This window comes from Proteiniborus sp. DW1 (assembly GCF_900095305.1).
Classification (GTDB): domain Bacteria; phylum Bacillota; class Clostridia; order Tissierellales; family Proteiniboraceae; genus Proteiniborus.
On sequence record NZ_FMDO01000042.1, the window covers coordinates 1 to 57,671 of the forward strand.

A 57,671-nucleotide genomic window follows, 5' to 3' on the forward strand; every position below is an offset into this window, starting at 1 on the left:
GTAGTAGACAGACTACAAGAAGAGCTACTAAAGGACAAGTATTTACATGCTGACGAAACCCCAGTCCAAGTATTAAATAAAGAGGGCAGGAAAAACACCACAAAATCATACATGTACAGTAGGCAGAAAGAACTGGACCTTCTGTTTCTGTGGTAGTCCTGAAGGTGCTAATGCAAGTGTAACTGTCTACTCACTGGTAGAAACAGCAAAGGCAAATGGACTAAACCACTATAAGTATTTAGAGCATATATTCATATATTGTCAATATTACCAGGTACTAATTTAAAAACCAACTCAAAGGTCCTAGATCTAATGATGCCTTGGAATGAGCAAATACAAAATATATGTAAATACTATTTATAGGGATATCATAGCGATATCCCTATAATTATACAATACATATTTTATTAAATGCTTACCTTATTCCCTGGCTTAGTGTTAGCTTTCATATTCTAATATAATTTCAATTACCCTGTCTCTAACTTTATTTATTTCATCATAATTCATATTTGGAATATACTGTGCTTCCATTAAATCGTGGTTCTTCTTTGCACCGGCTAACTTTTCTATGGCAATGGAAATTAAACTTTCATAAACTTTTTTGTTATCTATTATGCTATCCTTGTAGTTATTGTATATTTCTTTATTAACGTATTCGTCTAAGTCTATAACTTTGAAGCTTTTGCTCTTAGCTGCCTCCATTATAGATAGAGCTACTCCTAAATCTTTGATTATAATAGTCTCTATCTTCTCTGGTATGAGTGGTGTATGGAAAACTTCTACATCAAAGCCTCTCTGAATAGCTTCTAGGTATATTTTTTTCATCAAAGTTGTTTTCCCTGTACCTAGTTCTCCCTTTATATAATAGGTCTTTTCAATGTCTCTAAGTAGTGTATCTGTGTGCTCTGCCCATCCTGTTGGAGTGTATGCACTGCCAAATAAGTGTCTTTCTTTACCTATCTTATATGCCACTGATGCTCCAATAAATATTTCGTTTATTAAATCATAGGCTAAAACATTAAGTTTTCCGAAGTCTAAAGCTTCTTCCATTTTCCATATTGTATCCTCTTGAATAAGCCTTGCAGCTCCAAAGTATTTGTATGCACTTTTATAATATTTGCTATTTCTATCTATTACCTTAATTATTTCTTCCCTATTTCCTTCTAGACCTTTTGAGTTCCAGTGTTCTCCTAGATTAATTATCATGTCTATGGCACCAGGATATTTGGGATCAGTTACATGTGGTGCTGTACCATCTAATATTGCGATTTTTAGTTTAGGTATCATTATACTATCAATGGATTCTCTATCTGAAGCACAATGATGATATTCTACATCATAGCCTCTTTCTTGCATATAAAGTCCAATCTTACGCATCATTGAGGACTTACCTGTGCCAGGTCCTCCCTTTAATATAATTATCTTATTAGCCTCTTTTCTATCAATTATATAGTCAAAATATGAAAAGAAGCCTTTTGACGTATTGCCTCCAGGAAACATTCTTCTTTCTTTACCTTTCATTTAAACTCTCCTTCCAGTCTTATAACTCCGATTACCCTTACTTTAATATTGTATTAGAATTATATATACTTAGTTACAGTATATATAATTCTTTTCACTTCAACCAATTGCTACTCTGATAAAGAGATTTAATTAATATTAAACTTTTCATGTCACTCAACTGTAAATTCCTCTGTTGTAAGCTTATTATTCCATATACGCCCATCAGAGCGATAGTATTTCCTTATTACACTATCATCTATTTTAGTATAATCTATTACAAAAACCTGTCCTGTTTCTATAATCATTGGATAGTTGTCAAAAGACAGTACATCCCCTGTTTAAGGAACAGAATTAGTATAATCCATAGCCTCTAACCCAGTGTGTGCTGCTCCATAAATCCCCATAATATTTTCACCACTTAATTTGCCAAACTCACGTATAAAATTCTCCACCATCTTATTTTCACGATACACATCATCAGAATGTGTATAATAATACTTCCCCTGCTCTATTGCCTCCGTCGTTAGTAGGTATTGCTCAGAGTCCTGCAAACCATTTTTAGTTAAATAATTCAAAAATCTTGCTCCAGTAGCATTGTATTGGTGTCCAACATCTGTACCATGGAAAATAGTTTCAGGACACTGACTTTTTATTTTCTCATAAAACTCTTTAATTTTAGGAGTATAACAAGCAGTACCAATCCAGTCATTATATATGGTATCGAGTATGCTGTTGTCTTCTGATTGCATCCATATGTTCAAAAACTCTGCGGTATAGTACGGAAGTTCAACAAATAAATGTCTCATATCTTTATTGTGATAGTACTCATACCACAATTCAAATTCTTTATCTAGAATTTTCTCTACACCATGCACTTCCCCATATAAATAAATCTGGCCTAAAGATTGTATTGGAGATGCAGGTATATCAATTTTAGTAGTGCTATTTGAGCAAGCTGATAACGCCAGTAACATAGTTATCATCACAGCTATCAGAAAAATACTTTTACATTTCATTATCTCACCTCATTAAATATTTAAAATGTTTATTCCTGTAACACAAAATATATTTGTATGACTTCAGAGTTGTTCTCTGTGAGCTATAAGTTATGATTAAACAGACGATAAAAAACAGTAATGTACTTCACAATATTGTTATAAATGGTTAAAATATAAAAATCATTTAAATATTAGAAATATATTTGTTTGTTTATTAAATTTACAAACTTAATATAATAGTTCTTAAATACTTTAAATACTCTATACTTTGATTATTTACCTCTATCTATTGACAAATCAAATGAATTTGATAAATTATAATTAGCACTCTATTAAGGAGAGTGCTAATTATTGATTTTTTTACGAAGGGAGAGACTTTTATGGTAAAAAAAGAATTTAAAGCTGAGTCTAAACGATTACTAGACCTAATGATAAACTCTATTTATACTCATAAGGAAATATTCTTAAGGGAACTGATTTCTAATGCAAGTGATGCCATTGATAAAATGTACTACAAAGCACTAACAGATAATAACATAGTATTTAATAAAGATGATTATTACATTAAAGTTTCTGTAGATAAGGATAGCAGGATAATAAAAGTATTTGACACAGGAATTGGTATGACAAAAGAAGAACTAGAAGAAAACTTAGGAACAATAGCAAAAAGTGGTTCCTTTACATTTAAGAATGAAAATGAATTAAAAGACGGATACGATATCATCGGCCAATTTGGTGTAGGCTTCTACTCCGCATTTATGGTAGCAGATACAGTTACGGTTTTTAGCAAAGCATTTGGTTCTGAGCAAGGCTATAAGTGGGAGTCATCTGGCGCTGATGGATATACTATTGAGCCATGTAATAAGGAAAGTGTTGGTACAGAAATAATACTAAAAATAAAAGAAAATACTGATGATGAAAACTATGATGAATTCTTAGAAGAGTATAGAATTAAATCTATAATAAAGAAATATTCAGATTTCATAAGGTACCCAATTAAAATGGATATTAGCATAAGAAAGCTTAAGGAAGGCACTGAAAATGAATATGAAGAAGTAGTTGAGGAAAAAGTTGTCAATAGCATGGTTCCTATATGGCGTAAGAATAAAACTGAACTTACTAATGAAGACTATGAAAACTTCTATTCTGAGAAACACTATGGCTTTGACAAGCCTATAAAACACATACATATTAGCGCTGATGGAGCTGTAAGATATAACTCTATTCTATTTATTCCAGAAAAAACTCCTTTTGACTTTTATACTACAGAGTACGAAAAGGGTCTTGAACTATACTCAAGTGGAGTATTAATTATGGAAAAATGCCCTGACCTACTGCCAGATTATTTTAGCTTTGTAAAAGGTATGGTTGATTCTGAAGATTTATCATTGAATATTTCCAGAGAACTTCTGCAACATGATAGACAGCTAAAAATAATCGCTAAAAGAATCAAGGAGAAAATTAAAAGTGAATTGCAATTACTTCTAAAAAATGAAAGAGAAAAATATGAAAAGTTCTATGAGAGCTTTGGTAGACAATTAAAATATGGAGTCTACAGTGATTTTGGTCAAAATAGAGAAACTCTTCAAGATTTATTAATGTTCTATTCTTCTACAGAAAAGAAAATGGTTACTTTAGATGAATATGTAAGTAGGATGAAGGAAAATCAAAAGTACATTTACTATGCATCAGGAGACTCTGTTGAAAGAATTGATAAAATGCCTCAAATTGATCTTTTATCAGAGCAAGGATATGAAATACTATACTTTACTGATGATATAGATGAATTTGCAATTCGTATGCTAATGAATTATAAGGAAAAAGAATTTAAATCCGTATCTAGTGGAGATTTAGGTATTGAAGATAATGATAAGGATAAAGAGGAAAAGCAAAACTCTGATTCTGAAGAAAATAAGGACATATTTGAGTTTATGAAGAACACACTATCAACTAAAGTAAAAGATGTTAGAGCATCAAAAAGACTTAAAAACCATCCAGTATGTCTTGCAACTGAAGGGGAGCTAACTATAGAAATGGAAAAAGTTCTAAATGCGCTTCCTAATGCTCAAGAAATAAAAGCTGAGAAAATACTAGAGATTAATACAAATCATGAAGTATTTAGTGCTTTAAAGAAAGCCTATGAAAACGATAAAGAAAAACTAAAATTATATACTGATGTTTTATATAATCAAGCATTGCTTATTGAGGGATTACCTATAAATGACCCTGTAGAATTTACAAATAATATTTGCAAGCTAATGGCTTAGATAGGGAATGTGAAAAAATCTGTGCTTTTGTGAAAAAACATGCTCTTTTCTGGTGCATCTTAAACTTTCACTCCAGAAAAGAGCATTTTCTTTACAGCTATAGCAAAGTTATTATTATAAATAAAGCTATTATCTGAAACATAACGATTAGAGTACTCTAGATTTAAGCAGATGCTGATTTACTAGAAGCTCTTTTTCCTCCTTAGTCAATTGCTTTATTGCGTATTCCCTTTTAGCCGCCTCTACTCTATCCTGCATTTCTTCAAAGTAGACAAGCTCTACTGGTCCATTTGCCCTAGTGTATTTAGAGCCTGTTCCTTTATTGTGTTCCTTTACTCTACGTTCTAAATCCGTTGTCCAGCCTGTGTATAGTGAATTATTTTTACATCTTACCATATACACAAAGACTTTTTCCCTATGACTAGTTTTTTGTGTTTTACTCTCTTTTGTAGCTAATTTATTCATTCTACTTTTACCTCTTTATCTAATTCAAAAGAATATATATATATTTCTTTAACCTTTCTTTCCGTAATCTTTTCAAGAGCCTCTTTATATAAAGCCATCTGTCCTCTGTATTTATCCACCATATTTTCCAAGTTACCCTCTAGAATGTAATCAGTTTTATAGTCAATTAAAACTAATTCCCCTTCTTCTTCAAAATAACAGTCAATAATACCCTGTATAAGTATATTTTCAGTACAATCCTGTATATCTAAAACCTCTGCTGCCTTTTTATTTAAAACAAAAGGTACCTCTCTATTGACATTATTTGAAGACAATAATCTTAGACCTATAGGACTCTTGCAGAAGTTAAGTATCTTATCTATATCTACTACCTTAGCTTCTTCATCTGATAATAGCTCTTCTATGACCATTTCATCTACTTTTTTTTCTATAGATTCTCTATCTAGAGCATTACTTAGGTTAAGATGCTGCATTACAAAGTGAATTATAGTACCTATCTCTGCCTTTGTAAAAGGTTTTTTACCTTCTAAAAACTTTGGCATCTTTACAATTGATGGTATCTTATAATTTAATGCCTCTAAGGATTTAAAGGTAGTCTTCTTAATATCTGAAACAGACATTTTTGAAGGTATATTGATTGAATTATTATACTCATAACTCCAACTAAATCTTCTATTAATCTCATCACTATAATTGCTAGGGCTGTAATCATTAAAATACTCTAGCTTATGTCTAAACTCCTTTTTATTTACTGGTTCAGACTGGTCGGCTATATATAAGTCTTTTCTTGATAATATGTTGATTTTAAAGCTTATCTCTTTGCTTTCATCCTCTTCAGGTAAGCTTCCATACATATCCTCTATTCCAGCAAGTTCCCTTAAAATATTCCCATGAGAATGTTTTGCAAGACTGTTGCATATCCAGTCAAAATAGTTTTTACTATTAGATAAATAGTATAGATTAGTTTCCTTGCACCATTTCTTTGCTTCCTTTGGGACATCCTTTATGCTTCCTACAAGAATTAGTCTATCCTTTGCTCTAGTCAATGCAACATAAAGTATTCTCATCTCTTCCGAAAGGCTTTCTAATTTTACTTTTTTCTTTATGGCAATTTGAGGTAGTGTATTTGTATATCTTCTTTTTATTGCATCAACATACTTAGGTCCAAGCCCTAAATCCTTATGAATCAATATATCATCCCTAGCATCCATAAGATTAAATTGCTTTCCAAGTCCTGCAAGAATTACTGCAGGGAATTCAAGCCCTTTGCTCTTGTGTATACTCATAATTCTTACAACATTTTCATTTTCACCTAGTGTCTTCGCAGTTCCCATATCCCCACTACTACTTTTCAGCTTTTCAATAAATCTAATAAAATTGAATAATCCATTGGCTGTGCTTTTATCAAATTCACAGGCTCTATCCACAAGTATTCTTAGGTTAGCTTGTCTTTGGATGCCACCAGGCATTGCACCAAAATAATGATAGTATCCAGTATCAATCATAAGCTTCCATATGAATTCATCAAGCTTAGAGTACCTAGATTCCTCTGCCCATTTATTTAAATTGCCTATAAAACTAGAAAGCTTATTGCTTAGATTATCATCATTAGATTGTATATAACTTTTTATTGCATTGTAATAGCTAGTCCCTTTATTTGATACTCTTATATTAATTAATTCCTCTGTAGTAAAGCCTCCAATAGGTGATCTCATAACACTTAATAATGGAATGTCCTGTCTTTTGTTATCTATTATACTTAGAAAATTTAAAAATATCTTTATTTCAAGTGCATCTAAGTATCCTGCATTGTCATCTGCGTACACAGGTATATTTTCATTTTTCAATACATCATTAAAAACAGATGCCCAATTTTTCATTGTTCTAAGGAGTATAACTATGTCTTTGTATTCAATTTTTCTAAAGCTTTCACTCTTTACATCATAGGTCGTCTTTTCAACTAACTCCTTTATTTTATTTGCTATTATTCTTGCCTCTACTTCTATACTAGCCATTTCCTCTAGTTCTTCATCTAAGTCCTCTAATCCATCTGTCATCTTTTCAATTATATTTATTTCAATAGGCTTATCTCCATCAATATGCTTTTTATATTTTGCTCCCTCATATAAAAATGCTGCTTCGTTATATTCCACTTCTCCTAGCTTTTCTGACATTATATTTTCGAATATAAAGTTTACTCCATCTAGTATTTCTTTTCTACTCCTAAAGTTTTTAGATAAATCTATTCTTTTATTTAGACCCGATGCATCGCTAACGTATGAATTATATTTTTCCAAGAAAAGTGATGGATCTGCAAGTCTAAATCTATATATACTCTGCTTAACATCTCCTACGAAAAACAAATTATTATCCCTTTTCATTCTATTTATTATAGTCTCTTGAACTATATTACTATCCTGATATTCGTCTACAAATATATACTCAAATTTGTTTCTGTACTCTTCGCTAACTTCTTCATTTTCTAGAATTCTTAATGTATAATGCTCTAGGTCATTGAAATCTATTATGCCCTTTTCTATTTTCTTACTTGTGTACATCTGTGAAAACTCTACTACTAAATGATATAAATACTTCATAAGAGGATATAGTTCATTTATCTCAGCTCTATATTGTTCAATACTCTTATTAAATACATCTTTCTTAAATGTACTGTCAATAATAGCTTTATAGCTATCTCTTAATTTAGCGGCTTCTTTTTTTAGTTCCTCGTCTACATCCTTTGAAACTCTCTTTAGTTTATCATGACTGATACTTGCTAAAAGCTGATTAAATCTCGCAATACCTTCTTTCTCTAAGGCTTCCTCTAACCTTTCAATATTGATTAAATCACTTCTTAAGGCATCTAGATAGCTTTCTGGTCCATTTGGCTTGTTACAAACCTTAATTGCTTCATTTATTAAATCCTTAGCTCCACTTAAATCAATTTTTATGCTATCTACAATGGTTTTTATCCAAATACTTTGCTCCAACTCTTCTTGGTTCATACTAAACATTTCAATCATTTCTTCAAGCCATTTCTCTGGATAAGGCTTACTTTGAATAAATGAATAAATTCTAAGAATCAAATTCTCAAGATTAATATCGTTTCTATTTCCTCCGAAACTCTCTACTAATCTAATAAAGTCCTCATGTCCCTTTTCATATTCAGATTCTAAAAGTTCCTCCAAAATATCTTGAAGCATGATTTGTAGTTCAGTAGTATCCCCTATCTTAAAGACTGGATCTATATCTATAAGGTGAAAATGCCTTCTAACTACATTTATACAAAATGAATGGACTGTTGTAATATGTGATTTGGTTAGTAGGCTTATTTGTCTCCTTAGCTTTTCCTCATTTTCTCCACCTTTTTCTATTTCTTCCATCAGTGCAAGAAGTATTCTTTCTCTCATTTCTCCTGCTGCTGCATTAGTAAAGGTTACTATTAATAGTTTATCTATGTCTACCATATCCTCAGTTACTAATTTTATTATTCTTTCAACTAATACTGCTGTTTTTCCAGAACCAGCTGCAGCTGATACTAATAAGTTACAACCTCTACAAGTTATTGCTTCCTTTTGTGCTTCTGTCCATTTTGGCATTATTCTTCACCTCCTGTCTTCTCCTTGATTTTTTGCAAAACATCCTCATCTTTTAATTTCTTTATATTTTTGAATTTGTTGTCCTCAAAGCTAGTTTCAAATTGGCATATAGTTGAGAATTCACAATATGTACAGGATACATATTTGTCTGTTTTACAAGGCTCTATTTTTATCTTTCCTTTCAGTATCTCCTCTGCAATTTCAGATATTAATCCCTTAACATGCTTAATAAGCATGTTTAATTCCTCTTTATCTAAAACTGAAGAGTTCTTTGAAAAGCTCCCATCCTTATTGATACTTACTGGTATTACAGTTGAATGATTAGTTTCCTCAATATCTCTATCAATGGCTCTGACTATATTTATGTCTTTTAGGATTATTCCATCTAATTTTAATTTCTTAGCTATTTCTTTCTCAATTATTTCTAAATCTTCTTCATCAGATTGTACCATTGGGTCATCTATTCTAAAGTAGAAAACTCCTGCAGGATAAATATCACTTTTTACTAGCTTATCCCCATTAGAGATAATTGCATCTGCATAGACTAGTAGCTGTATTTGCAGTCCATAGTAGACGTCAGAAAGACTAAAGGCTTTAGTGCCTGACTTATAGTCTATTATCTTTACGAAGCTTTCTTTTTCTCCTTCTAGAACATCTACTCTATCAATTCTTCCTTCTAGCCTTACTTCGTCACCATTTGGAAGGCTTATAATTATTGGAGGTATTTTGCTATTTGGTCCATCACCAAATATTACCTCGTGCTGTTTAGGAACAAAGTCTCCCTTTCTTATGTGTTCAGTTATTGTCCATAAGGCCCTCTTGCTTATTCTCTTTAGTCTATTTACCATATACTTGTATCTATTAGTGCTTAACAATAGTCCATGTTGGAAGTCGTCTATCATCTTATCAAGTACCTTTTCTACAATCTCATCTGATTTATTGCGGTCAATATCACTCCAGCTTAGATTTTCCAATGTAAGCTCTTTAGAAAATTCCTCAATTGAATCATGGAACAACATGCCTATATCAGGGCTTTTTATCTCATGAATTTTTCTTTCTTCTGGTGCTAATCCATATTTCACAAAATGCGAATAAGGGCAATTCACAAACTTTTCTAGTCTAGAAATACTAGTTCTAAATGGTACTTGATAAATCTGTCTTGTATAATGCTCATCAATTCTTTCTTGTTGATTTTTATGATATAGGCCTTCTATAACTATTTTTAGTTTTTCTCTCCATTCATCCTTATTGAAATACCAATTATATATGTCCCACCATATACTATTTATATTATCTCCATCTAAAGCATTTCTAAGGTTTTCAACTAGATACTTAAAGGTAGACATGGGTGTAGATACTAAGTTTAACTCACTTTCTTCATCCTTTACTATGTCACTATATATAGTAAGATTGCTATAAACTTTTTTTATCCTGTCTATATACATTGAAGGCCTTATGGTTTTTCCCTCGCTATCACCTAATGCATAGCTAATGAATAAATAATCGCTAGGTTTGGTAAATGAAGCATATACAGAAAACTCTTCTTCGCAGGCCTTTGTTTCACTATCTGTAGAAATCTCTATGCCTAAACTCTTCATATCTGCCTTCTCTTCGTCAAGCAGTAGTCCACCTTCCTCTATAGTAGAAGGAAGTATTCCATCATTTACACCTACAACGAATAATGCCTTTATATCATGGCTTCTAGATCTATCTAAGTTTCCAACTAGAACCTGATCCATTGTAGGTGGTATTACCCCCACCTGATATTCTAGAAGTCCTGACTCTAGTATCTTTACATATTCACTAATTGTGACCTTCTTGTCCCCTAGTATCTCTACTAACTGGTCTAATACTTCCATGAGTATATTCCAAATTTGAGTGTTTTCATTAACCAAATCTAAGTATCCTTTATCTTTCTGGTCCTCAATTAGATTATTTAGCTTTTCTTCAATATTCATGACTGTTAGAAACTCAAATAGATATTTAGTGATTTCATCTACTCTCGTTTTGCTTTTTACTTTCTTTTTAAATTCTAAAATATGCTCTGTAAATTTTTTTCTGATACTATTAATTCTTTCTAACTCTGATGACTGCTCCCCATATGCAAAATCATCTAGCCACTTGTCACCCATAATGCCATATCTAAGAACATAGTTTTCTAGTTCTTCGTATTCATTTTTATCTAAATCACTAAAACCTGTCTTAATAAATTTAAAAATGTCATCATATCTAAAATTCCTAGAAACTATTTCAAGACCTGATATGATAAATTTCACTATTGGATTATTCATTATACTTCTTTTTTCATCAATAAAGTATGGAATACCATATTCACTAAAAACCCTTTTTATAGTTGGACTATAAACATCAATTATATTACATACTACAGAAATATCCCTCCATCTGTAATTCTTGTCTCTTACAAGTGACACTATTTGAGATGCAACATTTTCAATTTCTGTATACTGGTTTAAACTATAGAAAACCTTAATTCTTTCTGTCTTCTTCTCATATTTTCTATAGGGGTATGCGAATAGTTGTTGTTCCAGATGCCAAATTTCCTGATTCTTATAAATTGGATTTATATTTAGTACAGTCTTTCTTTCTTCTACACTATTTTGTTGAGCTATTTTTCTCAGTCTTCCATATGTGTTAAGTGTAGTCCTAAATATATTTGCATCATTTGAACTGTTTAAATCCAAAGTAAGAGAAACATTTAGTTTTCTACTCTTTAGCATAAGCTTTTCTATTATCTTATACTCTAAGGCCGAAAAGCTATTAAATCCATCAACCCAAATCTCTGCATCATCAAAATAAATAGAATTATCAAGCTTTTCTATGACTAACTTCATCTTATCTTCATCATCAGCATATTTGCCTTCCATATACTCATTGAACTTACTGTATATAAGTGATATATCCTTTAGCTTTCTCTTTAGCATACAATCCTGTGTAATGCTCTCTAGCTTTTCTTCAATAACTTCGGTTTGAATATCGTCCTTCTTGAGTTCAGTTATGAGCTGACAAAAGCTTGATAAAAAACCATCCTTTTTCGAAGCTTTATTAAAAACAGTCAAATCTTTTGCATTTTCTTCAAATAGCTTTCTAAGTACCATTATCTTTCCTAATTCATTTATAGCAGTTTTTTTGATACCTCCTACTTCATTCAAAACCTTATAACCAAGCCTTTGAAAGCTTAGTACCTCTACTCTCATAATACCTTGGAGGTTTTTCTTGAATATTAAATCTGCTTCTGCCTGTAAAGTAAATTGTTCAGGAACTAAAAGTATAAGCTTATGATTGCTTTTCTCTTTTAATCTGTACTCAATCTCATCCAAGATTCTACTTGTCTTCCCTGAACCAGCTCGTCCTAAAATATATCTAATTTTCATTTGATCACCTCACTCAGACCTATAATCTATAATTCTATTTTCAGTATCTATTTCCTCTTAGAAAAAGCTTCTAACTAAGTATTAAGAGACCATTTTTTAACCTATTCTACTTTTGAGCATATTGTATTTAAATAGATATTTTGAAGCTTTTAATTATTTGCATTTCAAGTTACTTAGCAGTAGCCTATATGCAAAATAAGATGACCTAGGTCATCTTATTTTAATATATCTATATCCATTGTATCAACCCAAATTGTATCACTGGGCTCTAGGTTTATGTATACTTTTAAATAATCACCATTTTTAGTATTAATCTCAACATTATGTAATGTCCATGTATTAGCCTTTAGATTTGCCTTATTAACAACTTGCGAAAGCAGTTTATCCTCCGACTCTAATTTTAAAACCAGAGTACATTCAGTAGATTTATCGGAATTGAGCCATAAGGACAGATTAACTGTTCTATTTTTTGCATAAGCAAAGTTACTATCCTCAAAGTCAATGAAGCCTATTAGGTAAGAAGATCTTTCTTTACTATCATTATTAACCTTTAATGCATATTCTCCCCTATGGTATTTTGTAAAATCTAAAACTCCCACTGCTTTTTCATTTTCATTTAATGACTTAATTTGGTCCTCAGTAAAAAATTTATCTAAATCCTCTCCACGCTTAAAGGCATCCTCTATATTAGGGTCTTCATTTTGTTTCTCTTCATCTGGTAAATCTATACTTTCCATTTTTTCATCATCATTATCAACAGCATTATCTGTAATACCTAAATTTGGTTTGTCTGATACAGTATCAATAGTGTCTTTAGTATTTTTTAAAAGAGATATAGATCCCCATACGATTATGGGAACCAATAGTAGCGCTATAATAATTCCCTTAGTTTTAATATTATAGGTTATTCTATTTCTTGACATGCTTTTTCTCATCTGTGTAACTCGTTCAATATCTTCTTTTTCAGGATTAATTAACTTGTATGTACTTGTAGACTTGTAATCTGAAACTAAATCATTAAACCCTAAATACTCGTAACTTAAACACTTATTTATGATCCTTTGTATATCAGGAGGAGTACCTTTAGCTATACTTCCATCACCTATTTGATTCTTAGTAAATATAATATGCATTGTATTTGCAATTGTCTCTAGTACATCTTTTATATTGGCATAAATAGTTTTTGGATTTAACAATAAAATACCTGAAAACTTTATATCCCCGTTATCATCTACAACTAGATTGCTATGATTAAACAAGCTAACAATGAAGCTAGCTGAAAGAGTTTTTAGCTTTGATAAAGTCTCTATTATATTTGTGGTATTATTGATTTGCTTTGTCAATGTCATACCATTTTCTTGTATATATTCTAGTAATGGCTTATGGTGATAGTACTCTGATATGACAAGTATACCTTCATCTACTTCACTGACATCTTTTATAGATGAAAAAAAACTTAGTAATTCACTGTTATCAATATCATTAAAAAAGTCTTTGTTTCTTATCAAATTCAAAAGATAATATGCATTTTCTTCCTTATGCTTACATACATAAATTTCTTGAAAATCATTTTGATAATAGCTGTTAACAATCTCAAGATTCCTTAAATGTAAATCTAGCATAAAATCTTCCTTTCAGCTTATTTAAATATATTTTATCATTTTGTGCAAATTATGTCACATACTTTCGACAAATTATAGAATAAAAATAAAATTAATTATATTTTTATATAAAAAGCTGAATATCAGATTCTGATGCATCCTTAAGATATTGATATACTTCTATAATCTCCAACTCAGGTATAAAGTCTTCCTTTTTAAATCCCATGACTTCTACAGATAATTTACATCCATAAAACTTAACTCCTTTCCTTCTAGCACCATCTAAAAAATCTTTTAGCATTGGTTTTTCTTTATCTTTCATCATTTTTTTTAGCATTCCTTTACCTACTCCACACATGTTCATCCTTGATAATGCTAACTTCTCAGCACTATTAGGAGTAAACATGCTGAACATCTTTTCAAAAAAAGACTTATGTTTAGCTTGAAACTTATTCTCTTCTCTTACCATTAGTAATCCCCAAAAAGCACAAAATATTGTGACCTCCATATCTAGCTCACTTGCACCATTAGCAAGTATTAGTGCAGCCAATGCCTTATCATAATCACCACTAAAAACTAATAAATTTAATTTTTTAGACAAAAAAACACACTCCCTTCGGTACTAATATATTTCCCATAAAGAGTGTATTTAATGCGAAAAGCAGATTACGAGATTTTTGATTTTATGCAAGTCACTTTTGAAACAGCTATGTGAAATCCTATATTATAATAAATCTAGCATTTGGAAGCATTTTTTTAAGTACTAAATGAATATTATTGTCAACATCTGCGCTGTTAGGTGATAAACCCATAACAATATGAGTGATATCATTCTTTAATGCAAAATCAGAAATTGCCTTAATAACATTCTTCGCTCTAATAACTGTCAATTCTGCTCCTGCTTTTTTAGATACTTCAAAAAGATATTCTAATGCTTCTCCGTCATTTGAGTTGTACAAAAAATTATCATTTTCACTTACTACGTTTATTATAAATAAATTGTCTCCTTCTCTCTTTTCATCATGGCCACTCTTTATAAGCCTCTCACAGGTTTTTTGCTGAGTAACACAAACCATGATATTTTTATTATCTTCCATAAATCAGGCTCCTTTCAAGAGAAAGTATATAAAGCAATTAACAGAGCAAAATATCCAACTTATATTATTATATCAATGAATAATAAAAAAATAAAGAAAAGAAGTGACATGTTTACTTTTGTTAATAAAGTATTAACAAAAAACTTTTAGTCTCTTAAACTTTCTAATCAATAGAACTATCTAATTCTTTTTTCAATTTATATATCTCATATTCTAATTCCTTTATTTTGTTCTCTGCATACTTTTTCTTATGATTGGCTTGAATTTGCTTTTGGTTACATCCTCCATTATTTGATGACTGTGTTTCCGCAAAAGCAGCTAAAAAAGCAAAAAAATCTCCGATCAAAGTTATGAATGCACCTAATAGTGCTAATTGCACAGTATCAAAATTACTTCCAGAATTATTAGATTTGCCCACACTTATCACCTCTCTAACTATTGTATTAATTTGGTAAAGCTTTTGTGTATCTAGTGCTATTGAAACACCTTTAGTGAGTAAACAGTTAAAGATTAGACCAACATAGGGCAAAAAGAAAAAGCCGCTTAAGCGGCTTTTTTACTATGGCGGGAATATGTGGGAATCGAACCCACCCAAGAGGCTCCTAACCCCTCGCGCTGGTTTTGAAGACCAGAGGGCACACCAGCACCCATCTACTCCCATGTATGTTATAATTATTGACACCATTAGATTATAACATACATTTTTTTTTTACACAAGAACAATTTTTTCTATCGAATTTGTTACCTCGTATATGTTTTCTATAAGTTTTTCTTAAGCTCATTTAATTCTTCTGTTGTAAGATTACGCCAGTGTCCAATTTTCAAATTCCCTAGCTTAATGTTCATTATTCTTATACGGTTCAGTTTTACTACTTGATAACCAAATGCTTGACACATACGCCTTATTTGTCGATTAAGCCCTTGAGTTAGAATGATACGAAATGTTCTATCATTAATAGGTGTCACTTTACAGGGTTTAGTAACTGTACCCAAAATTTTAACTCCTTTAGACATACCCTGTATAAAATAAGGGGTAATAGGCTTATTTACTGTAACAATGTATTCCTTTTCATTATTATTCTCAGCGCGCAATATTTTATTGACTATATCACCATCATTGGTTAGTAGTATTAGACCTTGAGAATCTTTATCTAGTCTTCCAATATGAAAAATACGCTCGGGATGATTAACAAAGTCAATAATATTGCCTTTAATATGTCTCTCTGTTGTACAAGTAATTCCAACTGGTTTATTTAAGGCAATATACACTTGTTTTCTTCTTTTACCTAATGGTTTTCCATCAATGTATACTTTATCACCAACATTAACTATACTCCCTAGATTAGCAACTTTACCATTAATAGTTACTCTACCTTCTTCAATGATTTTGTCTGCTTCTCTTCTAGAACAAGTTCCTGTTTCACTTATGTATTTATTAATTCTCATATTAAATCCCTTCTCTTATGCTCTAATTATTAGATATTACTTATTCAAATTGTCATGTTCATAATTAGTGATTGTAGTAATTAAAAACTGATTTTCTTCATAATCATATTTTAATTTCATTTCCATCCAATTGCTCTTAATTATACGGCCATCTGTATAATATAGGTTCAGTCCATATATTATTATTGTTTCATTATCATACTTAATTATTTCTAAGTTATCAATTTCATAATGTATTAATCCCAATTCTTTTGACTCATAGTATGTAGCAAAAATATTATATCTTGTCTCATTTACGTTGTTAGCTGACTCCATCCCAAACATCTTCCTAAAATCCCTAGCCAAAAGAGCACCATAATATTCTTTAACTATATGTTCTGGACTAGAATACTGAAATTCTAGCAATATGTTACTAAAGTCTATAGGCTCATTTAACTTATGTTTATTATACTTTTCTCTTTTTTCACCTTCAATGAGTATTTGTACTTTTTCAATATCCTCTATTGCTGTTAGGCTATTTACTATAGAATAAATTAAAAGTACCTCTTCACTTTCATCTATTTTTTCATCTATAAAAGCTTTATTAAAGTTCACGTATGCGACTGAGCCTTGTAAATGAATCGATAGCAATTTCGTCCCACTGGGAATTACATTTCTTAATCCATTACGTGAACCCTTCAAAAGCTCCTCAATAACTACAACCTCTAACTTTTTATTTTCAAGATTTACTTCTCTAACTTCCTCTACTAATATATCAGCTTCTTTCTGTGGAAAAAACAAACAAATGCTAACTTGATAACCTTCTGGCATTGGGTTAATTGTTGGATAATTAACATCATTTTCATGTACTACTGTATAGTTCTGACATCCAACCAGAATCGTAAATAAAATTAGGCTTGCTATAATTTTATGTTTATTTCCCATAGTAAGTCCTCCATAACTTTAATCCAATACTAAAAAATATATAACTCCCTAAATTATAGTTATTAATTTACAGGTTTATATCATTGGGTATTTTAATATAAAAGATACTTCCTTTGTCTACTACACTTTCAACCTCTATAATTCCTTGATGTAATGATACTATTTGTTGAGAAATCGATAGACCCAACCCAGTTCCTCCTGTTTTCCTTGACCTAGCTTTATCAACCCTATAGAATCTATCAAATATCTGACTAAGCCTATTTTCAGGAATCCCTATACCATTATCTTTTACTTCGATGACACACCACTTACTCTGAGAATATAGTTTCACCTGTACTTTTCCATATTCAGATGTATATTTAATAGCATTATCAATTATATTTATAATAGCCTGTTGTATTTTTTCAGAATCTACTTTTATTTGTATCCTTTCATCTTGCTCTAATGTTAATTTTATATTTTTCTTTTCTGCAAGTGGTCTCATTCTATTCACGATTTTCTCAAGTAAAAAATTCATATAAGTTGTTTTATAGTTAATATGAAGCTTTTCCTTGTCTAAATCAACAAGAGCCAGTAATTCATAAATAATATTATTTAGTCTATCTGCCTCTGCAGAAATATCTTCCATAAATTCTCTGTAAATACTGATATTATCTTCATTTTGATGAAGGAGAGAGTCTGATAATAGCTTAATAGAGCTTATAGGAGTACGTAATTCATGAGAAACATTAGCCACAAAATCATTTCTTTGCTTATCAACTTGATCTAGCTTCATTATCATGGCATTAAAGGCATCAGCCATGTTCTTAAATTCATCATTAGTGTTAATTTCAACCTTCTGTTTGAAATCTCCCTTCGTCATACCGTCTATAGCCTTTGTAAAACTCTCTAAAGGTCTAAAAGTAAAATCTAAAAATATGAAACTAATAAAAGCAATCAAAACTATACTTACAGCTGATATTAAGTATAAATTTTGATTGATATGACTCACCTCTCTATAAATATCATTTATTGAAACTGATATAAGTATAGCTCCGACTATTCTATTATGAAATATTGCAGGAACAGATACATATAAAACATGGCCATAATCCTTGAAGTTATAAATATTTGCAGAAGTCTGCCCTTTTAAAGCATATTGTATCTCAGTATGCCTGAAAGTACTACCTAAGTACTCTTTATTAGAATCTCCTCTTACAACTCCAGTCCTATCTACAACAATTATCCTCCCACTTATTTCTTTACTATATTCTTCTGCTATTGAGTTAATATTTGACATGGCATTGGTTGTTAGGTAATTCTTAGTTTCATTTGCTACTATGTTAGCTCTTATTAGAACGTTGGATTTTCTTTGCTCTACATAAATATTTAATATTAATCTACTAATGAAAACGTTTATTATTAAAAGTGAAACAATAACTAATAACAAATAGGTGGAAACAAGTTTCCACCTTATGCTAATAAATTTAATTCTTTTCTTATGACTTATTCCTAAAATAGTAACCAACTCCCCATTTTGTCAAAATATATTCTGCTTGACTAGAGTTTTTCTCAATTTTCTCCCTTAGTCTTCTAATATGGACATCTACTGTTCTTAAGTCTCCAAAATATTCATATCCCCATATAATTTCTAGTAGCTCTTCTCTAGTAAATACCTTCCCAGGATTTGATGCTAATAACAATAATAAGTCAAATTCTTTAGCAGTTAAATTAATCTCTTGACCTCTTACTGATACTTTTCTTCCTAGAGTATTGATGGTAAAGTTATCAAGTTGAATGATCTGTTCCCCAATTCTAGTTTCTCTATTATTTACTCTTCTTAGTATAGCCTTTATTCTAGCTTTTAGTTCCAAGATGTTGAATGGCTTAGTCATATAATCATCTGCACCATATTCTAGTCCTAATATTTTACTTATATCTTCTCCCTTTGCAGTCAACATAATAATAGGAACTTGTGACTTCTCCCTTACCTTTTGGCAAACTTCTAACCCATCCATTCCTGGAAGCATAAGATCTAAAATTATTAAATCATAGTTACCCTTTTTAAACTTTTCATATGCCTCTAGACCATCATAGGCTACATCAATTTCATATCCATCTTGCTCTAAGCTATATTTAAGTCCCTTAACTAGCAAAGCCTCATCATCGACAATTAAAACCTTGATGTCCAAAATATCACCTCAACTCTAATATTATATCAAAAAAACAGTTATATATAGAGTTCTATATAATTTCATTTAATCCTCTTTTCAACATATAAAAAATGTCCTAATACAAAACTCTTGTATCTCCTAAACGTTTTGTAACTTTTAAATCATCTAGATATTCTATGAGAGCAATAGCTAGTTTTCTATTTGAATTTAATAAATCTCTAAGCTGAGCAACTGATATAGAACCATTTTGAGTAATAAAGTCTTTCACTAGTTCAACTGCTTCTATATATGCATTTGTATGAAGAATATTCTCATCCTTTAGCCTTATTAATATCCCAATATCTAGTAAAGCCTCAAAAACCTGATCTATATCTTTGGTACTGTACTTTAATAGGCTATATAATTCTTCTCTTTTAAGGGGATTAAATTTATTTCTCAAAAATTCTTTCTCTATTACATCTCTTATCTCTTCTTGTGCTGGACTAAATTTCACTTCAAAATCAATCAAAGCAATACTTTCATTGACTTGTTTTATGACTTTATCTTCTATGAGATTATTAATGAAACTATCCCCCAATTTTTGCTTTATAGAGCCTAAATACTTACTTCTTATCTCCTCTTTTGGCATCCCAGCTTTTAGAGGATTTTTCTTATGATAGCTGTCTAGCTCTTCCTTTATCTTGTTTGATAAGTATTTTTTATAGTCTGTATGGATTATATGCAAGTCTTTTAATAATCTATATGTTAGAATCTTATTTTCTTCTTTTAATTGGTCAATAATTTTTTCTATTTTTTCCTCTGTCATTACTGTGGATACTGATATATCCTTTAATGTTGGGAAAGAACTACTCTTATCTTTTATTATTTCCTCGATGACATCAGATATTTGTCCCTTTTCTTTAATCTCCAACTCTCTAATTACTTCTTTATCAAATCTTTTTCTTTTTGGTGGATTTGGTTCGAGAATCTCTCCACCTCCTATAGTCATCATAGGAGAGTAAAATCTAATAATAAACCTATCTCCTCTTTTAGCTACAATTTCTTCTTCAAGCCTCAGTTGAGCATAACAACTCTCTCCAGGTGTTAACTGATCCCTATCTAAAAACACTACTCTACATAGTACTTCACTTGATCCAATATAAAGCCTAAGTCTTGTCCTATTATCAATGATCCTTTGAGAATCTTCCAAAAGCTTAAGCTTAACATCTAACATCATTGTGGATTCCATTGAATTTACAGGTGCTATTACATTTCCTCTTTCAATATCACTTTTTTTAAGTCCAGCTATGTTTATGGCAACTCTCTGTCCACCATAAGCAGTGTCACTATCTGCTCCATGAACCTGAATTGACCTAATTCTCCCAACCTTAGTACCTGGAAAAACTTGAATTTCGTCGCCTATTTGGAACTTACCAGCATATAATGTTCCTGTAACTATAGTTCCAAAGCCTGACATAGAAAACACCCTGTCTACAGGTAATCTTGCAGTTTCATTTATATCTCTATCCTTAACTTCCTCAGTTAGATGCTCTATTGTCTCAATTACTTTATCTATTCCTGACTTAGTAACAGATGACACTGGTATTATAGGGCTATTTTCTAGGAATGTTCCTTTTACACCATCTTTAATATCTTCTTCTACTAATGCTAGCCATTCTTCATCTACTAAATCAGCTTTTGTCAGTGCTATAAGCCCCTTTTCTATTCCCAATAAATTTAGAATATTTAAGTGTTCCTTAGTTTGAGGCATTATTCCTTCATCTGCTGCTATTACTAACAATACAACATCTATTCCCATAACACCTGCTAACATGTTTTTTATAAACTTTTCATGACCTGGCACATCGATAATTCCTGCTCTTCTACCACTAGGAAGATCAAAATATGTAAATCCTAACTCAATAGATATACCTCTTTCCTTCTCTTCCTTTAATCTGTCCGTTTCTCTTCCAGTAATTGCTTTAATTAAAGTAGACTTGCCATGATCAATATGACCAGCAGTTCCTATTATTACGTTCTTCATCTAATGCACTCCTTTTAACATTTCTCAAGAGCAAATTTTAATCCTTCAGCTATTTCATTAAATTCTTCTTCCTCAATAGTCCTTAAATCCATATATAGTTTATCTTTAAAAATTCTCGTAATAATTGGTATGCTATTAGCCCTCAGATTCTTTTCTAATGACGCAATACTCGAGTCTTCTGAATATATGACTATACACTTTGTAGGTATTTGCTCAAGAGGCATAGAACCTCCTCCTACTTGTGAATAATCATCAACAATTTCTATTTTCAGTTTATCCAAGTTCTTTTGCTCTATTTGAGACATTAGCCTTTCTGCCTTAGAAGCAAGCTCTTCTTGGGTCATTGTAAGCATTTTTAAAGTTGGAATTTTTTTAATTGCTGTCTCTTCGCTTAAGTACAATCTTAATGTAGCTTCTAAAGCTGCAATAGTAAATTTATCTACTCTCAAAGCTCTATTTAATGGATGCTTTTTCATCATATCTATATATTTCTTTCTACCAATTATGATTCCAGCCTGAGGCCCTCCTAAAAGCTTATCTCCACTAAAAGTAACTATATCAACCCCTGCTCTAATAGATTCCTGGACAGTTGGTTCATATTGTAGACCATATCTACTTAAATCTACTAACACTCCACTTCCCAAATCCTCTATTACTGGTAGGCTAAATTTTTGTCCTAAGTTAACTAATTCTTCTAAAGATACACTTTCAGTAAAACCCAAAATCCTGTAATTACTTGTATGAACCTTCATCAAGGCAGCAGTATTCTCATTTATTGATTTTTCATAATCTGATAAATGTGTCTTGTTTGTAGTCCCTACATCTACTAAAATTGCACCGCTTTGTTCCATTACCTCTGGAATTCTAAAAGAACCTCCAATTTCAACTAGCTCTCCTCTAGATACTATAATCTCTTTGTTACTAGCTAAGCTGCTCAGTGCTAATACTACTGCTGCTGCGTTATTATTTACTACCATAGCAGCTTCAGCCCCAGTAATTTTACGAATAATATCTTCTAAGTGACTATATCTTGAACCTCTCATACCACTTTCAAGGTCAAACTCTAAATTGTTATAGTTTGAAGCTATTTCAGTAATATGCTCCATTATCTCTCTATTAATCAAGGATCTGCCTAAATTAGTATGGATAACTACTCCTGAAGCGTTTATTACTTTTCTTAGCCTTGGTTTCAGAGATTCCTGTACTCTATCTCGAATATCTTCAGTAATTCTATTTATTTTGCAGTCTAGCTCCTCTAAAGTTAGATTTTTACTTGAAATTAATACTCTGAGCTCGTCAATTACTTCTCTTATTGTTTCTGTAACAATTTCCCTTGGCGATATTTTTAGAAGCTGTTGAATATTTTCATTGTTTAAAAGCTGGTCAACCTTAGGTAATCGACTATATAGGTTAATACTATTGTTCATATACATTCCTTCCTATTCTTATGTTTTTTTAGTCTACTCTACTATTATATATTCACTCTGTCTCTCAATTACTTCCCCAACAATTCCATATTTAGTAGGACCTTGTTCTAGTATTTTCAGCAGCTCATCTACTTTTGTTGCCTTTACTGAAATCAACAGTCCTCCTGATGTTTGCGGGTCAAATAATAGATCTTTCATTTCTTGGCTAACTCTATCATCAAAAGCAACTTTATCCCCAATAAAACCCATATTGGAGTATGCACCTGCAGGTACAAGTCCCATTTTGGCATATTCTAAAGCTTGTGGTATAACTGGAATCTTGTCAGAATAAAGTTTTATTGTAACACCACTCCCCTCTGCCATCTCTAAAGTATGACCGAGAAGCCCAAAGCCTGTAATATCAGTGCAGCTATTAGCCCCTACACTTACCATTGCATCCTTAGCAAATTTGTTTAATGTAGTCATTGTCTTAACAGCTTCATTGTACGTCTCTTCATCAGTTAATTGTGCTTTAATAGCAGTATTTATTACACCAATGCCTATTGGTTTAGTCAAAACTAGTACATCACCAACTTGAGCATTGCAGTTTGTAAGAACTTGACTTGGATGAATAAATCCACTTACGCTAAGTCCATATTTAGGCTCATCATCTTCTACTGTATGTCCTCCTATAAGGATTGCATTCGCCTCTGCAACCTTGTCATATCCTCCTTTTAGTATTTCTGCCATAATATTTGGAGACAGACATGTTGGGAAGCAAATAATATTCATGGCTAATTTGGGTTCTCCCCCCATTGCATATATATCACTTAATGAGTTAGCTGCTGCAATCTGACCAAATGTATAAGGGTCATCTACAACTGGAGTAAAGAAATCTATTGTCTGGATAAGTGCAGTCTCTTCATTTATTTTATATACAGCTGCATCATCAGAGGTTTCTATACCTACTATAAGATTTTCATCAGTTGCTTTTGGTAATTGACACAGTACCTGTGCCAAGGTATCAGGACCTATTTTTGCTGCTCAGCCTGAGCTTTTTGACATTTCTGTAAGTCTTTTCTCTTTTTGCGACATATTTTTCACCTCTTATTTAACTATTATAAATTCCTTGATTGCATCAAGTTTTTTATCACCTATTCCAGATACTTTTTTTAAATCATCTATATTGGAAAATTTATGACTTTGTCTATACTCTATTATTCTTTCAGCTATTACAGGACCTATTCCAGGAAGACCTTGAAGCTCCTCTTTAGTTGCAGTGTTAACATTTATTTTTCCTTGATTAGAACTCATACTATTTGCTTGATTTGTGGTGATATTATCTATTTCAGAAGCGTCTTCACCAACTCTAGGAATATAGATTTTCTCCTCATCACTTACTCTTTTAGCTAGGTTGATTCTTTTTTCATCAGCATATTGTGTCAATCCGCCTGCAATATTAACCACATCAATAACTCTAGCCCCTTCAACTAATTCTACCACACCTGGATTAATTATTTCACCATCTATATGAACTAATATTTTCTTAGGAGAACTTTCTGTATTCTCTTCATTTGAATTACCCTCTTCGTAACTTGACACCTCTACATCATTTATTTCCACAATTCCACTTTTTGTATCAGTTTTTATTAATTCCATATCTTTTTTTATATAAAATTCATACCCAAATACTAAGATAACTATAATAACAAATATTAGTATAACGATTTGCTCTCTTTTTGTAAAGTTGCCCATAAAAATCACCCCAATATATACATATTCTTACCATATTATTCTATAGAATACATGTATATCCTTCAATTGACATTAAAAAAGTAAGTTTTAAATAAAGATATGAAAATTTTTAGCATTTTACTTAAAAAACATGTCATATTTTGATATACTATAAAGAGATAAAAAGCGGAGGTGGTATGTTGAGAAAATTTATTGTTTTTTTCTTAGTATTATTTTTAGTTTTCAATTTTGAAAAACATGTACTAGCTAATGAACCAGATATATCTGCTGAAGCTGCAATTTTAATTGATGCGAATACTGGTACAATTCTATATGAGAAAAATACACATAGTAAAATGTTTCCTGCAAGTACAACAAAAATATTAACTGCAATAATAGCTATTGAAAAAGGTAATCTTGAGCAAAAAATAACCGTAGATAAAGAAACACCTTATGAAATTAAGGGTAGCCACATTTCTCTTGAACCTGATGAAGTATTAACTATGAAGGATTTAGTATATGCAACTCTTATAGAATCTGCTAACGATGCAGCAACGGTTATAGGCAAACAAATTTCTGGCTCCACTGAAAAATTTACAAAACTTATGAATAGTAAGGCCAAAGAAATAGGTGCTAAAAACTCAAATTTTGTAAACGCAAGCGGATTACATGATGATAATCATTATACTACAGCACATGATTTGGCTATGATTGCAAAGTATGCAATGGAAAATGATTTATTTAGAGATATTGTTTCATTATATACATATAAGATAGAGCCAACTAATAAAAAATCAGATTCAAGAACTCTTTGGTCTTCAAATAAATTACTGTATTCAACAGACAAAATAAATGTTGATGGAAAAAATGTAACTATTAAGTATGATGGCATCATTGGTGTCAAAACTGGATATACTCCTGAAGCTCAAAGTTGCTTAGTAGCTTCAGCTGAAAGAAATGGGCAGAGGTTAATCAGCGTAGTTCTAAAAACTACTGGTAACAATGTTTTCATAGATACACATAAACTTTTAAATTATGGCTTTGATAACTTCTCTAGTGCAAGACTTGCTTTTAAAAATGAGTTTATTGACAATATCGACGTTGAAAATGGAGATAAGCCAATTGTTACTGGGATAGTAGGTAATGACCTATACAGTCTTGTGCCTAAAGGAAAAGAAAATGAAGTTAAAAGGAACATTGTTTTACCTGAAAAAATATCGGCTCCAATATCCAAAGGACAGGTTATAGGGAAAATCGAACTTAAATTAGATGATAAAATAATAGATACTGTTAATATTGTCTCCGCTATGGAAATAAATCAAAAAGCAACCTTTGATGTAATTGCAATGAATAGCAAAGACTCAATTTTTAAGAAATGGTGGCTATGGTTGATTATTTTAGTAGTAGGCTGGAGAATATCTGTTGAGTTTAGGAGACGAAGGATTAGACGAAGAAGAAAATCTTATTTGTATAGATAGACTAGGACCACAGAAAACATTAGATTATTCTTAACTTATATAGTATAGTAGATTTAGGACAAGGTTAATCCCAATAATTTATGGATCATAACTTAAAATCTTCAAAAATTTTAATATAAAAAGGTGACTAATGTCACCTTTTTATATTATTGCTATTGCTTCTACTTCTACATTTCCATCCTTAGGTAATCTAGCTACCTCAACGCAGGATCTTGCAGGCTTATGTTCATTAAAAAATTCTCCATATACTTCATTAATTAAGCCAAATTGATTCATATCCTTTATAAATACTGTAGTCTTAACAACATTGCTAAGCGAAGCCCCTGCAGCCTCTAATACAGCCTTAAGATTATTTAATGCTTGTCTTGTTTCATCCTGTATCGTTCCTTCTACTATATTCCCAGTAGCGGGGTTAATACCCAGCTGGCCAGAAGTAAAAAGCATGTTTCCAGCACCTATTGCCTGAGAATATGGACCTATTGCCTTTGGTGCTTCTTCAGTAAATATTGATTTTAATTCCATTTATGTAACCTCCTTGAATATATATTTTTAACGTATTTCCTCTAGATAATTATATATTGTATATCTTGAAACACAAAGCATCTCTGCAACATATTCAATAGAACCTTTTACAAGAAATATACCTTTATCGTTAAGTATTCTTACAATTTTTACTTTGTCCTCTTTACTAAGATAAGATATAGGCTTACCAATCTCATCTACTACATCAGACACTAATCTTTCCATTAAGTTGATAATATTGTTATTGTCTTTCTTTTTACTTGCTTTTGACTCATTTTTAGCAATATCATCAATCTCACAAAAATTCTGAAAAATCTTACTAGCTAATAAAATATCAGTTATATCAAAGCTTATTATCAGAGTCATGTGTTCTTGCTTTAACCTGTCTTCAAGTATAAATAGAGCTGCCTTTACATTTCTTCCTTCTTTAGTAGTATAAGAAAAAATAGTGTACCCATTATGAACTTCGACTTTATTATAAGCCTCAAGTTCATAATGGTTCAACGTATCTTCAGGTTTTCTACCTGTAACTTGATTACTTACATTAAAAATTAGCTTATGACTTGAATCCTTGCTACTATATAACGCTACTTCACAGTTGTGCCCAAGTAATTTTCCTAAACCGTCTGCAAAGGAAGTAAGCTTATCTACCAAATCGTTCATATCAACTTCCATGATTCATACCTTCTTCCTAAATAAATGATTCAATGTCAATATCTTCAGCGTCAGCCCATAATCTTTCCAAATTATAAAAATCTCTATCCTCTTTATGAAACACATGAACTATAATATCTCCATAATCAAGCAATATCCATTTTCCTGTACTATAACCTTCTTTATGCTTTAATTCATAGCCCTTATTATGCATTTTTTCTTCAATATCATCTGAAATTGACATGACTTGTCTTTGAGAATTTCCGCTTAATATTACAAAGTAATCTGCTATACTAGAAAGTTTAGTTATCCTTAGTACCTTTATATCAAAGGCCTTTTTGTCATCAGCAGACTTAATTATTATAGACAGCTGTTCAGTCACTATCTTACCTCCCGATTTATATTAATTATTAGATTTTTTACTTTCTCCTTCATTCATACCGATATTATGATCATTAAACATGCTATTAATCATTTCTTGGGTCTTGCTTTCATTGTGAATAAAATACCATACCTTACTTATATATTTAGGTTCACCCGGTAAGGTGGCCATTTCAATGTTCTCAGTGTCCACGTTTTTAACTTTAAGCGCAAACTTAGCTATAGTATCTAAAGGTATATTGGTATCTACATTCTTGACGTAAGTGTCGATAAACTTAGGAAGCTTTAATATATTTACAGGATTTAGAGCTTTTTTAATAGCACTACTCATGAACTGATGCTGAGCTTCAATTCTACCTAAATCTTGATCAGCATAACCCTTTCTATATCTTAAGAACTGCAATGATTTATCTCCATCTAGTACCTGCTTTCCCTTTTTTAGATCTATGTTTAATGGTGGATCCGCCCATGGATCTGAATATTTCATATCCATTGGAACATCAACCTCTACTCCTCCTATTAAGTCAACCACATCTTTAACTATTTGATAGTCTACTCTTACATAATAATCAAGACTAATACCTAACAGGTCCCTGACTGCTTTCACAGACAATTCTGGTCCTCCATATGCATGTGCATGGTTAATCTTCTCTTTTTTCTTCCTTCCTCTTATAGTAGCCATAGTATCTCTAGGAATTGAAAGTATAGATATTTTCCCTGTTGTATCGTCATATTTACATAGCATCATGGTATCTGTTCTTTGTCCTTTAGCTTTATTGGTGTCATTTGCGTCAACTCCCAAAAGCAAAAAAGTTATATCCTTATTACCACTATCGCCTTTAACTAAATCTGTAAAACTAGATATAAAAGAGCTTTTATCATCTTCATGTTTAATAATAAAGGTAATAATTCCACCAGATATAATAAAAAATACTAAAAACGCCACTATAAATGTTTTTAAAAAATTTTTCATCTATTACCACTCCAAGCCTATTTAATTTTGAATATTAGGTAATTTCTTGCATTGATAGTATCAGGATGTAAGTAATATCCCTTATCTATTATATGCTTTATAGTTTTATCCATTGCTTTAACCAAAGCCAAATCTAAATTCTCATAGGCTAGTTTCCTAATCTCATCTACCCCAAGAAAATTCCTATCTGGTTCTATATAGTCCGAGATATATATTATTTTTTCAAGAAGAGTCATGTTTTCTCTTCCTGTAGTGTGATATTGTATTGCATTTAATATATCTCTATCTTCAATATGAAACTCTCTTTTAGCTATCTCAGCACCTAAAACTCCATGAATTAATGCAGTATTAGTAAAATAAGAGCCACTTTGAATTATATCAAAATCGCAGGATTTTTTCAATAATTCATCTTCATTCTTAAACTTGCCGCAGTCATGAAGTAAACCGGCAATAGCAGCCTTTTCCTTGTCACATTTATATATGCTTGCTAGCTTAACAGCCTCCTCCATTACCCTAACTGAATGGAAATATCTTTCACTTCCTATACTGTTTATTAGCCTTTTTTCTACCTCGTGGATAAAATTTTTATTTTTTATCATATTATAAACAGTCCTTTATTACATTCTCTAAATATAGTTTGTGCTTAATTATATATGCTTCAACTGATTCAGGTAGCATATATTTTACTGTTCTTCCTTCCCTTATTCTGTTTCTTATATCAGTGGAAGATATTTGTAGTGCAGGAACTGAAACCGTATATATTCCTTTATTATATTTAGATTCGAGCTCCTTTACTTTTGTTTCAATTTTTGATAACTGAAATCCTGGCCTAGTTGCAGCAACAAATTTACACATAGAAAGCAGCTGCTCTACATCTTTCCAAGTTGATAGCTCAAGTAATGAATCTGCACCTGTTATGAAATAAAATTCTGCTGTATCCTTACAACATCTTTTTAATTCCTTTATAGTGTCAATAGTATATGTAACTTCTTTTCTTTCCAACTCCATAGTAGAAACATCAAAGTATGGATTTGAAATAGTAGCTAACAAAGTCATATGATATCTGTGCTCACCTGCTGTTATTTTACTAGCATCCTTATGAGGGGGATTTCCAGCAGGCATGAAAATAACCTTGTCCAATTTAAACTTACATCTTATTTCTTCTGCAATAACCAAATGACCAACATGTATAGGATCAAAGGTTCCTCCCATTATTCCATATTTTTTTATATACTTACTCATAAAATATCCTCACAATCATAATTTGTTAGTTATAGTACATGTTGTCTTACATTATATAATAATATTAGTTTTAGATAAATATCAATATAGGAAAAATTTTTAGTTTATGTCAATAAATTTTTTAATTTGATTTATTTCTTGCTTATCTGCGCAATGGAGAACCTCTATATCTTCGCTTTCAAAGTTCTTTAGATAAATAGATAACTCTCCATTTTGCTTTTGCTCATATCTAATACATTTAAAACCATCATCATAATAATTTTTAATCTGATTTAAGCAATCAAACATGACTATTCTCCTCTATAAATAAATTGACTAAAGAAATAAGAGATTGGAGACCCAATCTCTTTTATTTTTCCCATATTTATTTATTTAATCATAAATTTTTGATTTAATTAGGCAACTCAATCCTTTTATTTTCCTTTGACTCTCTATAAATAACAAACTTATTACCTATACTTTGAACAAACTCAGCATTTAACTTCTCAGTTACTTCGAGCGCTACATCTTTTGCCTCTAATAAACTATTATTTAGTACATTAATTTTAATAATTTCTCTAGCTTCAAGAGCTTCATCTAACTGTTTAAGAAGGCTTTCTGTTATACCGTTTTTGCCTATCTGAAAAATTGGTTCAATTTTATTGGCTAAAGACTTTAAATAACTTCTTTGTTTTCCACTTATCAAAAGGTACACTCCCCTATATTATACTTCTACTTCCTTTTTTGATTTTCTTCTATGAACTTCATAATTTTGCATTCCTTTTTTCCATCCACTTCTCAACTTCTGAGAAGGCTCATACTTAGTATTGATTACAAAATCCCCCTTTGCTACACAATAATAAGTTGGTTGATTCTCCTTGCAATTCCCACAATTTATGCAGTTCATTTCCCTACCTTGACCTCCATTAATCAAAAAATTCAAATTCGTAACCACAAATATCTACGATATCTTCATTATTAATTCCTAAAGCCTTTAACCTGTCCACGACCCCTTTCCTTTTAATGACTTTTTGAAAATATCTTACTGAATCTAAATCATCAAAGTTTGTGGAGTTAAGAAGCTTTTCTATTTGATATCCCTCTACAATATATTTGTTACCTTCTTTTCTAATTATAATTTCATCCTTCTGATCTGTCAATTCATATATTTTATTTTTATCTATTATTTCATCTGTTACTTCTGGCTCTGGGGCCTCTTGCAACTTATTCCAAATGGCATTCTCAAGCTCCTTTATACCTTGACCAGTAGCTGCAGATATGGCATATATATCATAGCCAAGCTTACTTACTTCATTTTCAAGTCTTTGATATCCATCTCCATCTCCTAAAATGTCAATTTTATTAGCTACAACAATTTGAGGTTTTTCTGCTAGCTTAGGATTATATTTTTTAAGCTCTTCATTAATTTTATAAAAATCATCAACTGGATCTCTTCCTTCACGTGATGATACATCAACTAAATGAACTAAAATTCTTGTTCTTTCTATATGTCTAAGGAAATCATGACCTAGGCCTACTCCTGTATGTGCACCCTCAATTAGTCCAGGTATATCAGCTATAACATAGCTTCTTCCTCCATCAAGCTCTGCAACCCCGAGATTTGGAGTAAGAGTAGTAAAATGGTAATCAGCAATTTTAGGTTTAGCATCAGTTACTATGGATAACAAAGTCGATTTACCTACGTTAGGAAATCCTACTAACCCAACATCAGCTAACAGCTTAAGTTCTAATATGATCCATAATTCCTCTCCCTTTGAACCTCCTTCAGCAAACCTAGGCGCTTGTCTTGTAGATGTGGCAAATTTCATATTTCCTTTTCCACCACGCCCTCCTTTTGCAATGACAAAACGCGAGCCATTTTCTGTTAGGTCTGCAATGATTTTATTGGTTTCAGCATCTCTAACAATAGTTCCTTGTGGTACTTTTAGTATTAGATCCTGTCCCTTTTTCCCATATTGCATTTTAGACTTTCCATCTTCACCATTTTCAGCCTTATAATGTTTTTTATACCTAAAGTCCATAAGAGTTCTAATGTTACTATCTACTTCAAGTATTACATTACCACCGTTTCCTCCATCTCCTCCTGCTGGACCTCCAGCCGGCTCATATTTTTCTCTTCTAAAAGCAACAGCTCCATGTCCGCCATTTCCTGCTTTTACGTTTATTTTTGCAACATCTATAAACATTATATCCATCCTTACCATAATAGTTTTTTATAAAAGTTAATAATATACAAATTATCTATTAGTATTCCAAATAAATCTAAAATTAATAACTATTTGAAACTGAAAAAACAGAGTCTCCTACTAGTAAGTCTTTAGTCTTATTAAAATGGAGCACAACTTCATATCCATCATCAACTTTCATGATATTATCTATACCTATACTACTTTGTTCAAATAATCTTTCATCAATATCGCCACTAAAAACAAATTCAATTTTATCCATATCTTCATAAATATTTATATATAGCTTTGAACCTTGGCCTACTTTGTATGTACAATCAAAGAAAAAATCAAATAGCTTTGAAATATAGTCTATTACTTTATTTTCATAATTTATATCTCTAATTTCACTATTTACACAGCTATCTACATCATAAATAATTTCTATTCCTTTACTCTCGCCTAATTTCATTTTCTGTTCTAAAAGTAGAGCAATTGAAAAAATAGATATGCAGAAACACTTACTGGAATTATATGATGAATTTATAGATTTTTTAATTTGCTCTATGGCTAAATCCCTCTTATTTAGCTGTAAATATCCATAAATAATCTGTAACATATTCATATAATCATGTCGTTGTTCCTTTAATAGATATTTTGTCTTTTTTACAAAATTAAACTCTAACTCTTTTCTTGATTCATATCCATCATGTTTTAGCTTAAATAATAATAAAAAAAATGCTACTATGCCAAATAAAGATAATAAAATCAATATAATTACAGTAAAAATACTAATTTGAACAATAATAGTAACACCCCCCTAAGACACTTCCATATATATTTTAACACAAAAATAGGAAAAATTAAGTAGGTAACTAAAATTTTTAATATTGTTTAGTCACTATACAATAACTAAACAAAAAAACCTACCTTGATTGGTAGGTTTATAATATTTATGCTAATGTTTCTACTGGGTAAACACTTACTTGTTTTCTGTCTTTACCTTTTCTTTCAAATTTAACAACTCCATCGATTTTAGCAAATAGAGTATCATCTCCACCTCTACCTACATTTAAGCCTGGATGGATTTTTGTTCCTCTTTGTCTAACTAGTATATTACCTGCTGGAACAAATTGTCCGTCAGCTCTTTTAACGCCTAATCTTTTGGCCTCACTATCACGACCGTTTTTAGAGCTACCTACTCCTTTTTTAGACGCAAATAATTGTAAGTTTAATCTAATCATCTCATTACACCTCCCTATATTTGAGAGTTACATAGTCAGGATAGATATCAACCAATCCTTTTAATCCTACTTCCATAGTCCTTAAAACTATATCTGCTTTTTCCCTTTGCTCCATCGGAAGTTCAAGGGGTAAGGATACCTTCAAATATCCTTTTTTATCATCTATTTTATAAGATATGTCCTTCTCTTTTATGCCGCATACTTCATTTAATGAAATAAGAGCAGTCTGACTTAAAATAGATATGGATGCACATAATATATCTTCACCATATGCTCCATAACCAGTATGTCCCTTAATCTCATATTCTACTATACTGCCATCTGTATTTCTTAGTATAGTTATTTTCGTCATCTCTAACACTATCCATTAATCTTTTCTATTCTAACCTTTGTATATGGTTGACGATGTCCTTGTTTCTTTCTGTAATCTTTCTTTCTTTTAAACTTATAAACAATAATCTTTTTTGCCTTACCATGTTCAACAATGTTTCCTGTTACAGATACACCATCTACATAAGGCTTACCTACTTTTACTTCTTCTCCATTAGAAACCAGAAGTACTTTATCAAAGCTTAAAGATTCACCTTCGTTTCCAGCAACTTTTTCAATGAAGAGAACATCTCCTTCTTGAACTCTATATTGCTTTCCACCAGTTTCAATAACTGCGTACATTACACTACACCTCCTCTAACCAGTCTCGCCAATGCTAGGTACCGAAGCTTTAAAACCCGCACTGTGCGGCTACTTACAAAGTAAAATTTTATCAGACAAAGTTCAAAAAGTCAAGGGTTAACCTAAAATTCCTTTAATAAATTCTATCCTACCGATATTCTTCACTTTTATCTCATTATGATGGATAGCTTCATTAGGTTTAATAAATATTTTTATACCATATTTCTCTTCAATTTTATTAATGAAATAATTATTATTACCCTTTAAATAGGACTCTATATGAGGATTCACTTCTAAAATAGCTGCCTCTGCACTAGTATGCAGTTTAAGTCTTTTTACCTCCTTATTTAGTAGGCTAAGGACTGTTCTTTCCAAATATACCTTGCCTGTACCATTACAATAAGGACAATCCTTTAATAAGTTAGTGGTTAACCTGCTTCTTACTTTTTTCCTTGTCATCTCTACTAATCCTAGCTTAGTCATCCCTAGAACAGTTGACTTTGTTCTGTCCTTCTTGAGTTCACTTTCTAATACATTTAAAACATCTTTTTCGTGTAATTCATTATTCATATCAATAAAGTCAATGATTATTATACCACCTATATTTCTTAGTCTTAGCTGCTTTGCAATTTCCTTAGCTGCTTCTATATTTGTTCTAAGTACTGTATCTTCTAAATTAATACTCCCTATATATTTGCCTGTATTCACATCTATGGAAGTAAGAGCTTCTGTTTCGTCTATAACTATATACCCTCCACTTTTTAACCAAACCTTTCTATCTAAAGCTTTATTAATTGCTTGCTCAATCCCAAAGTAGCCAAATATATCATGACTAGAATCAAAATATTCAACCCTAGATTTCAATTGAGGAGATATCATATCTACTAACTCAACTATACTCTTATATTCATCTCTACTATTAATTATCAATTTTTGAACATTTCTTGTAAATAAATCTCTCACTGTTCTATGTATCAAGTCAAGATCTTTATACATTACTCTTGGAGCAAAACCCAGATTTCTTTCACCGTCAATTTTGTTCAAAACCCTCAATAGAAATTTTATATCATCTTTAAAGTCTTCTAGCTCTAACCCCTCGCTTGCAGTTCTTAATATCACCCCCATATTGGCAGGCTTGATACTTTCTATAATTTTTCTTAGTCTATCTCTTTCTGCTTCATCACTTATTCGCCTTGACACACCAATATAGTCGGTATAAGGCATTAGCACAATATGTCGACCTGGTATTGTTATTTGGGTAGTCACTCTTGCCCCTTTATTGCCAAAGGGCTCCTTTATGACCTGTACAATTATATCTTGTCCAGATTTAACTACATCTTTAATAGAGATATCCTTAAGATTAATTTTTTTGTTTGCTAACATCTCTTTAGGAATCGCATCTTTTACATAAAGAAAAGCATTTTTTTCTAAGCCTATATCAACAAAAGCTGCCTGCATACCTGGTAATACATTGACAACTCTGCCTTTGTATATATTGCCAACAGTTCTTTTATTATCATCTTCTTCTATATATAGCTCCACTAGTTCAGAATTTTCTAGAATTGCTACTCTGTTTTCTTGTAAACCCACGTCAATTACTATTTGATTCATAAAATCTCTCCTAAAGCAAAATTTAAGCGCTAAGAGTATCAAAATCCATATCTATAATGCTTAAAAAATCATATTGGCAAAGAAATAGTACCATCTTTTTCAATAAATAACTCTAATCTATGTAGCTTTAAGCTATCTTCTTCCATAGCTATTTTTGTATGCTCTTCAAGTAATCCTATCATCTCTTCTGGTTTTAAGTTCCCTTGGCTACCAGTCATTAAGGTCGTCTTTAGTACAATTATATCTTTCTCATTTGATAGAAGAAATAGATCTTTAATTCTCTCTCTAATATTGTTTTGCTTTACAGTTATTTTGTTACCTTTCTTTTTTTCTTTTGTTAATATTATCTCTTCTTTATTTAAAAAACTATCTATTTCACTTGTAATCTCTTCTGTTGTCAGTTTTTCTTTAGTCTTAAATCCAATAATATAAGTAGCCCATCTTATCAGAGATACTATAGACTCCTTATCATCTGTAGATACAGCTTTTAATATTTTTATCCCATTTGGCAGTATAGTATTCAATTTCTGTTTAAAATCCTCTGGTTCAATATATGAACCTAATTCAACATCCATATATTCTCCATCGCTAGACACTCCTAGAGCTAGAGCTGTAGCTAAAGAAAATTGAGGGTGTGGATTATAGCCCTCACTATACTTAACTGGAATATTGGCACGCCTAAAAGCTCTTTGAAAAAGCCTCATTAAATCAAGGTGAGAAATATATCTTAATTCATCTTTTTTTGTAAACTTAGCTCTTATCTTCATTAGCAAACACCACCTATAAAGCTTTTATTTATACCACAACCTGTACATCCTTTTCTACAATCATGAGTAAGCTCTTCTTTTTTAGCTTTTTCATTCTCGCTTATAAGATATCTCTTAGAAACACCCACATCTATAAAATCCCAAGGAAGAACTTCGTCATAGCTCCTTTCTCTAGTAGCATAAAAATCAGGATCTATACCTGTTTCCTCAAAGGCCTCGATCCATTTCTCAAAGCTAAATTTATCAGCCCAACCATCAAATTTACATCCTTTTTCCCAAGCGTTAACCAATACCTGTGATAGTCGCCTGTCTCCTCTTGCTAGAACTGCTTCTAAATAGCTTAACCTAGAATCATGGTGATTATATGTTATCTTATTATCTTTAATACTACTTTTTAGTAATCCTATTTTCTTATTAAACATCTCTATGCTATCTTGAGGATACCATTGAAAAGGTGTAAAAGGCTTTGGAACAAAACAAGAGGTACTTACTGTAACCTTTAAGTTGCCTTTTCTCTGCTCTTTAGGCATTCTAAAGAAAATATCTTTTACCTTATAGGCTAAACTTTTTATTCCCATGACATCATCAGATGTTTCAGTAGGTAATCCTATCATAAAATAAAGCTTTACTGTTGACCAACCAGAAGCAAAGGCTTCTTCTGTTGACTTTAGTAAATCTTCTTCTGTAATTCCTTTATTTATTACATCTCTTAGTCTTTGAGTACCAGCCTCAGGTGCAAAGGTTAGACCTGTTTTTCTAACCTTTTGAATCTCCTCTATTACTTCTAAAGGAAAAGAATCTAGTCTAAGAGAAGGCAAAGATAAGCCTACCTTTTTCTCCTTGTATTCTTTCATAAGTCTGCTCACTAACTCAAGTATCTGTGAATAATCACTAGTACTTAGAGAAGAGAGAGAAATTTCTTCGTGTCCTGTAGCTTCTATTAGCTTTCTTGCATAATCAATTAATGTATCAATACTTCTTTCCCTTACTGGTCTATATATAACTCCTGCTTGACAAAATCTACATCCTCTTGTACAACCCCTGAATATCTCTAGCATAACTCTATCATGAACTGTTTCAATAAAGGGAACAATTAATTTCTCTGGGAAAAATGCCTCATCCAGATTTTTTATTATTCTTTTCTTAATCTTGGCTGGATATTTTGCTTCTTTAGGAGTAAAAGATTTTATGGTACCATCTTCGTTATAGTCTACACTATAAAATTCAGGTACATATATCCCCTCAATATTAGCTATCATTTCTAAATATTCTTTTCTTTCTTTTCCGCTTTTTTTCCACTGCTTATATACCTCTATTATTTCTAAAGTTACTTCTTCTCCTTCTCCTATTACAAAGAAGTCTATAATCCCAGCTAATGGCTCTGGATTATATGCACAAGGTCCTCCAGCCATTACAAAAGGGGCATCTTCTTTTCTATTCTTTGCCATTATAGGTAAACCCGCTAAATCAATCATGTTAATTATATTGGTATAGCTCATCTCATATTGAAGCGTAAACCCAATAAAATCAAATTCCTTAATAAAGTCTTTGCTTTCTAAGGCAAATAGAGGAAGATTATTATTTCTCATTTCTTCTTCCATATCAGTCCAAGGTGCAAATACTCTTTCACAGTAAATATCTTCCTTGCTATTTAAAAGACTATATAGAATATGCATTCCCATGTGTGACATTCCTACCTCATAAACATCTGGAAAAGCAAATGCAAACCTAATAGTGTCCTCTGTAATATTCTTTTTTTCTATATTTAGTTCGTTTCCAATATATCTAGCTGGTTTTTCTACTTTATTTAAAATCTTCTCAAACTGCTCTTTATTTAACATTTAGCTCATCCTTTTCTTCTAAGTTAATTAATCCGTACTTATGTTACTATTCTATCATTTTTTTGATCTTATTAATAGTTCTCCTAATGTAATATCAAAGTCATGAGTATATATTCCTTCTAGCAATTGACTTTCAGTTATAGTACCAATAGTTTCTCCATTACTTTTAATAATAATGAATATATGATATTTATTAGGCAAAAAACAATCTAAAGCTTCTTTTATGCTAAGTGTTTCCATGCACACCAAAACATGGACCTTCATTTTCTTTTTCTTATAAATTTCAGTTGTTTTTCCGGTAATAGATTTTATGAAAACAAAAGCTGCCATTTCTCTTTCTTTTCTGGCAGCTATTATAATAAATACTGCTATTAGACTTATGTATACTCCATTAATCATTAACCCATTTAATATATCATAGAGTATAAGAATTGTACATAGTATATATGTAATATATGATAGCTTAATAGTTGCAAATTTATAACCCATAAATAAGGATAATACAGCCCTAACTATCTTTCCTCCGTCTAGTGGAAACACGGGTAAAATATTTATTATAAACATAAGTTTATTAATATTTATTACATATTCAATCAAATAACTGTCTAGATACAATTGCTTTAACCCTCTAAATATAACTACTAATATTAAATTACTTAGGGGGCCAGCTATACAAATAAGTATTTCCTCTTTAGGAGAAATTGCTTCTATCTGTTCGAATCTTGCTATTCCCCCAAAAGGAAAAATTTCTATTTCCTTAACTTTAACTCCATACTTTATAGCAACAATACTATGAAAAATCTCATGCGCTAAAACAGCAATAACCACAACAAAAATCTCCATATAATAGCCAAATAAAGAGTATAAGATGAATGTAGCCAGCATAAAGATATTAATCTTAATACTAATACTATTATTCCTTAATATATTCATCTAGAAAGCCTACCTATCAATTAGAAATATCTGAATTAAACGTCTCTATTACTTTATCAGGTAACTTAACTGCACCCTTTACAAAATCAATTACTTTTTTTGTATCTTCCTTTATATCAAAGGAATAATTTATAGATTCATCTACAATTCTAATTATATTATTAGTAAGTTTTAGATTTATTTTTTTTATTATTAAGACAGCTAAAACAATTACAATACAGATTAATATTTTATTGAGCTGCTTTCTATAGAAACTTGCTCCACTACTGTTAGTATAGGTATTATATACTCTTTTTTTCCTTAGACTGTTCAATAACATAACTACTCTTCTGCTTAGTTTCTCTTTAATACTTATTGCAACCACCCTCTTTCAGTTTAGTATATTTATATTTATAAGAAAGTGATTTTATTACATATTAGATCATAAAAAAACCTATGATTTCAAAAAGTAGAGAACCATAGGTTTTTAGACTAGTCTATGTTATTGTACGTTTCAGATTGTCTAATTATCTCTCTCCAATGCATATCTCCTCTTTCAAGAGCTTTTATCAAAAGCTCTGCAGTGGCGATATTTGTAGCAATAGGAATAGCATGAACATCACTGAGTCTAAGTAGTGCCTGAACGTCTGGTTCATGAGGCTGAGCAGTTAAAGGATCTCTTAAAAATATAATAAGATCCATTTCATTACTTGCTACTTTAGAACCAATTTGTTGGTCACCACCTAAAGGACCTGACATCATACGTTCTATCTCTAGACCTGTAGCTTCTATTATTAACTTACCAGTAGTTCCTGTAGCATAGAGATGATGTTTTTCAAGAATATGTTTATATGCAACTGAAAAATTAACAAGTTGCTTTTTTTTATTATCATGAGCAATTAAAGCAATATTCATATTTTCCTCCAATCACAAAGGTCCTGTTTATTTTAATGATTGTTCCTTCATCTTCAGTATTGGTATATTAGCAATTAAGGCTGGTATAGGTGTGTTGTCACTTTCTCTTCTGGTTCTTGTTAATTTAATGTCTAAGCCTTCCTCATCAATAACCATGTAATCAGATATTACTCTTATTATGTCCCCTTTTAGAATTTCTAAAAAGTGAGGAGAAATATTTGCTCTGTCATGGATTAAAACTAACTTTAGTCTTTCTTTTGCTACGTTCTTACTTTTATCTTCACTTTTACTAAAAAATTTGAATATATCCAAGTTTACCCCTCCTTTTTAGTTATTTACCAAATATTAATTTCCTTAACTTGCTAAAGACTCCTTCATCTACGTCTAATTCTAATAAGGCTACTTCTTCTCCCATTATTCTTTTAGCTATATTTCTGTAGGCCTGTCCAGCAAGACTTTTATCATCAATAACTACTGGCTCTCCTTTATTAGTGGAAATTACAATTGCCTCATCATCAGGCACTACTCCAATTAAATCTATGGCTAAAATATCAGTCATATCATCAATGTTCATCATGTCGCCTTTTTTTACCATATCAGGTCTTATTCTATTAACTATCAATTTAGGATTATGTAGACCTTTTGCTTCTAGTAAACCAATTATTCTATCTGCATCTCTTACAGCTGATATTTCTGGAGTAGTAACTACTAAAGCCCTATCCGCACCAGCTATAGCATTTTGAAATCCTTGTTCTATGCCTGCGGGACAATCAATAATTACATAATCAAACATTTCTCTTAATTCATTACATAATTCAAGCATTTGTGAAGGGTTAACCGCATTTTTGTCCTTTGTTTGTGCAGCAGGTAAAAGAAACAATCCATCATATCTTTTATCCTTTATAAGTCCTTGCTTTAATCTACATACCTTTTCGACAACATCAACAATATCATATACTATTCTATTTTCAAGCCCCATAACAACATCAAGATTTCTTAGTCCAATATCAGCATCTACTATGGCAACCTTTTTGCCTGCCATTGCTAGACCTGTTCCAATATTTGCTGTGGTAGTAGTCTTACCTACTCCACCTTTTCCCGATGTTACAACAATAACTTCACCCATATAGGACAACCTCCTATTCTTATTTATTTTTAGGTAGATAAGTTTCTATGAGAACTGCATCGTCTTTCACCCTTGCGATTTCTGGCCATTTTGATAGCTCTACTTCTCCATCAGGCTTCCTAGCAATGATATTTGCTATCCTTAGCTGTGTAGGAAGTAAATAAAAGGCTACTACTATAGCTTCCTTATTACCATCACAGCCTGCATGAGCCATGCCTCTTAAGGCCCCAAGAATAACTATATTGCCTTTTGCCATGACAATTCCGCCGGGATTTACATCACCTATTACAACTAAGTTACCTTCAGATTCTACAGTTTGGCCAGATCTGACAGTGGCTCTTACAAACCTTGTATACCCTTCTTCGATTCCATCAAAAAATTGAACTTGTGACGATTCAATATTATCTGCCTTCTTTTCAGTTTTATCAGCTTCATCTACATCAATTCCATATTTATTGATTATTATACCTTTAAGTTCCTCCTTTTCCTCATCAGATAGTTTTTTTCCTTTAATACTTACTACTTTAGCTCCTTTAAAAAATGAGCCTGCTTTATTAAGATTGCTTTCTAGCTGTTCTTTTATTTTTTGAAAATTTCCTTCCTTAACAAAAATATATATACCATCCTGATTCCCTTTAAATGTAACTAAGCTCTGACTCATTTGTCACCCTCCAAAAGTAAACACCTATTCTTTTTATTCTTCATATTTTGCATAATTCCTTCTTATTTTTGATAAAAATAAATGGCAAGTAGAAAATTCTACTTAGCCAATTTATTCCTCACAGTAAATTCACTATTTTCGTCGTAATTGTATCCAAGATACTGCATTATCACTTCTCTCGCGACAGGTGCAGCGTATCCACCAGTACCTCCTTGAAATATAACTACTGATACTGCAATCTCAGCTGCCTCTGGATTATTTTCCTCATATGGTCCATATGCAACAAACCAAGCATAGTTATCATATTTTTCACCTGTTACGGGGTTAGTTCCCGAGTTCTGAGCAGTTCCTGTTTTTGAAGCTATTTTTACAGGAAGATTACTAAAAATTGCCCTAACACTACCATCACTAGTAACCATTCCCATACCTTTATTTACCTCATTGATAAAATTATAATTACTTAAGTTTACTTTATTAGATTCTCTTAAAGGTTCAAAAACCGTTTGTGAGTTGTCATGGCTTTCAGCTTTGGAAATTGCACTTACATTATGTCTGTATCCACCATTCGCTAAAGTAGCTACATAGTTTACCATTTGGATTGGAGTATAAGCATTCTGTCCTTGCCCTATGGAAATATTCAGGGTATCTGCTTGCTTCCAACCTGATTGGTTTAAATAAGTGTATTTTATGACATCAGCAAGGTCCTCCCTACTACCTTCTAGTTTCTTTTCACCATTAATATTAAGCTTATCTAGTCTTCTAACTACTTCTCTCTTGCTAAGAGGCTCTTCAAACTCAGCCCAACTTACGATCTCATCTACTATTTTTGCAATTTCCTTTTCATCTAATGTTATTCCTTCTTTAATAAAATCTCTAATATTAGTGTTCAAAAATCTTCTTAGCCCAATTTTTGTATTATTTGTCTTTAGATTTGTATCTGGAACACCAACAGCTCTCTCTCCTGCTATTTCTATTCCTGTTTTATCATCAAGACCAAATTCTTTAGCAATTTTCAAAATATCCTCAATTTCTACCTTTCCACCTAATCCTTCTCCTGTCCTCGGATTCCTGCCCATAGTAACACTATAAAAATAATAGTTACAGGAATCTCTTATGGCTTCTGCTAAGTTAACCAAACCATGAGATCTTCCATAATCATTCCAATACCAACAACCAAATCTTCCGTTACCTATCTCTACAACTCCATAGTCGTATATTTTTTTACTTGCACTTATACCTTTTTCTTGTGCTGCCAAACCTGTTATCATCTTAAATATAGAGCCAGGCTGGATCGCAGTTTGTAAAGCAATATTATAAAGAGGCCTCGGTGCTAGTGGATCTTCCTCATGTTCTGGCATCAAACTTCTCCAATCTTCATCAGAAATACCTGTTACAAAAAGATTTGGATCATATGCTGGGTAATTAGCTATAGCTAGAATCTCACCTGTCTTAACATTAGTTGCAACAACTGCTCCAGAAGTAGCATTTTTATATGCTTGGGAAAACTTATAGTTGCCCCAATCACTTTGAAATTCTCCACCTATTTGTATCTGCTCTACGGCTTGCTTTAATGCTTGTTCTGCTACTTTTTGTAACTCAAGATCTATTGTTAAATAAAGATTGTTTCCTGGTATAGGCTTTACTTCGTCCAATACCTTTATTGTATTACCTAAAACGTCTACCTCAACACGCCTGCTGCCATTGCTTCCCCTTAAATATTCTTCAAAGCTATCTTCTACACCTGTTTTCCCAATAATGTCATTAGGTGAATATCCCAGCTCCTCAATATATTTTTTTATTTCATTTGCTTGTGATATCTTGCCTAAATAACCTAAAAGATGAGCAGCTGTTTCTCCATTAGGATAATACCTAACTGGCTCTATTGATACTCCTACACCAAGTAGCTCAATTTTATTTTCTTCTAGTTTTGCTACAGTACTATTTCTTATTCCATATGCTATGTTTATTGGTTGATAGGCTCTGTGTCCTTGTTTATTTAATTGTTCTAAAATCAGCATTATAGATCTGGCTTCATACTTATTAAGTCCATCTTCGATTTTATATTTATCAACTAAAAACTCGAAGGCTTCCATTGCAGTACTTTTTTCTGGCACCTTATACTGTTCAAGCCAGCTTGTTTTATTATTTATAGCAACATATTCCCAATTAGCAATAGATATTCTTGGATTCACATATCCAAGCACCTTTTCCTGGGCAATAGCCTTAATTCTATCATCTAATATAAACTCTGACATAATATTGTTTTTATTAGCAATATAAACTAAGGACTCTATAGCTGTTAATTCTCCTTCTATATTCTCGCTTTTATAGAACTTATCCTTTTCTTCGTCATCAATATATTTATATGAAACATTGCTTTCTTCTTCCTCTATAATAATATCTACTGGAATATGGATATTATGTTCATTGAGTTTATCAATTAATATTTGTCCTGGAATTAATTGTTCTTTGTCCTTTTGGTTATCACTTTCTTTAATTTTTATATCTGTAAGAACTTCATATTTAGCATTTGTTTGTAAAATAATGTTTACAAAATCATCTTTTGCTTGGCTATCCATTGTTATATTTCCGAAGCTCTTCATTAAGCTTCTTTTTATAGCCCTATATTCTTCATCAAAGCTAAAGCTATATGGTTCTAAGTGTATTTCACTTGCTAATCCATGGTCTTGCAATACTTTATATGTTAGCTCTCTTACAATTGGATTATTGATTAGCTTCATGAGGTTTTTTTTGTTTTCTGCTATTTTTGAAACAAGTAAATCTCTTGCAGATATGTCCCTCGGTATGTTATTCTCTTTTTGCCATTTGTCTATATCTACATTTGAATCATAATAATATATAACATTTCCTTCATCATCTAATTTTATTTTTATAGGCATTGAAATGCCTTCGTTTTCCAAAGTATTTACAGCTCTCTCTGCTGTAAAAAATATTCTAGAATTTACAGCATCATCAATTCTCATAGTTGAATTTATAAGCTCTCCTATGAGATTGTTATCTATAAGTAATTCTAACACATATTCATTAGGCGTCTTGCTATTTTCCATGTACATAGTTTCATTATTAAATAAAAAAACATTTAATTCTATAGGAAACTCATCTATATAGTTAACACCTTCACCGTCCAGTATCCTAACAAGCTTGAGTATGGCATTATTCCTTTTATCAGTGTCCTTAATATTTAATTCATCTTTCATAACTTGAACTGTAAAGCTAGGTTTATTACCTGCTAATAACCTTCCGTATCTGTCTCTTATTTCACCTCTAGGCGCAGTTATAGATATTTGTTTTACTCTTTTGCTATTTGATATCCTCCTCATTTCCTCACCTTCTACAATAGTGAGTGTTGCAAGTCTAAAAGCCAAAACAACACATATTAAAATAATAAGAAAAATAAGAATATTGTATCTATCTTTTATCTTTTCCCAAAATTTCATCCTTTCACCTCCCTTATTTCTTTCCAAAGGTCATTTGTCGTGGGCGAAATAGTCTTAGAAATTGTTTGTAAAAGAAAATAGATAGTAAGGAGTTATAAATCACTTCTAATACGACAACATTTTTAATAAACAAAATCAAATCAATATTCATTGATAGAAAATACATAAAAACATAACAAGTCAAATGAAAAGCAAATGTTGATATTGCCGTAAAGACAAAAGGTAAGAACAAATTTTCCTTAAATACTTTTTTTTCTGTTAATCCAATAACATAGCCAATTATAAAGTAAATTAAGGCATGCACCCCTATAACATCATAAAAGAGCATATCCTGCAAAAAACCTAGTATTAATCCTAAAATACTCCCCGTTTTTTTACCAGAGAGTATGGAAATACATACAATTATTATCAAGGATGTATTGGGTACAACACCAAGTATGCTAACATGCTGTAGTATAGTAGATTCTAATATAAAATTTAATAATACTAATATGCCTATTATAAAGTACTTCACCATTTTTTCCCCTTTTATCTATTTTCCTATAATAACAAAAACATTTTGAAGTTTATTAAAGTTTATTGCTGGTTCTACTTTTATATTAACTAAAAGATCATCGCTATTCTTTGTTACCTCACTTATTTCCCCAATGTAAAGTCCCTTTATAAATATGCCACCAAGGCCTGAAGTTAGTAGCTTGTCTCCCTTTACGACATCCGCCTTTGTATCAAATAAATATCCTGAGATGTTACCTTCAGAATCACCTTTCATGATTCCACCATCTTGAGTTCTAATTACATTAAAACTCAGGCTACTCCCTGAATCTATTATAGCTATTACCTTAGCCCAGTTATCTCCAACCTCAACAACTCTACCTACAAGTCCTTCTACTATAGTATTACCATCAACCTCTATTCCTTGGATAACTGCATCATCTTTTTTTATTCCATCTTTAGCTCCCTTATCTATTATGAATCTATCAAACCAGTTACCTGGGTCTTTTCCAATTATTTCAGCCTCAACTAAAGTATATTTTGTCTTCTCCTTAATAATAGCAGCATTTCTTAGATAGTCAGATTTACTTACAATGTCTTCATAATTTCGCACTTGTTCCTTAAGTTTAGCATTTTCTTCCTTCAATTTAGTGTTTTCATTTTTTAACTGACTAATACTACCTATAGATTTAAAAGTACCTACTACCGATTCTCCTCCATTGTAAAAAAACTTTTGAATAGGTGTTATTATATTTCCAATAAAGTTCTCTATAGATGTTATCTTTTCTCTACCGCTTGCAGTAACTCCAATAACTATAATTAGAATGATAGCAACAATAGTCACTATCATTCTCCCCTTTATTTTTTTTAATATGGTCATCTATATCACCACTTATCCTAACTTTCTTGAACTTTTTGCAACCCTTTTTAATGTTTCTATATCTTCTAAAGCCTTTCCGGTACCTATAGCAACACAATCTAAAGGATTTTCTGCTATATGAATAGGCATTCCCGTTTCTCTTCTGATTAGTCTATCTAGACCATCTAGTAAAGCTCCTCCACCAGTTAACATTATACCTTGCTCCATAATATCTGATGCTAACTCAGGTGGAGTCTTTTCTAAGGTATATTTAATAGCGTCTATTATATTGGCAATTGGCTCTTTCATTGCTTCATAGATTTCTGATGAACTAATATCAATATTCTTTGGTAATCCAGAAATTAAATCTCTTCCTCTAACAGATATTTTCCTTTCCTTATTAGTAGTTAAATCTGCAGACCCTACTTGAATTTTAACTTCTTCAGCAGTTCTTTCTCCTATCATTAAATTGTACTCTTTTTTAATATAGTAAACTATTGACTCATCAAGCTCGTCTCCTGCCACTCTAATAGACTTACTAGTAACAATACCACCTAATGAAATGATGGCTACTTCTGTAGTACCTCCTCCAATATCTACTACCATACTACCATTTGGTTCTTGAACTGGAAGTCCTGCACCAATAGCCGCAGCCATAGGCTCCTCTATTAGAAAAGCTTCTCTAGCGCCTGCATTAATAGCTGCTTCTTCAACAGCTCTCTTTTCAACTTCTGTAACACCAGAAGGCACACAAACAACTACTCTAGGCGAAAATAGTGAACGACTACGATTTCCCTTTCTTATGAAATATTTTAACATGCTTTGAGTAATATCAAAGTCAGCAATTACTCCATCGCTTAGAGGTCTAATAGCAACAATATGTCCTGGTGTCCTTCCTATCATTTTTTTAGCTTCTTCACCTACTGCTAATACTTCTTTAGTATTAGTTTGTATAGCAACAACAGAAGGTTCTCTAATGATTATTCCTTTGCCTCTCATAAAAACTAAAGTATTTGCTGTTCCTAAGTCAATTCCCATATCCTTTGTAAATATATTAAATAGTCCCATTATCTTTTGATCCTCCCTAGTTAAAGCCTTATATTATATCCTTTTCTCTTAAACTTATATGTTTATTGTTACCAATTATAATATGATCAAGTACCTTAACACCTAAGATATCTCCCCCTTCAGCTAATCTCCTAGTTATTGCTATATCCTCTTTACTAGGCGTAGGGTCACCACTAGGGTGATTGTGAACAAGAATTATTGAGGCACTACTTTTTACTATAGCTTCCTTAAATACTTCCCTAGGATGAACTATAGAAGAATTTAAACTGCCCACAGATATATCTTCGATTCCTATTACTTGATTTTTGGTGTCTAGCATAACTATTTTAAAATGCTCTTTCTTTAAATGTATCATATCTAGCATTAGCAAATCTACAACATCAGTTGGCGAAGTAATTTTTGCTTTGTTATTATGTGCACTTGACATAACTCTTTTTCCAAGCTCTACAGCTGCTAATATTTGAGCTGCTTTGCACTTGCCTATTCCTTTTACTTTCATTATCTCTTGTAGACTTGTATCTGTTAAAAAATAAATTCCTTCTTTTTTGCCTGCTAATAGCTTTTGAGATAGTTCAATGGCAGTATTTTCTCTACTACCTGTCCTAATGAGTATAGCCAATAATTCTGTATTTGATAATGCCTTAGGTCCGTATTTATAAAGTTTTTCTCGTGGTCTTTCATCCTCAGGTAAATCTTTTATGGTATAACTAAAGTCTCGCTCCATAGCCCCTCCCTAAACGATAGTTAAAGAATTTTAGTGCTAAAATGCTTTTCTAAGAGCTTATCAATCTTCACAATAGGGAATCCTACTACATTTGAATAGGGTCCTTCAATCCAATCTACTAAAATTTCACCATACCCTTGTATTCCATAAGCTCCAGCCTTATCCTTAAATTCTCCAGTACTTATATAACTATTTATTTTTTCTGGCTGTAATTCTCTAAATTTGACCTTAGTTATTTCATAATCTACAATTTTTTTCTTTGAACTTGTATCTATTATTGCTATACCTGTAATTACCAAATGTTCTTTACCACTTAAACTCTCAAGAATCCTGTAAGCATCTCCTTCATCTTTAGGCTTTCCTATAACCCTATCCATATACACAACCGTGTCCGCTGCAAGCACTATTGCATCATAATCTATCCCTTTAGATATATCTTCTGCCTTTTGAAAAGCAAGTGACATAACTACCTGAAATGGATCATCTTTAATAGAAATTTTTTCATCAATATGGCTTTTAATTATTTGAAAGTTAACATTATATTTTTCAAGTATTTCTTTTCTCCTTGGAGAAGAAGAAGCTAAAATAATTTTTTTCATAATCTCACCTATAATCTTTTATACATGAAATAGGCTAATAAAAATCCAACAGCACTCGCAATATTTATGTCAATAATTAGCCCAAATGTAAGCTCTATTACACTTAAATCTAAGTGTAATGGTGTTTTAAATCCTATAGGATAGCTATAAGCCAGTAATGGAATCTTATCACCTAATAGGTTCCCAATGACTCCTCCTAACACTACTCCTACAATTATCAGAGCAAAAAAAAGCGCTAGATTCCTATTTTTAGGTCTCATGTTTACCTCCTTATATTAGTTTTAGGTTTCCCTCATTATTTTTTTCATATTCTTTGATGTTAATGTTGAGCCTAGTCCAACAAAATAACCTGTAAATAAGCTCAATAAAGTCATAAAAGGAAAATAGGAAAAAATCTTCATATTTTCCATTATTAAACTAGCAGCTAAAAGCTGTCCAATGTTATGAAATATGGCTCCAAAAATACTTACTCCAATTAAACTAAAGTATTTCGAATAATATCTAAATATAATCGACATTGCTAAAGTACTTAATATTGCTCCAGAAAGACTATAGGCAAGACCGGAAAAGCTTCCTGTAGCTAAGGCAAAAACTAGTGACCTTAATATAGCTACTACAAAGGCTTCCTTGTAACCAAATAATACTAAGGTAATAAGGCAAACAATATTGGCTAATCCAAGCTTCATACCTGGTAACATTATAGGTATTGGAATCATTGATTCTATAATACTAAGGGCAAGTCCTAAGGAAACTAATAATGACAAAAAAATAAGTTGTTTGAGTCTCTTCATGTTTCTCACCCTTTTCTAATAACTAATATGATCTATTTCATTAACTGTATTTTTTTCTGACTTTATCTCTACTACCATTCTGTTAGGTAAGCACACAATAATCTCACCCTGGTTTGATATCCATCCTTGTTTTACATCTAGTTTATCAGGGCAATCTGCTTCAATAACTCTTACTTTCCCATCACCTATTTCTATTTTGTTATAGCCATACTCTGTCTTTATATCAATGGCTTTGCCCACCATATTTGCCCCAAATGAAATCTTTTTAATCTCCTTCCCATCCACTTGTACGCTAATATACTTCTCACCAGTAGTTGTTGAATAATTTTTTACAAAATATATCCCTACTAGACTTAACACTAACACCAAAATTATTAGAATCTTGTCCCATTTTGTCATATGATACATTCCTTTTAAATAAAATTAAAAAATATTTCGACAAAATTTCAATACAAATTTAGACTAAAAAACATGAAAAATACATATTATCACATCATAAGTTTACCATTTACATATAGGATTTACAAGTTGTAATTTTTGTTTAGAAAAGGCGAAAAAAACATACCAAAAAGTTAAACTTATAGTATATTTAGTTGTTAAATTTTCTTTATAAATTTAAATATTAAAACAAGCATTTGTGAGATTTTAATGAAATCACTGCTGAAAAGTTCCCTTGGATATATCACTCTATACTAAGGACTTTTTATTCCTAATTCAAATATTCCAATGTTTGAGCAATTACACCCTAGAAAAATATGGTAACTCATAAAGTTAGACTTGCTTTAGGAAATTGAAATTAATCACATCTAGATTACTTATCTAAATATTAATTCTTTGATATTTGCTACACTAATATCTTTATTGAAACATTTATTAATAAAGTAGCAAATATTGTGACCTAAAATTTTAGTTCGCAATCTTGTTATTAAGCCCCATAGGGACTTAGCTTTAACTTTCTTTACATTAAGCTGTTCAGTTAATTGGGAGAATGAAGTTTCTACCCTTCTTCTGGCTTTAAAAACTAACTGTCTAAAGGACTTTGGAAATTGAGTTTTACTTTTATTTCTTTTCATAGATATTAAGTCTATTTCTTTTTCCTCCTATTACAAAAGTTAAACCAAGCTTTTTCAAAATCTATAGATAGCAATTCGCCCACAATACTAATGGTAATGATTTCGCTATCAGATAAAATTGAATACTCAGCATTTTTACGGAACTTAATGTATTCTGGAGTAATTTCTTGGTATAAGTCATCAATAATTACATAGGTTACCAAGAAAAAATCCTTTAAATTTTCTATTTCTTTGATAGAATATTTATATGGCTCTGGCATATGTTATCCTCCTATCATGATTTCGTGGTGGTTATCAATGATAGGTTAACATAATTGCTGGAGTTTTTTATTAGTAAGTTTTACTAGCACAACAAGTTAATTTTATAATTTTATATCCATCTGTCTCAATAAACCCAATCTTAATTGATACAAGTGAACTCAATGGGAGATATAAAAATCCAGTTGTCACCAAAAACGTATTTTCCAATAAACATGTATGACTCATAGCTTTTAAGATCATGCTAAAAACACATATCACAACTGAACTAATAATGAGTTTATTAGTTCAGTTGTGATATTTTCTTAATAATAGTCTATGAAATTGCATGCTGCTTTTCTGTTTTTTTGTCTCTTAAGTATAATTCTTGATAATATGCGCAATTCTCTATTAGCTCATTATGATGCCCTACATCTACTATTCGTCCTTTACTCATAACAACTATTTTATCAAAAGCCTCAATATTGTAAAATCTATGAGCAATAACAATAGATGTAGAATTTAACTTCAATAATAAGTCCATGAATTCCTTTTCAGCCTTGTTATCTAATGAGCTAGTAGGTTCATCTAAAAAGAGTAGGCTTGGATTATGCACAATGGCTCTAGCTAAAGTAATTCTTTGACGCTGTCCTCCAGAAAAGTTGATACCATCTTCAGACAAAATTGTTTCTATTCCAATAGGTAACTCTTCTACAATCTTATCAATATTTAATTCATTAATTACTTCTAGTAATCTTTCTTCGGAAATTGTCCTGTGCAATAATATATTTTCTTTTATGCTCTCATTAAATAATTGAGGTTGTTGAAGTACTACACCTATGTTTCTATAGAAATCCTCATTCCTAAAGTTTTCTATAGGTATGTTGTCGAGTTTAATAGTTCCTTGTGTTGGATCATATAATCTACACAAAAGCTTAAGTAAAGTACTTTTCCCAGATCCACTTTCCCCGACTATGGCTACTTTTTGCCCCTTTTTTATATCTATGTTTATATCATATAAGACATAAGGCGACAATTTGTTGTATTGAAAATACAGATTCTCTATTCTTATATCTCCTTCAATTTTATCTATTTCCATAATTCCATTTTTTTGTTCCCTAGTAGATAATATATCAAATAGCTTATTAAAGTATATCTTCACAATTTCAATATCTGAATAAGAGCCTGCTAAAGACAATATAGGCGATAAAAATAACCCTCCCAAGGTATTGAAAGCTATTAAATTACCAATAGTAAGTTCTCCTTTTCCTATATAAACTCCTCCTATTAAAAACATTAAAGCAGGAAACATCATCTGTATAGTTATTGGTAGACTACCGATAAATCCTGTATACTTAGCTTTCTTTTCTTCAAATTTCATTTGTGATAAAAAGCTATTCTTCCATTTCTCCAATACATGGCTTTCTACACCAAATGCCTTCAAAGTATCGATATTATTAACTAGTTCTGTAACTATGTTTTGTGTTTTTGTTGAATAGATAATCTGATTTTGCTGAATAGACCTAAGAGCCCTAGTATATAACATAGATAGCATAAAAATAAAAAGGCCAACTAAAGATACTATTCCTGTCAATTTGATATTTATTCTAAGGAGTGCCACGATATAGATGATAGTAAAAATAAGATCAATGCTAACACTTACAACTTTTTCACTGAGTATTTGTCTAATATATGAATTGGAATTTATCCTAAATAGTAATTCACCTTTACTTCTACTTGTATAGAACTGTATTGGTACCTTCAGCAAATGATCAATAGTTTTACTTAACATGCTTATATCCATTAAGGTTTGTACTTTAACTACTATAATTGTACGAAATATACTCATTAGATAATATAAAATAGTCATGATAAAAAATTGTAAAATAAATGGATTAGTATTCGTAGCTTTCTCAATTAAAATATAATCCGTTAACTTTGCTATCATTTTAGGAATACCTATTGCAATTCCTTGCAAAGTAATAGATAGGATAATAACTAATAAAATATAAGCTTTATTTTTCCTCAATTCATCTATAAAAAACGAGTATTTTTTACTCTTATTACGGACTTTTTTCTCTAGCTTACTTAACACAAGTAATGCTACACCACTAAATGATTCGATGAATTCATTGTATGAAATTTTTCTTCTTCCACTAGAAGGATCGACTATTGTAATAGTTTCTTTGATTTTTTCAATTATAACAAAGTGATTTCCTTTCCAAAATGCAATAAAAGGAGTATGAGAATTTTCTAAAGCTCTCACATCATTAATCCTCACCCCCTTACTTTTTAGCCCAAAATCTTCTAATACCATAGACATTTGAAGTAAATTTAGACCCCCATTAGGGATACCATATTTTTCTCGAAGCTCACTCATGGTTATGCTATTACCAAAATAATTGAGTATCATAGCTACACACACCATACCGCATTCACTATGCTCCATTTGTTCTATTACATCTATTTTTCTCATTTGCAAACACTCCTGTTATGCAACTCTAATAGTTCTTGAAAATTTTCACAATCAAGGTATCCCATTTTCTCCCAATAAAACCATTCACCATAATTAATATTGTGTTCCTTATACTTTAACATCATTTCTTTTAGTGTAATAAATAAGGAATCAAGTTTCGCCGTAAATTTAACACCTTGTTCTAAACAGTCAATAATAGAATACCCGATGATATTAGATGCAGCCTTCAGCCACTTATGATCATAAAGCTGATCTGGATAATGTGAAGACGCATTATATTTAGTTACTACTTGACTGCCTAACGATGTCAGAACCATCTCTAAGTAATTTAAAGCTGTATTATGCCCATTTGACATGTTGGTAGACAATACTGCACTACCTTTGCCAGCGAACTTTAATAAATGTGTCCAGTAACCTAGACGGTCTATCAATTTCTTTAAATCACTGGATATATTATGAACATAGACAGGGCTTGCTAAAACTATAAAATCAGCTTCTAATAACTTATCCCCAATAACTTTCATATCATCATCCTTAATGCAATAGCCTTCTTTAAAGCAGATTTGGCACCCTTCGCACTCATCAATTGTAAAATCTTCTGGTTTAATAATTTCATATGCTGAATCATAATTAGCTGATACAAAATCCAATACACTCTTTGTAAATTTATAAGTATTGGATTCTATACCTCTTCTACTACCAATACAGGCTATAATCTTCTTCATAATCCACCTCACTTCTAAGCTTCACTGTTTTAGATTCAAATTACATTAATAATTTTAAGGTTGATAAAAACACATATTTGATATATATTATTGTTGTTGGTATCCTAGGTGCAGTGCAGGTTGTTTTTTTAACTAATTATTTTCGCAAACCCAGAACGTTATTAGTAATGCACTACCTGCTGTTATAAGGAAACATGGTGGTCCTGACATAGGAACGACATCACCACATCCTTGTGACAAAGCCATTTCTTCAAGTGTTAGTTCTTCAAATGCTTTGCCAACGAAATTAGGATCATATTCAATCGAGAATCTATCTTTCATAATAACACCATCCTTTCGTTAGCATTTCATTACAGAATACACAATTGTACTAACAACAACACCTGCGCTGCACCATCCGCTGCTTATAGTAACAGTTTTTAGACAAGGTACTGAAGATGTTAGTGGATTTGCACCACCTTGAGATGCAGCCATTTCTTCAAGTGACAATTCTTCAAATGCTTTTCCTACTAACTTTTCGTCATATATGCAATAAGTATTTTTCATAATATCCTCCTTTTTTAACCTGCACTGCATCTAAGATACCAACTATATTACATTTTAAATGCTTAAAGTATATACATTTGATGTATCTTGTGGGCTTAATAATCTTATGTATTGATATGCAATTCCTGTCAAACCTGTAAATAAGCTTAAATTTGGTATTTCTGGCAATGAGTTCACATTATATTTTTGGTTTTTATTATAGTAATATAATATTGAGGATACTCTTTGATTCAATTTTTCATTAATTTCATTAATATCAATGTCTAAAGATAACTGCTTAATCAAATTCAAAAATTCAATATCTCCAAGATTACCATGGCAAATACAATCATCCCCCTTTAGATTCTCAGGAATGTTTTTAATTATTTGAATTAAATCTCTTCTATAGATACTGTTAAATTCATATATTTCTGTATCTATTAGAGCTATACCCCATCCTGTAGCACCCCAGCACCATTTGAATTCTTTAGACAAACCATATCTTTCTCTTTGTAAGTCAAATAGCTCAAGTGCTTTATGCTTATAAACAGAATTTTGAATATACTGATATGCTCTTAATAATGAAGTTGCAATTCCTACACACCCATGTGCAAACCCTTCCTTCAACTCTTCTCTTTCCATCTCTTGCAATACAACTAAATTATCTGCTATCTGTCCTATTAGCTCTAAATATCTATTGTTTTTTGTAACCTTATATGTTTCGCATGTAAGTGCTAAAATTCCTGCCAAACCGCCAATCCAATCAAGATTTTTGATGTTATTCAGGTTTTCTTCCAAATCGTTCATTGCTGTATCTATGTATCTGGTATACTGTGAATGCCCTTGAAAGTTCAATTCAGATAGTACAGGAAATACTAAAGATAATTTACCAGTATAAGCAGCAAAATTATAATTATATTTGGTATTAAAAACAACGGAATTAATAATTTTATCATAAGCGTTTTTATATCTCTGTTCATTTGTCAATTTATACAACTCTATAAAGAGTAATGCCAAACCTGCTTGGCCTGAATACAGACTCTCATCCATCGCCTCAACCTTCCAAGCATTATCAGACAAATTAATTGCTGGCCAAGACAGTTGATCCCTAGCTTCATAGCTCTTGCTAAGAATGTAATCTCCTATTTTCAATACTTCAGTCATTAGTGCATTAGAATTTTCTTTAACTATATTTACTAAAGGAACTCTCTCCTTTTTTCCTTTGTTATATTTTTCATCGTAAAGCCCTAAACAAACTTTTATTATAGAAAGCTCCCTATTGATATCTTTTACAGATAAATTTTTTATTCTATTTTTTACCTTGTCAAATCCAGATATAGGAAAATAGTTTTTTATACTATTATTATGGCTATCAATTAAATCTAAAGAATTTGTAAGTGTATAAAATATAGGAATATCACCATAAATCAAGTCTTTATTTTCACTAATTGATATTTTTCTTTCCTTATGTGGAAATGCCCATAAATTTTCCAGTAGCTTTTCTCTAAGGAGCATGTCCCGACAATATACGGGATGATTTGAGTATTTTAACAATGTGCCGTATGAGTCAGTATTCTTTACAACTATTCTTACTTTCTTATTTAAAAAAACATTTAGGATTCCATCATCTGAAAGTATTTCATTTTTATTATTAATTATAAAATGCATAAAATCACAAAAACCGTCTAATATATCTTCTCTATATTCAATAAAGTCTACAGTTTCGTTTTTTAGTTTCGGTAGATTATTTGAACCTGGCCGTACATATTCAACATATTCATATTTCATATCTATTGAATTTAAATTTGAAAGTGAAAGAATCTTATACGGTAACTTAATTTCCCTTCCATTTAATGCACTTATATCTATTCCCTTTCTATCTTTATCCATAAAAGCTATAGTAGGTAAAAGAGCTGTATTCTGAACAGAATTAAATATATAATCATATGCCACCTTACTATTAGCTGATTCAGGGACTTCATACTGTCTGTCACTTTGTATTATCGTTTCTACATCAATTATAATAGGATATTCTCCATGAGCAATTAGATTTTCCAAATGAAGATCATTTGCACTTAAAATATGAGCTAATCCCAAGATATACCCAAATCTTTTATAGTACTGTTTTATCTCACTAAATGATTCACATGGTAGCTGTTCTACAAACTCCTCAAATGAATAATCTTCTTCATATATCCCCTTGTACGTTTTTATCTCTAAAAGACTACTTTTTTCATTAATCCATTCTATAAACAAATTAAATGACTCAGTTATAGAATGATTTCTAGGTTTATATACGACTTTATCATGATCAAAACTAAATATGATTACACTTCTTCCTTTGTCATGAGAATCTCCAGCAGAAAGTCTAATATCTGATAAAAAGTTTGAATTAGAATTTATGAATCCTAATTCAACTAGTCTAGTAAAATTCTGTTCTAATCTATTTAGTGATTCTTTTATAAAGTCAATGCTATAGCTTGTCCTTACTATCGATAATCTAGTGCACACAATATACCTTGAATAAAAACTATTAAATTCTTCAATGTTATTGAATCTATTAACTAAGTATTCAATAAATTTTTCTGAAGGCTCACTGCTAGGAAAATCAAAGTTTACCGCAAACTCATTCATATCAACTATAATAACTTTTGAAAAAATATTAATAATCTCTTCAACATAAGTTTGTATAATTTTCTGAATGACAACTTCTGATATTTTATATTTCTTGATAGAACTCATTATATTGTTTAGTTCTTTCTTATAATATAAGATAAATGGGTGGACAATATATGCAATATCCAATAAATCTGTAGATTTTATACTCTCAATGTCTTGGTAGTTAGATAAAATATCGTAGTATAGCTGTACC

Annotated in this window: 57 protein-coding genes, 1 tRNA gene and 2 pseudogenes (1 of these 60 running past the window's edge); 3 read left to right on the forward strand and 57 right to left on the reverse strand. The window is 31.2% G+C overall.

What is annotated here, in order from left to right:
• Nucleotides 1-118: 118 nt before the first annotated feature.
• A pseudogene (locus tag DW1_RS15315) lies at nucleotides 119-253 on the forward strand (transposase domain-containing protein); the annotation flags it as partial.
• A 185-nt stretch (nucleotides 254-438) separates the two neighbouring features.
• Here DW1_RS15315 and DW1_RS10570 read toward each other — a convergent pair.
• The 3 genes from DW1_RS10570 to DW1_RS10575 all read right to left on the reverse strand — a co-directional run bounded on the left by DW1_RS10570 (nucleotide 439) and on the right by DW1_RS10575 (nucleotide 2,519).
• Nucleotides 439-1,521: an ATP-binding protein gene (locus DW1_RS10570; protein WP_074350594.1), complete on the reverse strand. Its 1,083-nt coding sequence runs from the start codon at nucleotides 1,519-1,521 to the stop codon at nucleotides 439-441.
• 152 nt (nucleotides 1,522-1,673) lie between these two features.
• On the reverse strand, nucleotides 1,674-1,808 hold the full coding sequence (locus DW1_RS15925) for a hypothetical protein (RefSeq protein WP_278335750.1): 135 nt from the start codon (nucleotides 1,806-1,808) through the stop codon (nucleotides 1,674-1,676).
• Between the two features lie 33 nt (nucleotides 1,809-1,841).
• Nucleotides 1,842-2,519, reverse strand: a complete 678-nt coding sequence (locus DW1_RS10575) for a hypothetical protein (RefSeq protein ID WP_242942480.1) — start codon at nucleotides 2,517-2,519, stop codon at nucleotides 1,842-1,844.
• A gap of 362 nt (nucleotides 2,520-2,881) precedes the next feature.
• Here DW1_RS10575 and htpG point away from each other — a divergent pair, with 362 nt between their 5' ends.
• Entirely contained in the window at nucleotides 2,882-4,768 is a 1,887-nt protein-coding gene (gene htpG, locus DW1_RS10580) for a molecular chaperone HtpG (RefSeq protein WP_074350595.1), read from the forward strand.
• Between the two features lie 147 nt (nucleotides 4,769-4,915).
• Here the strand turns inward: htpG and DW1_RS10585 are convergent, their stop codons facing one another.
• The 16 genes from DW1_RS10585 to DW1_RS10660 all read right to left on the reverse strand — a co-directional run bounded on the left by DW1_RS10585 (nucleotide 4,916) and on the right by DW1_RS10660 (nucleotide 24,629).
• The gene (locus DW1_RS10585; RefSeq protein WP_074350596.1) at nucleotides 4,916-5,233 is read right to left on the reverse strand and encodes a GIY-YIG nuclease family protein; all 318 of its coding nucleotides are present in this window, start codon (nucleotides 5,231-5,233) and stop codon (nucleotides 4,916-4,918) included.
• A complete protein-coding gene (gene addA / locus DW1_RS10590) occupies nucleotides 5,230-8,832 on the reverse strand; it encodes a helicase-exonuclease AddAB subunit AddA (protein ID WP_074350597.1) in 3,603 nt (1,200 codons plus the stop codon). The genes DW1_RS10585 and addA overlap by 4 nt, the downstream gene beginning before the upstream one ends.
• On the reverse strand, nucleotides 8,832-12,224 hold the full coding sequence (addB, locus tag DW1_RS10595; protein WP_074350598.1) for a helicase-exonuclease AddAB subunit AddB: 3,393 nt from the start codon (nucleotides 12,222-12,224) through the stop codon (nucleotides 8,832-8,834). The genes addA and addB overlap by 1 nt, the downstream gene beginning before the upstream one ends.
• Before the next feature lie 215 nt (nucleotides 12,225-12,439).
• Nucleotides 12,440-13,846, reverse strand: coding sequence for a hypothetical protein (locus tag DW1_RS10600; protein ID WP_074350599.1), 1,407 nt, complete (start codon nucleotides 13,844-13,846; stop codon nucleotides 12,440-12,442).
• A gap of 103 nt (nucleotides 13,847-13,949) precedes the next feature.
• Nucleotides 13,950-14,426: a DsrE/DsrF/DrsH-like family protein gene (locus DW1_RS10605; RefSeq protein WP_074350600.1), complete on the reverse strand. Its 477-nt coding sequence runs from the start codon at nucleotides 14,424-14,426 to the stop codon at nucleotides 13,950-13,952.
• 118 nt (nucleotides 14,427-14,544) lie between these two features.
• Entirely contained in the window at nucleotides 14,545-14,922 is a 378-nt protein-coding gene (locus DW1_RS10610) for an adenine nucleotide alpha hydrolase family protein (protein WP_074350601.1), read from the reverse strand.
• A gap of 163 nt (nucleotides 14,923-15,085) precedes the next feature.
• Complete coding sequence (locus DW1_RS10615; RefSeq protein ID WP_074350602.1) at nucleotides 15,086-15,340, reverse strand: hypothetical protein; 255 nt, start codon at nucleotides 15,338-15,340, stop codon at nucleotides 15,086-15,088.
• A 144-nt stretch (nucleotides 15,341-15,484) separates the two neighbouring features.
• Nucleotides 15,485-15,581, reverse strand: a tRNA-Sec gene (locus DW1_RS10620).
• Nucleotides 15,582-15,681: 100 nt separating this feature from the next.
• Nucleotides 15,682-16,368, reverse strand: a complete 687-nt coding sequence (gene rluF / locus DW1_RS10625; protein ID WP_074350603.1) for a 23S rRNA pseudouridine(2604) synthase RluF — start codon at nucleotides 16,366-16,368, stop codon at nucleotides 15,682-15,684.
• A gap of 36 nt (nucleotides 16,369-16,404) precedes the next feature.
• The gene (locus DW1_RS10630; RefSeq protein WP_074350604.1) at nucleotides 16,405-17,292 is read right to left on the reverse strand and encodes a GerMN domain-containing protein; all 888 of its coding nucleotides are present in this window, start codon (nucleotides 17,290-17,292) and stop codon (nucleotides 16,405-16,407) included.
• A 67-nt stretch (nucleotides 17,293-17,359) separates the two neighbouring features.
• Nucleotides 17,360-18,721 (reverse strand): sensor histidine kinase, encoded by a 1,362-nt coding sequence (locus tag DW1_RS10635; RefSeq protein ID WP_242942481.1) that lies wholly within the window; start codon nucleotides 18,719-18,721, stop codon nucleotides 17,360-17,362.
• A 49-nt stretch (nucleotides 18,722-18,770) separates the two neighbouring features.
• Nucleotides 18,771-19,463, reverse strand: a complete 693-nt coding sequence (locus tag DW1_RS10640; protein ID WP_074350605.1) for a response regulator transcription factor — start codon at nucleotides 19,461-19,463, stop codon at nucleotides 18,771-18,773.
• Between the two features lie 97 nt (nucleotides 19,464-19,560).
• A complete protein-coding gene (gene selB, locus DW1_RS10645; RefSeq protein WP_074350606.1) occupies nucleotides 19,561-21,468 on the reverse strand; it encodes a selenocysteine-specific translation elongation factor in 1,908 nt (635 codons plus the stop codon).
• A gap of 14 nt (nucleotides 21,469-21,482) precedes the next feature.
• Nucleotides 21,483-22,895, reverse strand: a complete 1,413-nt coding sequence (gene selA / locus DW1_RS10650) for an L-seryl-tRNA(Sec) selenium transferase (RefSeq protein WP_083605641.1) — start codon at nucleotides 22,893-22,895, stop codon at nucleotides 21,483-21,485.
• A gap of 33 nt (nucleotides 22,896-22,928) precedes the next feature.
• Entirely contained in the window at nucleotides 22,929-23,969 is a 1,041-nt protein-coding gene (selD, locus tag DW1_RS10655) for a selenide, water dikinase SelD (RefSeq protein ID WP_083605642.1), read from the reverse strand.
• A gap of 12 nt (nucleotides 23,970-23,981) precedes the next feature.
• Entirely contained in the window at nucleotides 23,982-24,629 is a 648-nt protein-coding gene (locus DW1_RS10660; RefSeq protein WP_074350609.1) for a helix-hairpin-helix domain-containing protein, read from the reverse strand.
• A gap of 179 nt (nucleotides 24,630-24,808) precedes the next feature.
• Here DW1_RS10660 and DW1_RS10665 point away from each other — a divergent pair, with 179 nt between their 5' ends.
• Complete coding sequence (locus DW1_RS10665; protein ID WP_074350610.1) at nucleotides 24,809-26,086, forward strand: D-alanyl-D-alanine carboxypeptidase family protein; 1,278 nt, start codon at nucleotides 24,809-24,811, stop codon at nucleotides 26,084-26,086.
• 141 nt (nucleotides 26,087-26,227) lie between these two features.
• On the opposite strand, the gene DW1_RS10670 is transcribed toward DW1_RS10665, so the two are convergent.
• From DW1_RS10670 to DW1_RS10860, 38 genes and pseudogenes are all read right to left on the reverse strand, one after another.
• Nucleotides 26,228-26,608, reverse strand: coding sequence for a RidA family protein (locus DW1_RS10670; RefSeq protein WP_074350611.1), 381 nt, complete (start codon nucleotides 26,606-26,608; stop codon nucleotides 26,228-26,230).
• A 27-nt stretch (nucleotides 26,609-26,635) separates the two neighbouring features.
• Nucleotides 26,636-27,283, reverse strand: coding sequence for a helix-turn-helix transcriptional regulator (locus DW1_RS10675; RefSeq protein WP_074350612.1), 648 nt, complete (start codon nucleotides 27,281-27,283; stop codon nucleotides 26,636-26,638).
• A gap of 16 nt (nucleotides 27,284-27,299) precedes the next feature.
• Nucleotides 27,300-27,647, reverse strand: a complete 348-nt coding sequence (rsfS, locus tag DW1_RS10680; RefSeq protein ID WP_074350613.1) for a ribosome silencing factor — start codon at nucleotides 27,645-27,647, stop codon at nucleotides 27,300-27,302.
• An 18-nt stretch (nucleotides 27,648-27,665) separates the two neighbouring features.
• Entirely contained in the window at nucleotides 27,666-28,616 is a 951-nt protein-coding gene (locus DW1_RS10685) for an LCP family protein (protein ID WP_074350614.1), read from the reverse strand.
• Between the two features lie 17 nt (nucleotides 28,617-28,633).
• Complete coding sequence (yqeK, locus tag DW1_RS10690) at nucleotides 28,634-29,215, reverse strand: bis(5'-nucleosyl)-tetraphosphatase (symmetrical) YqeK (protein ID WP_074350615.1); 582 nt, start codon at nucleotides 29,213-29,215, stop codon at nucleotides 28,634-28,636.
• Between the two features lies 1 nt (nucleotide 29,216).
• Nucleotides 29,217-29,858 carry a nicotinate-nucleotide adenylyltransferase gene (gene nadD / locus DW1_RS10695; RefSeq protein WP_074350616.1) on the reverse strand — a complete coding sequence of 214 codons (642 nt, stop codon included), beginning with the start codon at nucleotides 29,856-29,858 and terminating at the stop codon, nucleotides 29,217-29,219.
• A gap of 99 nt (nucleotides 29,859-29,957) precedes the next feature.
• Nucleotides 29,958-30,146, reverse strand: a complete 189-nt coding sequence (locus tag DW1_RS10700; protein ID WP_074350617.1) for a hypothetical protein — start codon at nucleotides 30,144-30,146, stop codon at nucleotides 29,958-29,960.
• 103 nt (nucleotides 30,147-30,249) lie between these two features.
• Nucleotides 30,250-30,543: a ribosome assembly RNA-binding protein YhbY gene (gene yhbY, locus DW1_RS10705; RefSeq protein WP_074350618.1), complete on the reverse strand. Its 294-nt coding sequence runs from the start codon at nucleotides 30,541-30,543 to the stop codon at nucleotides 30,250-30,252.
• Nucleotides 30,544-30,561: 18 nt separating this feature from the next.
• Complete coding sequence (locus tag DW1_RS10710; RefSeq protein ID WP_074350677.1) at nucleotides 30,562-30,744, reverse strand: hypothetical protein; 183 nt, start codon at nucleotides 30,742-30,744, stop codon at nucleotides 30,562-30,564.
• A gap of 19 nt (nucleotides 30,745-30,763) precedes the next feature.
• Nucleotides 30,764-32,044 (reverse strand): GTPase ObgE, encoded by a 1,281-nt coding sequence (gene obgE / locus DW1_RS10715; RefSeq protein ID WP_074350619.1) that lies wholly within the window; start codon nucleotides 32,042-32,044, stop codon nucleotides 30,764-30,766.
• Nucleotides 32,045-32,126: 82 nt separating this feature from the next.
• A complete protein-coding gene (locus DW1_RS10720; protein WP_074350620.1) occupies nucleotides 32,127-32,795 on the reverse strand; it encodes a Spo0B domain-containing protein in 669 nt (222 codons plus the stop codon).
• Nucleotides 32,796-32,976: 181 nt separating this feature from the next.
• The gene (gene rpmA, locus DW1_RS10725; RefSeq protein WP_074350621.1) at nucleotides 32,977-33,267 is read right to left on the reverse strand and encodes a 50S ribosomal protein L27; all 291 of its coding nucleotides are present in this window, start codon (nucleotides 33,265-33,267) and stop codon (nucleotides 32,977-32,979) included.
• A 4-nt stretch (nucleotides 33,268-33,271) separates the two neighbouring features.
• Entirely contained in the window at nucleotides 33,272-33,619 is a 348-nt protein-coding gene (locus tag DW1_RS10730; protein ID WP_074350622.1) for a ribosomal-processing cysteine protease Prp, read from the reverse strand.
• 8 nt (nucleotides 33,620-33,627) lie between these two features.
• The gene (gene rplU, locus DW1_RS10735) at nucleotides 33,628-33,939 is read right to left on the reverse strand and encodes a 50S ribosomal protein L21 (protein ID WP_074350623.1); all 312 of its coding nucleotides are present in this window, start codon (nucleotides 33,937-33,939) and stop codon (nucleotides 33,628-33,630) included.
• A gap of 117 nt (nucleotides 33,940-34,056) precedes the next feature.
• Nucleotides 34,057-35,550 (reverse strand): Rne/Rng family ribonuclease, encoded by a 1,494-nt coding sequence (locus DW1_RS10740; RefSeq protein WP_074350624.1) that lies wholly within the window; start codon nucleotides 35,548-35,550, stop codon nucleotides 34,057-34,059.
• A 68-nt stretch (nucleotides 35,551-35,618) separates the two neighbouring features.
• Nucleotides 35,619-36,317 (reverse strand): TIGR03936 family radical SAM-associated protein, encoded by a 699-nt coding sequence (locus tag DW1_RS10745; RefSeq protein WP_074350625.1) that lies wholly within the window; start codon nucleotides 36,315-36,317, stop codon nucleotides 35,619-35,621.
• Nucleotides 36,317-38,158, reverse strand: coding sequence for a TIGR03960 family B12-binding radical SAM protein (locus tag DW1_RS10750; protein WP_074350626.1), 1,842 nt, complete (start codon nucleotides 38,156-38,158; stop codon nucleotides 36,317-36,319). The genes DW1_RS10745 and DW1_RS10750 overlap by 1 nt, the downstream gene beginning before the upstream one ends.
• Nucleotides 38,159-38,212: 54 nt before the next feature.
• Nucleotides 38,213-39,091, reverse strand: coding sequence for a M50 family metallopeptidase (locus DW1_RS10755; protein ID WP_074350627.1), 879 nt, complete (start codon nucleotides 39,089-39,091; stop codon nucleotides 38,213-38,215).
• A 16-nt stretch (nucleotides 39,092-39,107) separates the two neighbouring features.
• On the reverse strand, nucleotides 39,108-39,455 hold the full coding sequence (locus DW1_RS10760; protein ID WP_074350628.1) for a hypothetical protein: 348 nt from the start codon (nucleotides 39,453-39,455) through the stop codon (nucleotides 39,108-39,110).
• Between the two features lie 107 nt (nucleotides 39,456-39,562).
• Entirely contained in the window at nucleotides 39,563-39,985 is a 423-nt protein-coding gene (gene mgsA / locus DW1_RS10765) for a methylglyoxal synthase (RefSeq protein ID WP_074350629.1), read from the reverse strand.
• Nucleotides 39,986-40,012: 27 nt separating this feature from the next.
• A complete protein-coding gene (gene minE / locus DW1_RS10770) occupies nucleotides 40,013-40,297 on the reverse strand; it encodes a cell division topological specificity factor MinE (RefSeq protein ID WP_074350630.1) in 285 nt (94 codons plus the stop codon).
• A 19-nt stretch (nucleotides 40,298-40,316) separates the two neighbouring features.
• Complete coding sequence (gene minD, locus DW1_RS10775; RefSeq protein ID WP_074350631.1) at nucleotides 40,317-41,111, reverse strand: septum site-determining protein MinD; 795 nt, start codon at nucleotides 41,109-41,111, stop codon at nucleotides 40,317-40,319.
• Between the two features lie 19 nt (nucleotides 41,112-41,130).
• Nucleotides 41,131-41,772, reverse strand: coding sequence for a septum site-determining protein MinC (gene minC, locus DW1_RS10780; protein WP_074350632.1), 642 nt, complete (start codon nucleotides 41,770-41,772; stop codon nucleotides 41,131-41,133).
• A 98-nt stretch (nucleotides 41,773-41,870) separates the two neighbouring features.
• Nucleotides 41,871-45,230 (reverse strand): penicillin-binding transpeptidase domain-containing protein, encoded by a 3,360-nt coding sequence (locus DW1_RS10785; RefSeq protein ID WP_074350633.1) that lies wholly within the window; start codon nucleotides 45,228-45,230, stop codon nucleotides 41,871-41,873.
• A gap of 13 nt (nucleotides 45,231-45,243) precedes the next feature.
• The gene (gene mreD, locus DW1_RS10790) at nucleotides 45,244-45,744 is read right to left on the reverse strand and encodes a rod shape-determining protein MreD (protein ID WP_200800513.1); all 501 of its coding nucleotides are present in this window, start codon (nucleotides 45,742-45,744) and stop codon (nucleotides 45,244-45,246) included.
• Between the two features lie 18 nt (nucleotides 45,745-45,762).
• Nucleotides 45,763-46,602 carry a rod shape-determining protein MreC gene (gene mreC / locus DW1_RS10795; protein WP_074350635.1) on the reverse strand — a complete coding sequence of 280 codons (840 nt, stop codon included), beginning with the start codon at nucleotides 46,600-46,602 and terminating at the stop codon, nucleotides 45,763-45,765.
• 12 nt (nucleotides 46,603-46,614) lie between these two features.
• Nucleotides 46,615-47,649: a rod shape-determining protein gene (locus DW1_RS10800; RefSeq protein WP_074350636.1), complete on the reverse strand. Its 1,035-nt coding sequence runs from the start codon at nucleotides 47,647-47,649 to the stop codon at nucleotides 46,615-46,617.
• A gap of 28 nt (nucleotides 47,650-47,677) precedes the next feature.
• Nucleotides 47,678-48,373, reverse strand: a complete 696-nt coding sequence (gene radC, locus DW1_RS10805) for a RadC family protein (protein ID WP_074350637.1) — start codon at nucleotides 48,371-48,373, stop codon at nucleotides 47,678-47,680.
• 20 nt (nucleotides 48,374-48,393) lie between these two features.
• On the reverse strand, nucleotides 48,394-48,972 hold the full coding sequence (locus DW1_RS10810; protein ID WP_074350638.1) for a nucleoside triphosphate pyrophosphatase: 579 nt from the start codon (nucleotides 48,970-48,972) through the stop codon (nucleotides 48,394-48,396).
• Nucleotides 48,973-48,980: 8 nt separating this feature from the next.
• A complete protein-coding gene (locus DW1_RS10815) occupies nucleotides 48,981-49,232 on the reverse strand; it encodes a DUF4321 domain-containing protein (RefSeq protein WP_074350639.1) in 252 nt (83 codons plus the stop codon).
• 21 nt (nucleotides 49,233-49,253) lie between these two features.
• Nucleotides 49,254-49,763, reverse strand: coding sequence for a Gx transporter family protein (locus DW1_RS10820; protein ID WP_074350640.1), 510 nt, complete (start codon nucleotides 49,761-49,763; stop codon nucleotides 49,254-49,256).
• A 15-nt stretch (nucleotides 49,764-49,778) separates the two neighbouring features.
• A complete protein-coding gene (locus tag DW1_RS10825) occupies nucleotides 49,779-50,162 on the reverse strand; it encodes a NusG domain II-containing protein (RefSeq protein ID WP_074350641.1) in 384 nt (127 codons plus the stop codon).
• 416 nt (nucleotides 50,163-50,578) lie between these two features.
• Nucleotides 50,579-51,096 (reverse strand): annotated as a pseudogene (locus tag DW1_RS15190) (hypothetical protein).
• A 314-nt stretch (nucleotides 51,097-51,410) separates the two neighbouring features.
• On the reverse strand, nucleotides 51,411-53,549 hold the full coding sequence (locus DW1_RS10840; protein WP_074350644.1) for a peptidase domain-containing ABC transporter: 2,139 nt from the start codon (nucleotides 53,547-53,549) through the stop codon (nucleotides 51,411-51,413).
• Nucleotides 53,546-54,274 (reverse strand): flavodoxin family protein, encoded by a 729-nt coding sequence (locus DW1_RS10845; RefSeq protein ID WP_074350645.1) that lies wholly within the window; start codon nucleotides 54,272-54,274, stop codon nucleotides 53,546-53,548. The genes DW1_RS10840 and DW1_RS10845 overlap by 4 nt, the downstream gene beginning before the upstream one ends.
• 132 nt (nucleotides 54,275-54,406) lie before the next feature.
• The gene (locus tag DW1_RS10850) at nucleotides 54,407-54,595 is read right to left on the reverse strand and encodes a mersacidin family lantibiotic (RefSeq protein WP_074350646.1); all 189 of its coding nucleotides are present in this window, start codon (nucleotides 54,593-54,595) and stop codon (nucleotides 54,407-54,409) included.
• An 18-nt stretch (nucleotides 54,596-54,613) separates the two neighbouring features.
• Complete coding sequence (locus tag DW1_RS10855) at nucleotides 54,614-54,820, reverse strand: lichenicidin A2 family type 2 lantibiotic (protein ID WP_074350647.1); 207 nt, start codon at nucleotides 54,818-54,820, stop codon at nucleotides 54,614-54,616.
• A 54-nt stretch (nucleotides 54,821-54,874) separates the two neighbouring features.
• Nucleotides 54,875-57,671, reverse strand: the 3' portion of a protein-coding gene (locus tag DW1_RS10860) for a type 2 lanthipeptide synthetase LanM family protein (protein WP_074350648.1). The gene runs 254 nt beyond the window's last position; the window shows 2,797 of its 3,051 coding nt (coding positions 255-3,051); its start codon lies off the right edge, out of view; it ends in the stop codon at nucleotides 54,875-54,877.

What these genes read in the sequence shown, in the direction of transcription:
- DW1_RS10685 (WP_074350614.1), bottom strand. Translation starts at nt 28,616, where the DNA reads ATGAAAAATTTTTTAAAAACATTTATAGTGGCGTTTTTAGTATTTTTT.
- selB (WP_074350606.1), bottom strand. Translation starts at nt 21,468, where the DNA reads ATGAAGAACGTAATAATAGGAACTGCTGGTCATATTGATCATGGCAAG.
- DW1_RS10600 (WP_074350599.1), bottom strand. Translation starts at nt 13,846, where the DNA reads ATGCTAGATTTACATTTAAGGAATCTTGAGATTGTTAACAGCTATTAT.
- selA (WP_083605641.1), bottom strand. Translation starts at nt 22,895, where the DNA reads ATGAACAATAGTATTAACCTATATAGTCGATTACCTAAGGTTGACCAG.
- DW1_RS10675 (WP_074350612.1), bottom strand. Translation starts at nt 27,283, where the DNA reads ATGGAAGTTGATATGAACGATTTGGTAGATAAGCTTACTTCCTTTGCA.
- rpmA (WP_074350621.1), bottom strand. Translation starts at nt 33,267, where the DNA reads ATGATTAGATTAAACTTACAATTATTTGCGTCTAAAAAAGGAGTAGGT.
- DW1_RS10855 (WP_074350647.1), bottom strand. Translation starts at nt 54,820, where the DNA reads ATGAAAAATACTTATTGCATATATGACGAAAAGTTAGTAGGAAAAGCA.
- DW1_RS10575 (WP_242942480.1), bottom strand. Translation starts at nt 2,519, where the DNA reads ATGAAATGTAAAAGTATTTTTCTGATAGCTGTGATGATAACTATGTTA.
- yqeK (WP_074350615.1), bottom strand. Translation starts at nt 29,215, where the DNA reads ATGATAAAAAATAAAAATTTTATCCACGAGGTAGAAAAAAGGCTAATA.
- DW1_RS10800 (WP_074350636.1), bottom strand. Translation starts at nt 47,649, where the DNA reads ATGGGACTATTTAATATATTTACAAAGGATATGGGAATTGACTTAGGA.
- minC (WP_074350632.1), bottom strand. Translation starts at nt 41,772, where the DNA reads ATGAGTCAGAGCTTAGTTACATTTAAAGGGAATCAGGATGGTATATAT.
- DW1_RS10840 (WP_074350644.1), bottom strand. Translation starts at nt 53,549, where the DNA reads ATGAGAAAAATAGATGTAATAGAACAAATGGAGCATAGTGAATGCGGT.
- DW1_RS10745 (WP_074350625.1), bottom strand. Translation starts at nt 36,317, where the DNA reads ATGAAGATAAGAGCTAAGTTTACAAAAAAAGATGAATTAAGATATATT.
- DW1_RS10810 (WP_074350638.1), bottom strand. Translation starts at nt 48,972, where the DNA reads ATGAAAAAAATTATTTTAGCTTCTTCTTCTCCAAGGAGAAAAGAAATA.
- htpG (WP_074350595.1), top strand. Translation starts at nt 2,882, where the DNA reads ATGGTAAAAAAAGAATTTAAAGCTGAGTCTAAACGATTACTAGACCTA.
- DW1_RS10850 (WP_074350646.1), bottom strand. Translation starts at nt 54,595, where the DNA reads ATGAAAGATAGATTCTCGATTGAATATGATCCTAATTTCGTTGGCAAA.
- DW1_RS10585 (WP_074350596.1), bottom strand. Translation starts at nt 5,233, where the DNA reads ATGAATAAATTAGCTACAAAAGAGAGTAAAACACAAAAAACTAGTCAT.
- addB (WP_074350598.1), bottom strand. Translation starts at nt 12,224, where the DNA reads ATGAAAATTAGATATATTTTAGGACGAGCTGGTTCAGGGAAGACAAGT.
- DW1_RS10825 (WP_074350641.1), bottom strand. Translation starts at nt 50,162, where the DNA reads ATGACAAAATGGGACAAGATTCTAATAATTTTGGTGTTAGTGTTAAGT.
- DW1_RS10570 (WP_074350594.1), bottom strand. Translation starts at nt 1,521, where the DNA reads ATGAAAGGTAAAGAAAGAAGAATGTTTCCTGGAGGCAATACGTCAAAA.
- DW1_RS10750 (WP_074350626.1), bottom strand. Translation starts at nt 38,158, where the DNA reads ATGTTAAATAAAGAGCAGTTTGAGAAGATTTTAAATAAAGTAGAAAAA.
- DW1_RS10755 (WP_074350627.1), bottom strand. Translation starts at nt 39,091, where the DNA reads ATGAATATATTAAGGAATAATAGTATTAGTATTAAGATTAATATCTTT.
- DW1_RS10820 (WP_074350640.1), bottom strand. Translation starts at nt 49,763, where the DNA reads ATGAAGAGACTCAAACAACTTATTTTTTTGTCATTATTAGTTTCCTTA.
- DW1_RS10630 (WP_074350604.1), bottom strand. Translation starts at nt 17,292, where the DNA reads ATGGGAAATAAACATAAAATTATAGCAAGCCTAATTTTATTTACGATT.
- obgE (WP_074350619.1), bottom strand. Translation starts at nt 32,044, where the DNA reads ATGTTTATAGATGTTGCAAAAATAAACGTAAAAGCAGGAAATGGCGGA.
- DW1_RS10710 (WP_074350677.1), bottom strand. Translation starts at nt 30,744, where the DNA reads ATGAACTGCATAAATTGTGGGAATTGCAAGGAGAATCAACCAACTTAT.
- nadD (WP_074350616.1), bottom strand. Translation starts at nt 29,858, where the DNA reads ATGAGTAAGTATATAAAAAAATATGGAATAATGGGAGGAACCTTTGAT.
- rplU (WP_074350623.1), bottom strand. Translation starts at nt 33,939, where the DNA reads ATGTACGCAGTTATTGAAACTGGTGGAAAGCAATATAGAGTTCAAGAA.
- radC (WP_074350637.1), bottom strand. Translation starts at nt 48,373, where the DNA reads ATGGAGCGAGACTTTAGTTATACCATAAAAGATTTACCTGAGGATGAA.
- DW1_RS10845 (WP_074350645.1), bottom strand. Translation starts at nt 54,274, where the DNA reads ATGAAGAAGATTATAGCCTGTATTGGTAGTAGAAGAGGTATAGAATCC.
- DW1_RS10660 (WP_074350609.1), bottom strand. Translation starts at nt 24,629, where the DNA reads ATGGGCAACTTTACAAAAAGAGAGCAAATCGTTATACTAATATTTGTT.
- DW1_RS10740 (WP_074350624.1), bottom strand. Translation starts at nt 35,550, where the DNA reads ATGAATCAAATAGTAATTGACGTGGGTTTACAAGAAAACAGAGTAGCA.
- DW1_RS10730 (WP_074350622.1), bottom strand. Translation starts at nt 33,619, where the DNA reads ATGACGAAAATAACTATACTAAGAAATACAGATGGCAGTATAGTAGAA.
- minD (WP_074350631.1), bottom strand. Translation starts at nt 41,111, where the DNA reads ATGGGTGAAGTTATTGTTGTAACATCGGGAAAAGGTGGAGTAGGTAAG.
- DW1_RS10670 (WP_074350611.1), bottom strand. Translation starts at nt 26,608, where the DNA reads ATGGAATTAAAATCAATATTTACTGAAGAAGCACCAAAGGCAATAGGT.
- rluF (WP_074350603.1), bottom strand. Translation starts at nt 16,368, where the DNA reads ATGAGAATTAATAAATACATAAGTGAAACAGGAACTTGTTCTAGAAGA.
- DW1_RS15925 (WP_278335750.1), bottom strand. Translation starts at nt 1,808, where the DNA reads ATGATTATAGAAACAGGACAGGTTTTTGTAATAGATTATACTAAAATA.
- mgsA (WP_074350629.1), bottom strand. Translation starts at nt 39,985, where the DNA reads ATGAATATTGCTTTAATTGCTCATGATAATAAAAAAAAGCAACTTGTT.
- mreC (WP_074350635.1), bottom strand. Translation starts at nt 46,602, where the DNA reads ATGACCATATTAAAAAAAATAAAGGGGAGAATGATAGTGACTATTGTT.
- DW1_RS10610 (WP_074350601.1), bottom strand. Translation starts at nt 14,922, where the DNA reads ATGGAAGATAATAAAAATATCATGGTTTGTGTTACTCAGCAAAAAACC.
- DW1_RS10785 (WP_074350633.1), bottom strand. Translation starts at nt 45,230, where the DNA reads ATGAAATTTTGGGAAAAGATAAAAGATAGATACAATATTCTTATTTTT.
- DW1_RS10700 (WP_074350617.1), bottom strand. Translation starts at nt 30,146, where the DNA reads ATGTTTGATTGCTTAAATCAGATTAAAAATTATTATGATGATGGTTTT.
- addA (WP_074350597.1), bottom strand. Translation starts at nt 8,832, where the DNA reads ATGCCAAAATGGACAGAAGCACAAAAGGAAGCAATAACTTGTAGAGGT.
- DW1_RS10815 (WP_074350639.1), bottom strand. Translation starts at nt 49,232, where the DNA reads ATGAGACCTAAAAATAGGAATCTAGCGCTTTTTTTTGCTCTGATAATT.